This window comes from Neobacillus novalis NBRC 102450, from assembly GCF_001591805.1.
Lineage (GTDB): Bacteria > Bacillota > Bacilli > Bacillales > Cytobacillaceae > Neobacillus > Neobacillus novalis.
In genome coordinates, this window is sequence record NZ_BCVP01000007.1 from 57,672 (window position 1) to 115,342 (window position 57,671).

The 57,671-nt window shown below is 40.9% G+C and carries 56 protein-coding genes, 1 riboswitch and 2 other annotated features (2 of these 59 cut by a window edge); of the genes, 6 read left to right on the plus strand and 50 right to left on the minus strand.

What is annotated here, in order from left to right; all coding sequences use genetic code 11:
• The 9 genes from racE to BANVL01_RS04900 form a co-directional block, all read right to left on the minus strand.
• Positions 1-482, minus strand: the 5' portion of a protein-coding gene (gene racE, locus BANVL01_RS04860; protein WP_066090616.1) for a glutamate racemase. It extends 313 nt beyond the left edge of the window; only the first 482 of its 795 coding nucleotides appear in the window; its start codon is at positions 480-482; its stop codon lies off the left edge, out of view.
• 14 nt (positions 483-496) lie between these two features.
• Positions 497-946 (minus strand): MarR family winged helix-turn-helix transcriptional regulator, encoded by a 450-nt coding sequence (locus BANVL01_RS04865; protein WP_066090619.1) that lies wholly within the window; start codon positions 944-946, stop codon positions 497-499.
• A 167-nt stretch (positions 947-1,113) separates the two neighbouring features.
• A complete protein-coding gene (locus BANVL01_RS04870) occupies positions 1,114-2,952 on the minus strand; it encodes a PAS domain-containing sensor histidine kinase (RefSeq protein WP_066090622.1) in 1,839 nt (612 codons plus the stop codon).
• A gap of 333 nt (positions 2,953-3,285) precedes the next feature.
• Positions 3,286-3,510 carry a spore germination transcription factor GerE gene (gerE, locus tag BANVL01_RS04875; RefSeq protein WP_007087335.1) on the minus strand — a complete coding sequence of 75 codons (225 nt, stop codon included), beginning with the start codon at positions 3,508-3,510 and terminating at the stop codon, positions 3,286-3,288.
• A 140-nt stretch (positions 3,511-3,650) separates the two neighbouring features.
• Positions 3,651-4,115: an acyl-CoA thioesterase gene (locus BANVL01_RS04880; protein ID WP_066090625.1), complete on the minus strand. Its 465-nt coding sequence runs from the start codon at positions 4,113-4,115 to the stop codon at positions 3,651-3,653.
• Positions 4,116-4,203: 88 nt separating this feature from the next.
• A complete protein-coding gene (srtD, locus tag BANVL01_RS04885) occupies positions 4,204-4,785 on the minus strand; it encodes a class D sortase, LPxTATN-specific (RefSeq protein ID WP_156482195.1) in 582 nt (193 codons plus the stop codon).
• A gap of 140 nt (positions 4,786-4,925) precedes the next feature.
• Positions 4,926-5,687 (minus strand): succinate dehydrogenase iron-sulfur subunit, encoded by a 762-nt coding sequence (sdhB, locus tag BANVL01_RS04890; RefSeq protein ID WP_066090631.1) that lies wholly within the window; start codon positions 5,685-5,687, stop codon positions 4,926-4,928.
• Between the two features lie 21 nt (positions 5,688-5,708).
• Positions 5,709-7,460 (minus strand): succinate dehydrogenase flavoprotein subunit, encoded by a 1,752-nt coding sequence (gene sdhA, locus BANVL01_RS04895; protein ID WP_066090634.1) that lies wholly within the window; start codon positions 7,458-7,460, stop codon positions 5,709-5,711.
• A 129-nt stretch (positions 7,461-7,589) separates the two neighbouring features.
• Entirely contained in the window at positions 7,590-8,201 is a 612-nt protein-coding gene (locus BANVL01_RS04900; protein WP_066090636.1) for a succinate dehydrogenase cytochrome b558 subunit, read from the minus strand.
• Between the two features lie 437 nt (positions 8,202-8,638).
• Between BANVL01_RS04900 and BANVL01_RS04905 the strand changes: the two genes are divergently transcribed.
• Positions 8,639-9,091 carry a YslB family protein gene (locus tag BANVL01_RS04905; protein ID WP_066090639.1) on the plus strand — a complete coding sequence of 151 codons (453 nt, stop codon included), beginning with the start codon at positions 8,639-8,641 and terminating at the stop codon, positions 9,089-9,091.
• Positions 9,092-9,152: 61 nt separating this feature from the next.
• On the opposite strand, the gene BANVL01_RS04910 is transcribed toward BANVL01_RS04905, so the two are convergent.
• From BANVL01_RS04910 to zapA, 13 genes are all read right to left on the minus strand, one after another.
• Entirely contained in the window at positions 9,153-10,370 is a 1,218-nt protein-coding gene (locus BANVL01_RS04910) for an aspartate kinase (RefSeq protein ID WP_066090642.1), read from the minus strand.
• A 114-nt stretch (positions 10,371-10,484) separates the two neighbouring features.
• Positions 10,485-10,662, minus strand: a riboswitch (Lysine riboswitch).
• 67 nt (positions 10,663-10,729) lie between these two features.
• The gene (gene uvrC, locus BANVL01_RS04915) at positions 10,730-12,505 is read right to left on the minus strand and encodes an excinuclease ABC subunit UvrC (RefSeq protein ID WP_066090645.1); all 1,776 of its coding nucleotides are present in this window, start codon (positions 12,503-12,505) and stop codon (positions 10,730-10,732) included.
• 154 nt (positions 12,506-12,659) lie between these two features.
• Entirely contained in the window at positions 12,660-12,974 is a 315-nt protein-coding gene (gene trxA / locus BANVL01_RS04920) for a thioredoxin (protein WP_066090648.1), read from the minus strand.
• Between the two features lie 165 nt (positions 12,975-13,139).
• Complete coding sequence (locus BANVL01_RS04925) at positions 13,140-14,120, minus strand: electron transfer flavoprotein subunit alpha/FixB family protein (protein WP_066090651.1); 981 nt, start codon at positions 14,118-14,120, stop codon at positions 13,140-13,142.
• A 41-nt stretch (positions 14,121-14,161) separates the two neighbouring features.
• Positions 14,162-14,935 carry an electron transfer flavoprotein subunit beta/FixA family protein gene (locus BANVL01_RS04930; RefSeq protein WP_066090654.1) on the minus strand — a complete coding sequence of 258 codons (774 nt, stop codon included), beginning with the start codon at positions 14,933-14,935 and terminating at the stop codon, positions 14,162-14,164.
• A gap of 106 nt (positions 14,936-15,041) precedes the next feature.
• Entirely contained in the window at positions 15,042-15,815 is a 774-nt protein-coding gene (locus BANVL01_RS04935; protein WP_066090657.1) for an enoyl-CoA hydratase, read from the minus strand.
• Between the two features lie 31 nt (positions 15,816-15,846).
• Positions 15,847-16,431, minus strand: coding sequence for a fatty acid metabolism transcriptional regulator FadR (gene fadR / locus BANVL01_RS04940; protein WP_066090660.1), 585 nt, complete (start codon positions 16,429-16,431; stop codon positions 15,847-15,849).
• 178 nt (positions 16,432-16,609) lie between these two features.
• Positions 16,610-18,316 (minus strand): AMP-binding protein, encoded by a 1,707-nt coding sequence (locus BANVL01_RS04945; RefSeq protein ID WP_066090663.1) that lies wholly within the window; start codon positions 18,314-18,316, stop codon positions 16,610-16,612.
• Positions 18,317-18,563: 247 nt separating this feature from the next.
• A complete protein-coding gene (locus BANVL01_RS04950; RefSeq protein ID WP_066090667.1) occupies positions 18,564-18,971 on the minus strand; it encodes a DUF350 domain-containing protein in 408 nt (135 codons plus the stop codon).
• An 18-nt stretch (positions 18,972-18,989) separates the two neighbouring features.
• Positions 18,990-21,347 carry an endonuclease MutS2 gene (locus BANVL01_RS04955; protein ID WP_066090670.1) on the minus strand — a complete coding sequence of 786 codons (2,358 nt, stop codon included), beginning with the start codon at positions 21,345-21,347 and terminating at the stop codon, positions 18,990-18,992.
• A gap of 17 nt (positions 21,348-21,364) precedes the next feature.
• Positions 21,365-23,080 (minus strand): DNA polymerase/3'-5' exonuclease PolX, encoded by a 1,716-nt coding sequence (polX, locus tag BANVL01_RS04960; protein ID WP_066090672.1) that lies wholly within the window; start codon positions 23,078-23,080, stop codon positions 21,365-21,367.
• A 106-nt stretch (positions 23,081-23,186) separates the two neighbouring features.
• Positions 23,187-23,708 (minus strand): CvpA family protein, encoded by a 522-nt coding sequence (locus tag BANVL01_RS04965; protein WP_066090675.1) that lies wholly within the window; start codon positions 23,706-23,708, stop codon positions 23,187-23,189.
• Between the two features lie 6 nt (positions 23,709-23,714).
• The gene (gene zapA / locus BANVL01_RS04970) at positions 23,715-23,975 is read right to left on the minus strand and encodes a cell division protein ZapA (RefSeq protein ID WP_066090678.1); all 261 of its coding nucleotides are present in this window, start codon (positions 23,973-23,975) and stop codon (positions 23,715-23,717) included.
• Positions 23,976-24,093: 118 nt separating this feature from the next.
• Here zapA and rnhC point away from each other — a divergent pair, with 118 nt between their 5' ends.
• Both rnhC and BANVL01_RS04980 read left to right on the plus strand, forming a co-directional pair.
• Entirely contained in the window at positions 24,094-25,122 is a 1,029-nt protein-coding gene (rnhC, locus tag BANVL01_RS04975; protein ID WP_082804866.1) for a ribonuclease HIII, read from the plus strand.
• A 16-nt stretch (positions 25,123-25,138) separates the two neighbouring features.
• On the plus strand, positions 25,139-25,429 hold the full coding sequence (locus BANVL01_RS04980) for a 4a-hydroxytetrahydrobiopterin dehydratase (RefSeq protein ID WP_082804867.1): 291 nt from the start codon (positions 25,139-25,141) through the stop codon (positions 25,427-25,429).
• Between the two features lie 234 nt (positions 25,430-25,663).
• On the opposite strand, the gene BANVL01_RS04985 is transcribed toward BANVL01_RS04980, so the two are convergent.
• The 4 genes from BANVL01_RS04985 to BANVL01_RS05000 form a co-directional block, all read right to left on the minus strand.
• Complete coding sequence (locus tag BANVL01_RS04985) at positions 25,664-26,638, minus strand: nuclease-related domain-containing protein (RefSeq protein WP_066090681.1); 975 nt, start codon at positions 26,636-26,638, stop codon at positions 25,664-25,666.
• A gap of 254 nt (positions 26,639-26,892) precedes the next feature.
• Positions 26,893-29,307, minus strand: coding sequence for a phenylalanine--tRNA ligase subunit beta (pheT, locus tag BANVL01_RS04990; RefSeq protein WP_066090683.1), 2,415 nt, complete (start codon positions 29,305-29,307; stop codon positions 26,893-26,895).
• Between the two features lie 12 nt (positions 29,308-29,319).
• Positions 29,320-30,357, minus strand: a complete 1,038-nt coding sequence (pheS, locus tag BANVL01_RS04995; protein ID WP_066090686.1) for a phenylalanine--tRNA ligase subunit alpha — start codon at positions 30,355-30,357, stop codon at positions 29,320-29,322.
• 80 nt (positions 30,358-30,437) lie between these two features.
• Positions 30,438-30,685 (minus strand) — a binding site (T-box leader).
• A gap of 60 nt (positions 30,686-30,745) precedes the next feature.
• The gene (locus BANVL01_RS05000; RefSeq protein WP_066090688.1) at positions 30,746-31,495 is read right to left on the minus strand and encodes a TrmH family RNA methyltransferase; all 750 of its coding nucleotides are present in this window, start codon (positions 31,493-31,495) and stop codon (positions 30,746-30,748) included.
• 120 nt (positions 31,496-31,615) lie between these two features.
• Between BANVL01_RS05000 and sspI the strand changes: the two genes are divergently transcribed.
• Positions 31,616-31,822: a small acid-soluble spore protein SspI gene (gene sspI / locus BANVL01_RS05005; protein WP_066090690.1), complete on the plus strand. Its 207-nt coding sequence runs from the start codon at positions 31,616-31,618 to the stop codon at positions 31,820-31,822.
• Positions 31,823-31,913: 91 nt separating this feature from the next.
• On the opposite strand, the gene BANVL01_RS05010 is transcribed toward sspI, so the two are convergent.
• Together BANVL01_RS05010 and BANVL01_RS05015 are read right to left on the minus strand one after the other, a co-directional pair.
• On the minus strand, positions 31,914-32,999 hold the full coding sequence (locus tag BANVL01_RS05010) for a M42 family metallopeptidase (RefSeq protein ID WP_066090691.1): 1,086 nt from the start codon (positions 32,997-32,999) through the stop codon (positions 31,914-31,916).
• Between the two features lie 75 nt (positions 33,000-33,074).
• Positions 33,075-33,572 (minus strand): dUTP diphosphatase, encoded by a 498-nt coding sequence (locus BANVL01_RS05015; protein ID WP_066090693.1) that lies wholly within the window; start codon positions 33,570-33,572, stop codon positions 33,075-33,077.
• Positions 33,573-33,658: 86 nt separating this feature from the next.
• On the opposite strand from BANVL01_RS05015, the gene BANVL01_RS05020 reads away from it, so the two are divergent.
• Positions 33,659-34,036 carry a sigma-w pathway protein ysdB gene (locus BANVL01_RS05020; RefSeq protein ID WP_066090696.1) on the plus strand — a complete coding sequence of 126 codons (378 nt, stop codon included), beginning with the start codon at positions 33,659-33,661 and terminating at the stop codon, positions 34,034-34,036.
• Between the two features lie 19 nt (positions 34,037-34,055).
• Here the strand turns inward: BANVL01_RS05020 and BANVL01_RS05025 are convergent, their stop codons facing one another.
• The 22 genes from BANVL01_RS05025 to citZ all read right to left on the minus strand — a co-directional run bounded on the left by BANVL01_RS05025 (position 34,056) and on the right by citZ (position 56,035).
• Positions 34,056-34,376 carry a DUF1294 domain-containing protein gene (locus BANVL01_RS05025; protein WP_342342323.1) on the minus strand — a complete coding sequence of 107 codons (321 nt, stop codon included), beginning with the start codon at positions 34,374-34,376 and terminating at the stop codon, positions 34,056-34,058.
• Positions 34,377-34,379: 3 nt separating this feature from the next.
• Positions 34,380-34,739, minus strand: a complete 360-nt coding sequence (rplT, locus tag BANVL01_RS05030) for a 50S ribosomal protein L20 (protein ID WP_066090701.1) — start codon at positions 34,737-34,739, stop codon at positions 34,380-34,382.
• Positions 34,740-34,777: 38 nt separating this feature from the next.
• Positions 34,778-34,978 carry a 50S ribosomal protein L35 gene (rpmI, locus tag BANVL01_RS05035; protein WP_024028564.1) on the minus strand — a complete coding sequence of 67 codons (201 nt, stop codon included), beginning with the start codon at positions 34,976-34,978 and terminating at the stop codon, positions 34,778-34,780.
• Positions 34,979-34,995: 17 nt separating this feature from the next.
• Positions 34,996-35,499 carry a translation initiation factor IF-3 gene (gene infC, locus BANVL01_RS05040; protein WP_066090704.1) on the minus strand — a complete coding sequence of 168 codons (504 nt, stop codon included), beginning with the start codon at positions 35,497-35,499 and terminating at the stop codon, positions 34,996-34,998.
• A gap of 134 nt (positions 35,500-35,633) precedes the next feature.
• Positions 35,634-35,765 (minus strand) — a sequence feature (ribosomal protein L20 leader region).
• A 163-nt stretch (positions 35,766-35,928) separates the two neighbouring features.
• On the minus strand, positions 35,929-37,863 hold the full coding sequence (gene thrS / locus BANVL01_RS05045) for a threonine--tRNA ligase (protein WP_066090707.1): 1,935 nt from the start codon (positions 37,861-37,863) through the stop codon (positions 35,929-35,931).
• Between the two features lie 407 nt (positions 37,864-38,270).
• Positions 38,271-39,152, minus strand: coding sequence for a putative sporulation protein YtxC (gene ytxC, locus BANVL01_RS05050; protein WP_066090710.1), 882 nt, complete (start codon positions 39,150-39,152; stop codon positions 38,271-38,273).
• Positions 39,153-39,303: 151 nt separating this feature from the next.
• Entirely contained in the window at positions 39,304-40,230 is a 927-nt protein-coding gene (gene dnaI, locus BANVL01_RS05055; protein WP_066090713.1) for a primosomal protein DnaI, read from the minus strand.
• A 12-nt stretch (positions 40,231-40,242) separates the two neighbouring features.
• Positions 40,243-41,649 (minus strand): replication initiation and membrane attachment family protein, encoded by a 1,407-nt coding sequence (locus BANVL01_RS05060; protein WP_342342324.1) that lies wholly within the window; start codon positions 41,647-41,649, stop codon positions 40,243-40,245.
• Between the two features lie 81 nt (positions 41,650-41,730).
• Positions 41,731-42,192 carry a transcriptional regulator NrdR gene (gene nrdR, locus BANVL01_RS05065; RefSeq protein WP_066090715.1) on the minus strand — a complete coding sequence of 154 codons (462 nt, stop codon included), beginning with the start codon at positions 42,190-42,192 and terminating at the stop codon, positions 41,731-41,733.
• Between the two features lie 91 nt (positions 42,193-42,283).
• Entirely contained in the window at positions 42,284-42,673 is a 390-nt protein-coding gene (locus BANVL01_RS05070) for a hypothetical protein (RefSeq protein ID WP_066090718.1), read from the minus strand.
• Between the two features lie 111 nt (positions 42,674-42,784).
• Positions 42,785-43,159: an adenosylmethionine decarboxylase gene (gene speD / locus BANVL01_RS05075; protein ID WP_066090721.1), complete on the minus strand. Its 375-nt coding sequence runs from the start codon at positions 43,157-43,159 to the stop codon at positions 42,785-42,787.
• 318 nt (positions 43,160-43,477) lie between these two features.
• Positions 43,478-44,509 (minus strand): glyceraldehyde-3-phosphate dehydrogenase, encoded by a 1,032-nt coding sequence (locus BANVL01_RS05080; RefSeq protein WP_066090724.1) that lies wholly within the window; start codon positions 44,507-44,509, stop codon positions 43,478-43,480.
• A gap of 158 nt (positions 44,510-44,667) precedes the next feature.
• The gene (gene coaE / locus BANVL01_RS05085) at positions 44,668-45,279 is read right to left on the minus strand and encodes a dephospho-CoA kinase (protein ID WP_066090725.1); all 612 of its coding nucleotides are present in this window, start codon (positions 45,277-45,279) and stop codon (positions 44,668-44,670) included.
• Positions 45,280-45,300: 21 nt separating this feature from the next.
• Positions 45,301-45,936 (minus strand): sporulation membrane protein YtaF, encoded by a 636-nt coding sequence (ytaF, locus tag BANVL01_RS05090; RefSeq protein WP_066096815.1) that lies wholly within the window; start codon positions 45,934-45,936, stop codon positions 45,301-45,303.
• 97 nt (positions 45,937-46,033) lie between these two features.
• The gene (gene mutM, locus BANVL01_RS05095; RefSeq protein ID WP_066090728.1) at positions 46,034-46,861 is read right to left on the minus strand and encodes a DNA-formamidopyrimidine glycosylase; all 828 of its coding nucleotides are present in this window, start codon (positions 46,859-46,861) and stop codon (positions 46,034-46,036) included.
• Between the two features lie 26 nt (positions 46,862-46,887).
• The gene (polA, locus tag BANVL01_RS05100) at positions 46,888-49,524 is read right to left on the minus strand and encodes a DNA polymerase I (RefSeq protein WP_066090731.1); all 2,637 of its coding nucleotides are present in this window, start codon (positions 49,522-49,524) and stop codon (positions 46,888-46,890) included.
• 5 nt (positions 49,525-49,529) lie between these two features.
• Positions 49,530-50,954, minus strand: a complete 1,425-nt coding sequence (gene pnpS / locus BANVL01_RS05105; RefSeq protein WP_066090734.1) for a two-component system histidine kinase PnpS — start codon at positions 50,952-50,954, stop codon at positions 49,530-49,532.
• On the minus strand, positions 50,951-51,667 hold the full coding sequence (locus BANVL01_RS05110; RefSeq protein ID WP_066090737.1) for a response regulator transcription factor: 717 nt from the start codon (positions 51,665-51,667) through the stop codon (positions 50,951-50,953). The genes pnpS and BANVL01_RS05110 overlap by 4 nt, the downstream gene beginning before the upstream one ends.
• 283 nt (positions 51,668-51,950) lie before the next feature.
• The gene (locus tag BANVL01_RS05115; protein WP_066090740.1) at positions 51,951-52,427 is read right to left on the minus strand and encodes a MaoC/PaaZ C-terminal domain-containing protein; all 477 of its coding nucleotides are present in this window, start codon (positions 52,425-52,427) and stop codon (positions 51,951-51,953) included.
• Positions 52,428-52,511: 84 nt separating this feature from the next.
• Complete coding sequence (gene mdh / locus BANVL01_RS05120; protein WP_066090743.1) at positions 52,512-53,450, minus strand: malate dehydrogenase; 939 nt, start codon at positions 53,448-53,450, stop codon at positions 52,512-52,514.
• A 68-nt stretch (positions 53,451-53,518) separates the two neighbouring features.
• A complete protein-coding gene (icd, locus tag BANVL01_RS05125) occupies positions 53,519-54,787 on the minus strand; it encodes an NADP-dependent isocitrate dehydrogenase (protein WP_066090746.1) in 1,269 nt (422 codons plus the stop codon).
• A 129-nt stretch (positions 54,788-54,916) separates the two neighbouring features.
• Positions 54,917-56,035 carry a citrate synthase gene (gene citZ / locus BANVL01_RS05130; RefSeq protein ID WP_066090749.1) on the minus strand — a complete coding sequence of 373 codons (1,119 nt, stop codon included), beginning with the start codon at positions 56,033-56,035 and terminating at the stop codon, positions 54,917-54,919.
• Between the two features lie 585 nt (positions 56,036-56,620).
• Between citZ and ytvI the strand changes: the two genes are divergently transcribed.
• Positions 56,621-57,671: the 5' portion of a sporulation integral membrane protein YtvI gene (gene ytvI / locus BANVL01_RS05135; RefSeq protein ID WP_066090752.1), read on the plus strand. Its footprint extends 65 nt past the window's final position; 1,051 of the gene's 1,116 nt are visible here — the first part of the coding sequence; the start codon lies at positions 56,621-56,623; the stop codon falls past the right edge of the window.

Genomic DNA, 57,671 nt, shown 5'->3' on the forward strand with positions numbered 1-57,671 from the left:
TCAGCAATCGGCCCCTCAAATTCGCTGCTCTCTACTAGAGGAACAAACTTCGGACAGGCATGACTCGTGACAAAAAGCCTGCTATTAAGCGATTTCAAGGCCTTTTCATAGGCGCCGCTTTTGACTGTTCCTTCCGTGCCGATAATGCCGACCCGATAGTTTTTCGTCCGCTTAACGGCCGCCCGCGCCCCTGGATTAATAACACCAAGAACAGGTATCGTTAGTTCCTTGCGAATTTCATCAAGAGCAGCCGCCGTTGCCGTGTTACAGGCAATAACCAGCATCTTGATATTCTTTTCTAATAAAAAAGTAGTTAGTTCCCAGGTGAAGCGTTTTACTTCCTTCGGAGTCCTGGGACCATAAGGACAGCGCGCTGTATCTCCCAAATAGATGATTTTCTCGTTTGGCAGCTGCCGCATCACCTCTTTGGCAACGGTTAGTCCACCCACACCAGAATCTATCACACCAATCGGTTGTTTCAAACTTCTCGCCTCATTTATCGCATTTCCTGATGCAGTTTCATCATGCTGCTTTGTAGAATTTGAATTTCTTCTACTGAGAAATTCACTAATACTTCCTGCAAATACACTCGCCGCTTCTTGATCACTTCATCAATAATCCTATTGCCCTCTTCAAGCAAATGAATTCGCACCACACGACGATCGCTCAGATCCTTTACCCGCTCAACGAGCAAATTTTTCTCCATCCGGTCAACGAGGTCAGTGGTTGTACTGCAGGCCAAATACATTTTATTGGAAAGCTCCCCAATGGTCATATCGCCATCCTCAAACAGCCATTGTAAGGCAACAAATTGTGGAGGAGTAATCTTATAATTACTTAACATTTCTCTTCCTTTTTGCTTGATGATTCCTGAAATATAGCGCAAATCCTTTTCAATATTTGCGACAATATCTTCATTCACTTGTTGTGAATTTTCCAGTTTCATTTAATATACACTCCTAATTTATGCTGCTCCTCAAGACTTTTTTATAAAAACAAAGCCCTTTTTCCGATTTAAATATCGAATAGCTTGTACTTATTTTCTACTTTTTTCGCTAAAATTTCAAGGACAACTTGTTGAAAAATCAGCATTCAAAAAAGCCTACAATTTTGTTAACTTATTGGCAAAATAACCTCAATAATCGTTCCATTCTCATCGCTCCAAAAATGGAACTTTCCATTATGATTTTCAATAATCTGTTTAGAAATCATGATTCCCAAACCAGTGCCAGCCTCTTTTGTTGTGAAGAACGGCTCGCCAATCCTTTTTATAATTTGCTTGGGGACTCCATTTCCGGTGTCTTTAATATAGATCTTAATCTTATCAAGACCATATTGTTTTATCTCAATTGTGATGATACCGCCATGACTCATCGCTTCGATGGCGTTCTTAATGAGATTAATAAATACTTGTTTTAATTGGTTTTTATCACATCTAATCAGTAGATCTTCACAATCATTTTCAATTTCAATTTGAATATTATTCATAATTGCCTGTGTATCAATAAGCGTTTTCACATTATCAATTACAGTAGTTAGATTCTCTTTTTCAAATTTTAACTCCTGTGGTTTGGCAAGCAGCAATAACTCACTGAGAATAATTTCAATTCTTTCCATTTCCGATTGGATAATAGTGAAGTATGTTTTATTATCCACTTGAGCTTCCATTAACTGCAAAAACCCTTTAATCGCGGTAAGTGGATTGCGTACCTCGTGCGCGATGCCTGCTGCCAGCTGTCCCGCAATCGTTAATTTTTCTGAGTTAAGTAACAGCTGCTGTGTTTTTTTCCTTTCCGTTATATCTCTAAAAATGATATGCCGGGCAGGCTTATTTTCATAAATGGTAGGCATCCCTTTTACTTCCGCCTCAATAACCGTGCCATCCAAACGGATCAGTTTGTACTCAATAAAATCCATAGCAGCTTCATTATTTAAAATTTCAGCCCGCTTTTTTGCTGTATCGCGTAAATCAGGGTGGAGGATATCTAAAAGTTTCTTATCTAAAATATCCTCCTTTTTCGAAGCACCTAATAATCTCCTGCCCGTTTCATTAATAAATAACATGTCACACCCTTTGGCAATAATCACCGCGTCGGGTGAATTTTCCACTAAATCTCGATACGTGTCTTCACGTTTTTCGGCCTCTTCTTCGGCTCTTTTTCGTTCTGATATATCCCTAATGACACAAACCACTTCTACTATCAAACGAGTATCTGGGTCAACGATTGGTTTACAAAGTATTTCCACCCAAATAAAACTTCCGTCCTTTTTATTAATCCGATACGAACCGCTCCCATTTTCTTGGTTAATGAGGGCATTTTTGACGTTCGCATATGCCCTGTCCCGATCATCGACATGTAGTAGAGATAAGCTATTGCGGTTTAGCAATTCTTCACGAGTATAGCCAAGGATATGTTCGCATGCGGGCGAGACATAAAGAAGTTCCCCTTGCAAATTCGTGCAGACAATCAAATCAAAGACATCTTCTGTTAATGAACGATGGATTTCCTCCATTTTTCTTAGTTCTTCTTTTTTTCTTTTTAATAGGGTAATATCCTTTGCTACTCCATAAACCCCGACAATTTGGTCATCCACGCTAATCGGTATATTTGTCAAATTAAGGTCAAGGGTTTGCCCCGCTTTGTTTGTCATCCTGCAATCGAAATTATGAAATTGACCTAATACTGCTTTGTGAAAATGGTGAAATACTTTATCAAGGCTTTCAACAGGAATAAGCGATTGGAGTTTCATGTTAACAGCCTCTTGCGTTGAATAGCCTGTTAATTTCTCGTATGCCGGATTAACTTGAACAAAATACCCCTCCAAATCCATGGAAAAAATCGCATCTTGGTTGCTGTTCAACAATGTTTGAGACCTGTTAACATTTTTCTCAAGATAATTTTTTAAAAGGAGCTTCTTTTCATATTTACTTACTTTAATAGAACTGTTCATCTCTCTTTACTCAGTTCCTTCCCCTTTAAAATTTTTTCCAACCGTATGTAAAAAAGCCAAGATAGGACAACGTCCCATCCTGGCTTAAGTTTAGCTCGACCGAATTGTCCAGCTCAATTCCGCCCTATGCTGCTTGTTTTAAGAACAGTATGATGGCACTTTTATCGAGAATACGCATTATTTTCTTTTATCCCAATATTATAGTATCTAATTTTATTAGAATAGTCAAATATTTACAAGATATTTAGATTTACTAACTTCATAATAAGAATAATTTTCCCGAAATAAATTTCATTAAAATAACCGGCCTCCATAAATGGATGCCGGCCATGTCTAAAGTTCTAGCTCTCCCATTCGAAGGAGCTCTACAACTGCTTGTGAACGCCCCTTGACACCAAGCTTTTGCATGGCATTTGAAATATGGTTCCGAACCGTTTTTTCGCTTATAAATAATTCACCAGCGATTTCCTTCGTTGTTTTGTCTTGTACTAACAGTTCGAATACTTCTCTTTCTCGTTTGGTGAGTAATGGCTTGTGATTATAATCGTTCTCCTTCAAGTATTGTAACCCTCCTTGCCTTCGCCAGTAATGAATCGTGGGGTTGGGTATATATTTAGTCACCATATCTTATGTGAAGGGTACAATTGAAGTGACTATATTTGCTTTGAGGAGAACGATTTTATTAAAAAAAATTACGATTATATTCCAACTTTTTTGTGGCTGACAAGCAAATTTCTCATTTCCTTTGTCCACACAACCCCTCTGCCCGTCCGTTTCGAGATCTGCACCATCGTTCCTCTGCCAACAAACCCGGCAGACCCATCTTCTTTTTTCACCAGATAGTGTAGGTCGACAGACGAATTCCCAACAGATTGTGCCTTCACATAAATCGTTAGCTTCTCATCGAAAAAGATTTGCTGTAAAAAGTCACATTGAAGATCGGCTACCACGGGAATCGTTTCACTTTCCGGCTTTGTCCATTCCTGCATTAACCCGATGGCTTGAAAAAATTCAATCCTGGCCGCTTCGAAATAAACAAATGGAACCGTATTATTCATGTGCCCAAACATATCCGTTTCAGAGAAACGAACCGTGACTGGGATATGAAATTCAAACTCCCGCTCCCATTGATGAAAATCCTCGATGTACGCTGCTTTTCCCATTTTAAAAATCTCCTTTAAAATGAATGAATATTCATATTTTTTCTTTATTATAGTTTCTTTTACGAAATTAAAAAAGCCCCTAATCATTCTAGGAACTTTTAAGCTTGGCATAGATAATATATCGTTTTGGTGCGTTGCCTACATAGCGAAACGGGTAGCAGGTTGTTACGATTAGTTCTTCCTTTTCATGCTGCAAGGTAATAATAGTGGTGTCATCGGACTTAACGATTTTTGTATGCGTAATTTCGTAGGTAAAGTTTCCATATGGCATTTGCATCTTTAGGGAATCGCCAAGTTTCAGCTCGCCTAAGCGACGGAATACGGTATCCCGGTGGCCGGACAAGACAATTTGTCCGAGATCGCCTGGAAAATAGGAGCCTTTATAATGGCCTACCCCCTTTTCAAGATCATCCGGATTTGTGCCCTCGACAATCGCTAATTCTGCTTTGATTTTGGGAATCGTTAACAGGCCGACAGTATCACCCATTTCTGGCGGCGGGCTGTTTTTGTCTCTTTTTTGCGCCGGTTCCCCAGACTGCCCCGTGATGATTTCCTTTGCTTTCTCAAGAGATGCCTTTGTTTGTATTTTTACATCTACCATTTGCCAGATTCCAATTCCTAAAAAAATCAGACCCGTTAGAATAATAATCAATGGAAGCTTTGATTTCACTTTTATATACCTTCCTTTTCAATAGGGCATTGTTAGTTACAAGTATAGCAAAATGTTTTGGAAAGAACCATTTAGTATTCTCGCTAGGTAAACAACAAAAAACCTTCTTTTCCAATAAGAAAAGAAGGTTTGAAAAAATATTAGGCGTGATCACTGCCGAAAAAGTTTCTAAATGCTTGCATTGTAGCCTCGCGGTTAACTGCCGCGATTGAAGTCGTGATCGGAATTCCTTTCGGACATGCTTGCACGCAGTTTTGCGAGTTACCACAGCCCTGCATTCCGCCGTCCTCCATAAAGGCGTTTAAACGCTCCGCTTTATTCATTTCACCGGTTGGGTGGGCATTGAATAAGCGAACTTGGTTAAATACAGCTGGTCCCATGAAGTTGGTTTTGCTGTTTACATTTGGACATGCTTCTAAACAAACACCGCATGTCATACATTTAGAAAGCTCATATGCCCATTGACGTTTTTTCTCAGGCATCCGCGGCCCAGGTCCTAGATCATAGGTTCCGTCAATTGGAATCCATGCTTTCACTTTTTTCAAGGAATCAAACATTCTGCTCCGGTCAACCTGAAGGTCACGGACGACAGGGAATGTTCTCATTGGCTCTAAGCGAATCGGCTGCGTTAATTGATCCACAAGTGCTGAACAAGATTGACGCGGCTTGCCGTTGATCACCATTGAACAGGCGCCGCAAACCTCTTCAAGACAGTTCATATCCCAAGTGATTGGGGTAGTAGCTTGTCCCTTTGCATTGACAGGGTTTTTACGAATTTCCATTAATGCCGAAATCACGTTCATATTCGGACGATAAGGAATTTCAAATTCTTCCTCATATGCATCAGAATTTTCGCTATCCTGACGCATAATTGTAAATTTCACCGTTTTATTTTCTGCCATTCTTTCCTACTCCCCTTTCTATTAATGTTTTTTCGTGTAATCGCGCTCACGCGGTTTTAGTAATGAGGTATCGACATCAGCATAATGGAATTCCGGAGCAGTCTTCGCATCAACGAAATTAGCCATTGTTGTTTTTAAGAACTCCTCATCATTCCGTTTAGGGAAATCAGGCTTATAATGAGCGCCACGGCTCTCATTCCTGTTGTATGCACCAATCGTAATGACGCGGGCCAATTGCAGCATATTTTGTAATTGACGCGTGAATGCTGCTCCTTGGTTGCTCCATTTAGATGTATCATTAATGTTAATGTTTTGGTAACGTTCCAGAAGTTCCTGAATCTTTTCGTCCGTTTTTAGCAGCTGATCGTTGTAGCGGACAACCGTTACGTTATCTGTCATCCATTCCCCTAGCTCTTTGTGAAGGACATAAGCATTTTCAGTACCACTTAGTGACATGATCGAATTCCATTTCTCTTCCTGCTCTTTCACATGACGGTCAAACACGGAAGACGATACTGCCTCAGAACTCTTCTCAAGTCCATCTATATATTTAACAGCGTTTGGTCCTGCGACCATTCCGCCGTATACAGCAGAAAGCAATGAGTTTGCACCTAATCGGTTTGCACCATGCTGTGAGTAATCACATTCACCAGCGGCAAATAGTCCTGGAATGGTTGTCATTTGGTCATAATCAACCCATAGTCCACCCATCGAATAGTGAACAGCAGGGAAAATTTTCATCGGAACTTTACGTGGATTATCGCCCATGAATTTTTCATAAATCTCGATAATACCACCCAGTTTTACATCCAATTCATGCGGATCCTTGTGAGATAAATCTAGGAATACCATGTTCTCGCCATTAATTCCAAGCTTCTGACGAACGCAAACATCAAAAATTTCACGTGTGGCAATATCCCGTGGTACAAGGTTTCCGTATGCAGGATATTTTTCTTCCAAGAAGTACCATGGCTTTCCATCTTTATATGTCCAAATCCGGCCGCCTTCACCACGTGCTGACTCACTCATTAAACGCAGCTTATCATCACCAGGGATGGCAGTAGGATGGATTTGGATCATCTCACCATTTGCGTAAGTAGCACCCTGTTGATAAACGATTGATGCAGCAGAACCAGTATTAATAACGGAGTTGGTTGACTTGCCGAAAATAATCCCAGGGCCGCCTGTTGCCATGATGACAGCATCAGCAGAGAACGATTTAATTTCCATCGTTTTAAGGTTTTGAACGACAACCCCGCGGCAGACGCCATCATCATCAATAACGGTACCAAGGAATTCCCAGCCCTCATACTTTGTCACCAAACCGTCCACTTCATGGCGGCGAACCTGTTCGTCCAATGCATAAAGTAATTGTTGGCCAGTTGTTGCACCTGCAAATGCTGTCCGGTGATGCTGTGTTCCGCCAAAGCGACGGAAATCTAGTAATCCTTCAGGAGTACGGTTAAACATAACTCCCATCCGGTCAAATAAATTAATAATAAATGGTGCCGCGTCACACATCGCCTTCACTGGAGGCTGATTCGCTAAGAAATCGCCGCCATAAACAGTATCATCAAAGTGAATCCACGGAGAATCCCCTTCACCTTTTGTATTTACTGCTCCATTAATACCGCCTTGGGCACAAACAGAGTGAGAACGCTTAACCGGAACTAACGAAAATAGTTCTACCGGTGTTCCTGATTCTGCAACTTTGATGGTAGCCATTAGGCCCGCTAAGCCGCCGCCGACTACAATCACTTTACCCTTACTCATTCGTGACTCACTCCCTCAATCAAAAATTCCTTATTTTTCCGAAGCTTTACTTAATGATAGCAAAATTTTAATCTTTAAACTTTGATAACTGTCCAGCTCCAGCGCTAAACGGGCACTTCCGCTTTTCTATTAAGAAACAAATGCAACTAGTGTTTGAACCGCAATAAAAGCTAGAACAACAAAAACACCAATTGTCACGTATGTAGAAATGACTTGTGAACGTGGTGACACAGTGATTCCCCAGCTAACTAGGAATGACCATAAACCATTGGCAAAATGGAAAATGGTTGAAAGAACCCCAACTAAATAGAAAACGAACATAAATGGTGATGAAAGAATATCATGCATCATGTCATAGGAAACCTCGGCTCCAAATGCTGCAGCTACGCGTGTTTGCCATACGTGCCATGCAATAAATATCAGTGTAATCACACCGGATATACGCTGCAGTATGTACATCCAGTTCCTATATGTACCATACCTGTTGACATTGCTATTAGCAGTAAAAGCAATATAAAGTCCATAAATTGCGTGAAATAGTATTGGTAAATAGATTACTACAGTTTCCAGAACAATCCGGAAAGGCAGATTTCCCATAAAACCTGCAGCCTTATTGAACGATTCCGGTCCTCCTGTGATAAAATGGTTGACTACAAGATGCTGCACTAGGAATAACCCGATTGGAATAACGCCCAGCAGCGAATGCAATCTGCGATTAACAAACTCTCGATTACCCGCCATTATTTTACCCCCCTTTAATTTGTAAAAAATGATGTTAAGTTTCCACTCTCTCTTATTCCCCTTCAAGAATTAAAACAAAAGCATCACTGTGACAATAATGTGACATGTCCATTTTACTCCCATCATCATAGAGCGTCAAGAAAACGGATACACAATTCTTTACTAAAAATAAAATTTTTAAAATATATTGATATTATTATGGTTTGGTATTTATTTCCTTTATTTCACTGGATGACATGATATTTAACTATATTTTCTTCTTTTTAATTACCAACTTCTTACTGTAGGAATTTTCGTCTGTAAGGAAAAGATAATTATGATGGAAAATATGAAAAAATATTGCAATATAATTAATTCTTCTATCAGTTTTTCAGAGTAAACGGTTCTGAAACTAAACACTAATTGATATAATAGAATGATAGAAAGAGGGGAAACATGTGAAAGAAAGCCAAGTTGTTGATCAAAATCTAAATGCTGTAGAACCAAGAACCATCTCCATATTCGGTTATGAACTAATCAGGGAGATCCTTCTGCCTGAGATTCTAGGGAAAGATACCCCGGAAATCTTGTATTGGGCGGGAAAACTGCTAGCACGAAAATTCCCATTACCTGATTATGATAAAGTCATCGAATTTTTCGCTGATGCTTCATGGGGCCAGCTAGAAATAAAAAAAGAAAATAAAAACGAACTTGAATTTGAACTAATCAGCCCTTTAATCGTGTCTCGTGTGAAATCAAAAGCGGAGCAATTTTTCCAGCTTGAAGCAGGCTTTCTTGCCCAGCAAATCCAACTTCAAAAAGAAGTCATCGCTGAAACCTTCGAGCACCCAGTAAAGAAATCCAATAAAGTCCAATTCACCGTCAAATGGGATAACAAAGACCACCTTTAATTCTACGGTTCATTTTCATGGTGTCAGGCACCGTCCTAAGGACGGTGCCTGACACCATTTTCTAATTATTCCCAAGTCCAAATGCTCTATGTAGGGCTTCTACTGCTTTTAGCATGTTTTTTTCTTCAACTACTGCTGAGACTTTAATTTCGGATGTGCTAACCATTTTGATTTGGATATTGTTAGTTGCTAGTACTTCGAACATTTTTGCCGCCACACCTGGGTTTGAAATCATTCCCGAGCCAACGATGGATACTTTTGCTAGTTTATTTTCTGCATCCAACTGCTCATAACCGAGAACCTCTTTATTATCTTCAAGTACATTTAGTGTCTCAAGCCAATCATTTGTATGGATGGAAAACGACAAATTGGCTGTTCCTGCTTCTGTTGTGCTTTGGATAATGATGTCAACGTTGATATTATTTTGAGCGAGCGTAGTAAAAATGGTTGATAAACTTGTTAGTGAGTTGGTGAGACCTAATACGGTAACTCTCGTGATTTCATCTTCAAATGCTACACCGCGGACAACTAGATTTTGTTCCATTGCTGCTTCCCCCTCTATGACTGTACCCTTGATTTTCTCTATACTTGAACGAACCTCAAGTCTAACCTGATAGTTTTTGGCAAACTCTACTGCCCTTGGATGCAGTACACCCGCACCTAAATTAGCGAGCTCAAGCATCTCATCATAAGAAACAGATAGTAATTTGCGGGCGTCTTTTACATACCTTGGATCGGTTGTAAACACTCCGGTCACATCCGTGTAAATATCGCATTTATCTGCTTTTAGGGCAGCCGCTAATGCTACAGCTGTTGTATCAGAACCGCCGCGACCAAGTGTGGTGATTTCGCCGTTTTCTGTTATTCCTTGGAATCCAGCCACAATGACAACTTTACTCGCTGATAGCTGGTTTTGGATGGCATCGGTATTAATATTCGAGATTCTTGCGTTTCCATGGACAGGTTCTGTCACGATTCCTGCCTGCCAGCCGGTAAAAGAAACGGCATCTATTCCTTGTTGATTCAAGGCCAATGACAGGAGCGAAATTGTCACTTGCTCACCAGTGGAAAGGAGCATATCCATATCCCGCTTATTTGGCTGTGGTGAAATTTCTTTTGCCAATCCGACAAGCTGATCGGTCGATTTTCCCATCGCGGAAACAACGACAACTACATTATTGCCCCTCTCTATCTCCTCTTTCACACATGCTGCCACATTTAAAATTTTATTTACACTGCCGACGGAGGTTCCCCCGAATTTTTGTACAATAAGCCCCATACCTGACTTCTCCCTCTTTCAATTGAATACGTTATTTTTTCCCCATTAACGCAAAAAAAGCAATGAGAAGGGCATCTCATTGCTTTATAAACACAAAAAATTCTTGCGCACACAATGTAAGATAGCTCTCCAAGACAGACGTCTTGACAATCCAGTATTTATTCAACACAGGACCAGCAAAGAAAGAAATGAGATCTTCTTTACTTCGGCGAACCTTCCCTTTTATGATTCTTCTCAGAAGCTCATCCTTCTCAGAACCACTACTCTTGAAGCTCGCACCTCTACCTTCACTTTAATACGTAAAAGTGATAGTAAATTAAATTTTCATTTATTATAGCATGTTCTTTTTTTTCTGACAATCATTCTGAATGAAGTTTATTGATTAATTCTTCTGCGACATTTATCGGAATTCCAAGTGCTGTGAAATCCTCCACACCCGCTTCTTTCATTTTTTTCACTGAGCCAAACTGTTTTAATAATAATTTTTTTCGTTTCTCGCCAATGCCTGGAATATCATCCAGCAACGATTGAAAGGCGCTTTTACCACGAAGCTGGCGGTGAAAAGTAATGGCAAAGCGGTGAACCTCATCTTGGATTCTTTGAAGTAAATAAAACTCCTGGCTGTTTCTTGCCAGTGGAACAATCCCCAATGGATTGCCGTATAGGAGCTGGGATGTTCGGTGTTTTTCATCCTTCACAAGCCCTGAAAGCGGGATATCCAAGCCTAGCTCATTTTCTAACACATCCCTGACTGCCTCCACATGCCCTTTTCCACCATCAATAATAATTAAATCCGGCAGCGGCAGTTCTTCCTTTAAGGCCCGCGAATACCTTCTTCTCGTCACTTCCCGCATTGATTCATAATCATCGGGGCCCTTAACCGATTTTATTTTGTATTTGCGATATTCTCGATTATTTGCCTTGCCATCGATAAAAACAACCATTGCCGACACGGGGTCGGTCCCTTGAATGTTGGAGTTATCAAATGCCTCAATCCGGTGAGGGGTATAGATTCCTAAAAGCTCGCCTAGGGTTTCTACCGCTTTAATTGTCCGATCCTCGTCCTTTTCAATTAAAGAAAACTTTTCATTCAGAGCAATTTTGGCATTTTTTATCGCCATTTTGACGAGGTCTTTCTTCTGCCCCCGTTGCGGCTGCAGAACTTTTACCTTCAGCAGCTGTTCTGCCAGGCTTAGATCAACTTCATTCTGTATTAAAATTTCCTTTGGTTTAAAGTGATTGGCTTTTGTATAAAATTGCCCAAGGAACGTTAAGATTTCTTCCTCTGGCTCGTTATAAATGGGAAACATGGAGACATCCCGTTCGATGAGCTTTCCTTGGCGGACAAAAAAGACCTGGACACACATCCAGCCTTTATCGACTGCATAGCCAAACACATCTCGGTCGGTGAAATCAGTCATCGTAATTTTTTGCTTTTCCATAATCGTTTCAATATGGATGATTTTATCGCGAAATTCCTTTGCCCGCTCGAAATCCAACTCTTCAGCTGCAGCGGTCATTTTTTCGGTGAGCTCTTTTTTGATTTCCTTGTAACCGCCATTTAAGAAGCGGGTAATTTCATCGGTCATTTGTTTGTATTGTTCTTCGGCGACTTCATTGACACATGGTGCCAGGCACTGCCCTAAATGGTAGTACAGGCAGACGCGATCGGGAAGCGTCGAGCATTTGCGGAGCGGATAAATCCGGTCAAGCAGTTTTTTTGTCTCATTGGCTGCGGTAACGTTTGGATATGGACCAAAGTATTTGCCTTTGTCCTTTTTTACTTTTCTTGTGATAATTAGTTTCGGATGTTTTTCCGCTGTCAGCTTTATAAACGGGTAGGTTTTGTCATCCTTCAGCATGATATTGTATTTTGGATCGTATTTTTTGATTAGGTTTAATTCCAGCAAAAGTGCTTCAATGTTGGAAGAGGTTACGATATATTCAAAGTCCTCGATTTCGTTAACAAGCCGGAGCGTTTTGCCATCGTGCGAACCTGTAAAATAAGAGCGTACACGATTTTTTAATACTTTTGCTTTCCCTACATAAATAATTGTCCCCTGCCGGTCTTTCATTAAGTAGCAGCCAGGCTGATCCGGCAGCAGTGTCAGTTTCTGCTTGATAATTTCATTCATTCCGGCCACTCCCATCCATCTTTTTTCATTATCCTTAAATTTTAAAACAAACCGCCAACAAATGATAGTGGGAGGTTTTTCTTAAAAGCCTTTCCATGCAAAAAAACCTCAGCTAGAATGGTTTCCAGCTAAGGTTTTTTGAAGTTTCAATCGTTTATACGTGCTTTTCTAATACGCTTGCTAATGCTTCTTTAGGCTGGAAGCCGACTACTTTATCAACGACTTCGCCATTTTTCATAACCAACAAGGTTGGAATGCTCATAACACCGAAATTAGCCGCTGTTTGCGGGTTGTCATCGACATCAAGCTTAGTGATTTTTACTTTATCGCCCATTTCTGAATCAAGTTCTTCAAGAACGGGAGCGATCATTTTACAAGGTCCGCACCATGGCGCCCAGAAATCTACAAGTACAAGGCCTGAACCTGTTTCAGCAGAAAAGTTTTGATCTGTTACGTGTGAAATAGCCATTTAAATTGCCCTCCTAATTAATACTGAAATACTACCGAAAGTATAACATTGATTGGAAAATCAAGCTAATAAATTGCTCTCCTCATTCATTTTCCCCTTGTTTTGTTCTATGTATTCCTAAAAAAGATGCAGCGAGCGGCATTCGCACCGCTCGCTTCACGTAAGTTATGATGAATGAACTTTTAACTTTTTAAACTCTTCTGTTAATAATGGCACCACTTCGAACAGGTCGCCGACGATTCCGTAATCCGCTATTTTAAAGATGTTTGCTTCAGGATCTTTATTGATAGCGACGATTACTTTCGAGTTGGACATGCCAGCTAAATGTTGAATCGCACCGGAAATACCGCAGGCAATGTAAAGGTCTGGTGTAACCACTTTACCGGTTTGGCCAATTTGCAGGGAGTAATCGCAATAATCGGCATCACAGGCACCACGGGATGCTCCAACAGCACCGCCTAAAACATTAGCCAATTCTTTTAGCGGTTCAAATCCTTCCGCACTCTTCACGCCGCGGCCGCCAGAGATAACCACTTTTGCTTCACTTAAATCCACGCCTTCACTAGCTTTTCTTACAACTTCTTTAATGATGGCGCGAAGGTCTTTGATGTCAACGGAAAGGGAGGAAACCTCACCGCTTCTGCTTTCATCCTGTGCTAATGGCGCAATATTATTTGGACGGACCGTCGCAAAAATTAATCCGTCGGTGACAATTTTCTTTTCAAAGGCTTTACCGGAATAAATCGGTCTTGTAAAGACGATATTTCCACCGGCTGCTTCAACGGCCACTGCATCAGAAATAAGTCCTGATGAGAGCTTGCCGGCAATTCGCGGCGCAAGATCTTTTCCGAGAGCAGTATGACCTAATACCAGCCCTTCCGGTTTTTCTTGGTCAACCACAGCTAGCAACGCTTGCGCAAAACCATCTGAAGTATATTGCTTTAATTTATCATTTTCAACTACGACAACACGGTCAGCTCCATATTGCACTAATTCTGTGCCTAAAGCGCTTACAGTTTCGCCCGCTAATACAGCGACTACTTCTCCGCCCTCTGCAACTGTTTTTGCAGCAGCAATTGCTTCAAATGATACATTTCTTAGTGATCCGTCACGAACTTCTCCTAATACCAATACTTTTCTTGCCATGTATGATGACCTCCTGAAAGAACAATTTTTGAAAAAAACGATTAGATTACTTTTGCTTCAGTATGAAGAAGTTGAACAAGTTCTTTTACCTGATCGTTTAAATCCCCAGCCAAAACTTTTCCAGCTTCTTTTTTAGGCGGCAAATAAATTTCGATTGTTTTTGTTTTTGCCTCCACATCATCTTCATCAAGATCAAGATCGTCTAATTCCAATTCATCAAGCGGCTTTTTCTTCGCTTTCATAATTCCCGGTAAGGAAGGATAGCGCGGCTCGTTCAGACCTTGCTGTGCCGTTACTAATAGCGGCAGGCTTGTTTCGATGATCTCAGAATCCCCTTCAACGTCACGAGTGACCGTTGCGCTGCTGCCATTGATTTCAAGCTTGGTAATTGTAGTCACGTAAGGAATGTTAAGCAGTTCGGCAACACGCGGGCCAACCTGTCCTGTTCCGCCATCAATGGCAACATTTCCGCCAATGATTAAATCAGCATCCTTATCTTTTAAAAATTCACCGAGAATTTTTGCTGTCGTGAATTGGTCCGCATTTTCAACATCGTCTTCTGTATTAATGAGAACGGCTTTATCTGCGCCCATCGCCAATGCAGTACGGAGCTGCTTTTCCGATTCTTCACCGCCTACAGAAATAACCGTTACTTCGCCGCCATTAGCATCGCGGACTTGGATTGCTTCTTCAATCGCATATTCGTCATATGGGTTGATGATAAATTCAGCACCATCCTCATTGATTTTTCCACCTTTAAGGGTAATCTTTTCTTCCGTATCAAAGGTTCTTTTCATCAATACATAAATGTTCATGCTAGTGGTCCCCTCCTAATATAATTTCGAGCATTCGCTCAGTTTGAAAGATTGGGAAAATTTTTTATACAAACAAAACCTTTGCGGTCAATCCGCTAAGGTAAGTTTATTCACCTTTAAAGTGAGGCTGTCTTTTTTCCATAAACGCTTGGATGCCTTCTTTTGCGTCAGCCGAGACGAATACTTCGCCAAACAGCTCCGCTTCCTTTTTCATTCCCTCATAAAACTCGGCTGTTTTCGCATAGTTTAATAGTTGAATAGCAGCGCTAATTGCGCCGGGACTTTTCTTGGTAATTTTATCAGCCAGTTTATGGGCTTTCTCCAATACTTCTTCTTCTGGATAGGCATGATTGGCTAAACCGTATTGAACGGCCTCTACTCCAGTGATAGGTTCAGAGGTAAACAGCATTTCCGCTGCTCTCGCCGTGCCAACATATTTCGGCAGACGCTGCGTGCCGGCAAATCCAGGGATTAGCCCAAGCTGCAGCTCCGGAAGACCAAGTTTAGCGGTTTCGCTGACAAGGCGGATGTGACAAGCCATCGCGAGTTCCAGACCGCCGCCAAGGGCTGCCCCATGAATTGCGGCAATAATTGGCTTTGGAAATTTCTCCATCCGGTCAAACAAATCTTGTCCATACTTGCCAAGATTGGTAAAACCTTCAGACGAAGTAACGGTGGTAAATTCTTTAATGTCCGCACCAGCCGAGAAAAAGCGCCCTTCGCCGTGAATGACAACGACCCGGATTTCACGATTCGGTTCAATTTCATCCAGCACTGCCGACAATTCCCTTAGTAGACCTGATGAAAGGGCATTTGCCGGTGGACGCTGAAGCGTGATTGTCGCGATATTGTCCTCACTAGACCATTTTAAGTATTCCAATTAAACTCCTCCTCTACCAATTTTTCAAGTGCTAGCGGCTTCTAAATCCATTAACTAAAAGACGATGGACTGGGGAAGCCAGCTTAGCGAGATCATATTTTTCCTCATTCATCACCCATGATGTTGCAGTTTCATCAATCGTACCGAAAATCATTTGGCGGGCGAGTCGGACATCGAGGTCACTTGAAAACTCTCCAGATTCTATGCCTTCGATAATAATCTTATCAATCACCTTTAAGTAGCCTTTGAGCACGTCGTTAATTCGGAGCCGTAATTCCTTGTTCGATTGGCGCAGTTCTAATTGCGTGACGATGGCTAGGTGGTGGTCCGCTGAAAGCAGGCTGAAATGAGCTTTGACCATCATTAATAACTTCTCTATCGCCGTCCCTTTTCCTGCTATCATTTGATCTATTTCTTCAATAAAGTTCCCCATTTTTTCTTCAAAGAGGGAGATAAGAATATCTTCTTTGTTTTTAAAATACAAATAAATCGTGCCGTCAGCAACTCCGGCCTGTTTGGCAATTTTTGATACCTGGGCCTGATGGTAGCCATTTTCAGCGATTACAATCACGGCTGCATCAATAATTTGCATATATTTCGGCTTCATTTTTTTCAATACTATCCCCCCTTTGAAGACAAGAATTTTACTTTTTTAAAAAAAAATATGAATGAACCATCATTCATATTTTAATAATAGTTTTTAAAATTATTTCTGTCAAGAAATTCTGAAAATACTTCTTCATACTATTGCAAATATTTCAATTAGACAAGCTATTTTCTTCAAAAAAAAATGATTAGGCGTGCTTTTTGCTTTCTTCCTCTATTTTTTGGATTTCTTCTTCCACAAGCATTCTTCTTAAAATTTTTCCAACAGCGGTCTTTGGTAATTCAGGTCTAAACTCATATAGTCGCGGCGCTTTATAGGCTGCCAGATATTTTCTTGCATATTCGTTTATTTCATCTGCGGTAATCCTCGATCCTTCTTTTAAGACAATATACGCCTTCACTGTTTCACCTCGGTACGGGTCAGGTATCCCGGCAGCGACTGCCTCGAGGACATCCGGATGCTCATACAAAACCTCTTCAATTTCCCGGGGATAAATATTAAAACCGCCAGCAATAATCATATCCTTTTTGCGGTCGACTACATAAAAATATCCCTGCTCATCCATATAGCCAAGGTCTCCAGTATACAGCCAGCCGTCACGGAGGACTTCCTTGGTGTCTTCGGGACGATTCCAGTAGCCTTTCATAATCTGCGGACCTTTTACGACAATTTCACCAATTTCCCCTATAGGTATTGGCTCACTAGTATCCATAGATAGAATCTTGGCATCTGTATCAGGATATGGAACACCGATGCTGCCCTTTACTTTCGGAGCGTCCCACAGGAAGTTGGAGTGGGTGACTGGTGAGGCTTCTGTTAATCCGTAGCCTTCAACAAGCTGTCCGCCGGTAACTTCCTCGAATTTCTGCTGGACTTCAATAGGGAGCGGGGCCGAACCGCTAATACATGCCTCAATTGATGAAAGGTCATATTTTTTCATATCGGGATGGTTTAACAGGCCAATATAAATCGTTGGTGCTCCTGGAAATAAAGTTGGACGCTGCTTTTCGATTGTTTTTAACGTGGTCAGCGCATCAAATTTTGGCAGCAGAATCATTTTATAAGCCATCTTAATCGACAATATCATGACCGTTGTCATCCCATAGACATGGAAAAAGGGAATAATTCCGAGCACAGATCCTTCCCCTGGTTTGCATTTGTATAGCCACTTTTCACTCATTTCCGTGTTGGCAATTAAATTTTTATGGGTTAACATGACACCCTTCGGAGACCCGGTCGTACCACCTGTATATTGCAGTAAGGCCACATCTTCCTCTGCATCGGAATTGTATGCGGTTACTTTTTGCGGATTGCTTTTTAATATTTCCGTAAGCAGATGGTTGTTTCCTTCATGCTTTACCTTAACGACAATTCCATATTGTTTTTTCTGGATGAAGGGATAAACGAGATTTTTTGGGAACGGCAGAAAGTCTTTGATGGCAGTGACAATGATGTGCTGTAATTCCGTTTTCGGCATTACTTTAGAAACACGCGGGTAGAGGATATCTAAGGTGATGATGGCTTTTGCTCCGGAATCCTTCATTTGATACTCAAGCTCACGTTCCGTATACAACGGATTGGTTTGGACAACAATTCCGCCAGCTAGTAAAATAGCAAAATAGCTGATTACCGCCTGTGGTGTATTCGGAAGCATGATCGCGACCCGGTCGCCTTTTGAGATAGCTAGGGTTCCTTGCAGGTAGCCGGCAAAATTTAAGGCATCTTCGTAAAGTTGTTTATAGGTCCATTCCTTCCCCATAAAATGAATGGCACTCTTTTCCGGAAACTTCTCGGCTGATTTCTGTAAGCAACTCTGTACTGGGTCTGAGGAGTATTCAAGTGTGGCAGGAATTTCTTCTGGATACACGTCCAGCCATGGTTTCGACTCCAACATACAAACCTCCCTTTTCTTTATTAAATTATTAAAAAAATTCCAACAACCACTTCTATTATAGTACAGTATTTCACGAAATGGAAACCCGGTTCCAAGTGTAATGAAAGAAAAAAATCACCGCTGATGTGGCTCACAGCGATGATTTCTCTCTAGGCAAAAAACACCATATATATAATGCCGATTAGCAAAAACAAGCCGCATAATCCAAGAAGTACCTTAGCTAATGTCTCCACAGTTTATTCTCCCCTTACGAAATTCCTGCACCAATCACATAAGATAAGCCAATCGAAATGACCATTGAAATCAAACCTACTGCTCGATTATCATTTTGGATTTCATCGTCAATCTTAAATTTTGGCGTTAAAAATTCAAAGATAAAATAGCCGGTTAATAACAGGATAAAGCCATAAATCCCCCAGCCCACCATTGTCAGTAATGAATCGTGAAGGGCAATGGTATGGCGGAATATATTGGCGACGCCAAATATTTTTCCACCGGTGGCCATCGCCACGGCTAAATTCCCTTTTTTTATCTCTTCCCAATTTTTATATTTCGTTACCGCTTCAAAAACGGCTAAAAAGACAATCATACATAAAATGACGACACTATAATAGGCCGCGATTTGAATGTATTCGTTCTCCCAAAACTGATCCATAGCTAATCTCCCCGGACATTATTTAAATTCTACGATGGTTACCCCTGAACCACCTTCTCCGGCTTCTCCAAAACGAATTTTCTTAACGGAACGATGGTTTCTTAAATATTCCTGAACTCCCTGTCTTAATGCGCCAGTACCTTTCCCATGGATAATGGAAACACGGGGATAATTGGAAAGCAGAGCATCGTCAATATATTTTTCTACTTTTAGAAGGGCATTTTCATATCTTTCGCCGCGGAGGTCAAGCTCCAGTTTTACAATGGAATCGCGCCCCTGTACAATTGCCATCGGCTTTGTTTCCACTTGTTTCGGCGTATTCATAAATTCGATATCTTTTTCTTTTACCTTCATTTTCAAAATGCCGATTTGAACCTGCCATTCATTTGCTGACAATCGTTCGACAAGTGTCCCTTTTTGGTCAAACGTAAGCACCTTCACTTCATCTCCAGGCATAAAGACTTGTTTCTTGGTTTTCTTATTAGCCAGCTTTACTGATTTTTGGATTTCCGGCGCCGCTTCCTCCAAGCGCCTCCTTGCATCAATTAATTCATGTTCCTTTATATCGGCATGCTTCTCAGTTCTCATTTTCCGCAAATCACGAATAACCTGCTCCGCCTCTTGTTTAGCCTCATCAACGAGGTCAGCTGCTTTTTCAGCTGCCTTTTCCAGCATCGCGTCTTTTTTCTCGTAAAATTCCATCATTTGCTTTTGCAAGTCCTGATGAAGCATCTCAGCAGACTTTAAATAATCTCTGGCTTCCTGATGCTCCATTTCTGCCTGGCGCTTACTCGCTTCTAATGATGCAATCATGTTATCGATTTGATTCGTATCCTCGCTCACATGTGAACGGGCTGTCTGGATAACGCGATCATTTAAGCCTAAACGTTTCGAAATTTCAAAGGCATTACTCCGGCCAGGTACCCCTAAAAGCAGCTTATAAGTTGGACTTAATGTCTCCACATCAAACTCAACACTGGCGTTTAATACCCCTTCACGATTATAGCCATACGCTTTTAATTCTGGATAGTGGGTGGTCGCGATAACCCTTGCGCCCCGATTGTGTACTTCATCTAAAATCGAAATCGCCAATGCCGCCCCTTCCTGCGGATCGGTCCCTGCCCCCAATTCATCAAATAGGACAAGGCTATTGAAATCGACACGGTTTAAGATTTCTACAATATTGACCATATGAGACGAAAACGTACTTAAGCTCTGTTCAATCGATTGCTCGTCACCAATATCGGCATAAACCGCATCAAAGACGGCAAGTTCAGAACCGTCATACGCCGGCACCTGCAATCCTGCTTGAGCCATTAACGAACACAAGCCCAGTGTTTTTAAGGTGACCGTTTTCCCGCCCGTATTTGGTCCGGTAATGACAATCGTGGTAAATTCTTCTCCGAGCATAATATCGTTGGCAACGACCTCATCGATAGGAATTAACGGATGCCGTGCTTTATATAACGCGATTCTTCCTTCATTATTCATCACCGGCATCGTTGCTTTGATCTTTTTCCCATATCTTGCTTTGGCAAAAATAAAGTCTAAATTAGCTAAGACAGCGACGATTACTTGAAGTTCGCCTTCATGCTCTGCCGCGTGAGCAGAAAGCTCAGAGAGAATTCTCTCCATTTCAAGCTGTTCCTTGACACGAATATCCTGTAATTGATTATTTAGCTGAACAATTACTTGCGGTTCAATAAATAAAGTTTGTCCTGATGCACTCTGGTCATGAATAATTCCGCCGTAGTGACCGCGGTACTCCTGTTTGACAGGAATCACAAAGCGATCATTTCGAATCGTGACAATCGCATCGGACAGCATTTTACTGGCATTCGAGGAACGAATCATGCTCTCTAACTTTTCACGAACGCGTGATTCATTGGACCTGAGCTGATGTCTTAATGAGCGCAATAGCTCACTGGCACTATCCAGCACCTCACCGCTTTCATCGATGGCCAATTTAATTGCCTGCTCAAGGTTCGTGAGCGGAATGATTTGCGCGACTTGTTCTAATAAAATCGGCAGTTCTGTTCTTTCCGCAGCAATATCGTCGATAAATCGCTTCATCTGTCGGCTGGCATGGATGGTACTTGCGATTTGGACGAGTTCGTGCGGACTGAGAACGCCGCCAATAACCGAACGCTTTATATGAGCGCGGATATCATGAATCCCTGCAAGCGGGATCATCGGCTTTATCCGAAAAACCGTCGCTGCCTCATCTGTTTCTGCTTGAAGCTTGACCACTTCTGCGAAATCGGTCGATGGCACCAGGTCCTTGATCTTGTCTCTGCCAAGTGAAGATACGGCATGCTCTAACAGCTGCTCTCTCACTTTCATAAATTCTAATACCTTTAAGGCTCGTTCTTGCATGGAGTTAAACCCTCCTCTTATCTATTATGCAAAAATTCTAGTAAGTCATCTTTATCAAGGGCATTTAGCACCGATGATTTTTTAATCCAGCCCTTTTTAGCAGCGGAAACACCAATTTCCATATGCTTTAATGTATCCAATTTGTGGGCGTCCGTATTGATGAGAATCTTGACACCGGCCTCCTGCGCTTTCCTTAAATATTCAGCCGCTAGGTCTAGCCTGTTCGGATTGGCGTTTAACTCTAGCGCGGTATTCGTTTCCTTTGCCAACTGAATAAGTAAATCGATGTCAACATCATAGCCTTCGCGGCGGCCAATTTTCCTGCCGGTTGGATGGGCAATTAAATCCACATGGGCATTGGTTAAGGCGAATTTTAGCCGCTCCATAATCTTTTCTCTTGATTGTGTAAAGGCTGAATGAATCGAAGCGATGACGAAATCCATTTCAGCAAGTAATTCGTTATCATAATCCAAGCTGCTATCAGGTAAAATGTCCATTTCAACACCGCGAAGGATGAGGAAATCATCATATTTTTTATTTAAGTTTTTGATTTCTTCTCCCTGTTTCAAAAGCCGCTCGCGTGTGAGTCCATTTGCCACCTTAAGGTATTGTGAATGATCGGTGATCGCCATGTATTGATAGCCGCGCTTCCGGCACGCTTCTGCCATTTCTTCAATCGAATGGGCACCGTCACTCCAGGTAGTGTGCATATGAAGATCGCCTTTAATATCTTCAAGCTCGATTAATTCTTCATTGGCAGTGAACGTTTCTACTTCCTTCCCGTCCTCTCTGATTTCAGGAGGAATAAACGGAAGATCAAAATGCTTGAAAAATTCCTCTTCTGAAGTGAAGGTACGGATTTCCCCAGTCTCCACGTTTTCCACGCCATACTCACTGATTTTTTCGCCGCGTTCCTTGGCAAGCTGCCGCATCCGGACATTATGTTCCTTTGAACCAGTAAAATGGTGTAAGGTCGTAATAAATTCCTCTGGTTTCACAAGCCGGAAATCAACCGAGATATCAAATTCAAAGCCTAGGACAATGGAAACCTTGGTGTCACCAGCACCAATCACTTCTTTGATATCAGGCAATTGGAGCAGCTGCTCGCGCACGCTGTCAGTGTTTTCAGTCGCAATAATAAAATCAAGGTCTTTAATGGTCTCGCGCATTCTTCTTAGACTGCCTGCCCGTGAAAAACGGATAATCTCTTGGTTCCCGGCAAGCTGCGCTTCAATTTGGTCCGCTATCGGCAGCATATAAGCAATTGGGAGCCGGTCAGGCCTTGAACCAACACTTGAGATGGCACTTAAGATTTTTTCTTCGGATTTTTTGCCAAAACCTGCGAGTGCTTGTACCTTCTCTGCTTCACAGGCTGCCTTTAAACTGGAAACATCGATGATTGCTAGTTCCTTGTAAAGTTTGGCAATTTTCTTGCCGCCAAGACCCGGCAGCTGCAGTAACGGAATCAATCCAGCCGGGACTTCTTCCTTCAGTTCTTTTAATACGGAGGAAGAACCTTCTTTTATGTATTCATCAATCACGGCGGCTGTCCCTTTGCCGATTCCTGAAATAGTAGTGTAATCCTCAATATCTGTTAAGGCGCGTTCATCGGTTTCAAGTGCACCCGCTGCCTTACGAAAGGCCGAAACCTTAAATGGGTTCTCTCCTTTTAATTCCATATAAATCGCAATCGTTTCTAATAAACGAATTATTTCTTTTTTATTGACTGACATAATATCCACCTGCCCCCCCAAGTTTAGCATCTTCATTTTATCTTATTAAGGTTAAAAAAGAAAAACTTCTCTGCTAAGGAGAAGTTCAAGCAGCTGAATATACTTTTCACAAGCCTTTGATTTGCTGTGAAAGGACTGGCGTGTGATTGACAATAGCCTTTGCCAAAACGGAATGGTCCAAATGGGTCTGGATAAGTTCGATTGGAATTAAGGCAGCAATATATAATACAATAAAAATAATTAAGTAGACTTCACAGAAACCAAACAAGCCGCCAGCCCAAACATTCAGCTGCTTTAGTACAGGCAAATGGGCAATAAAATCAAGCATGGAACCGATGATTTGGAATAAAATCTTAACAGCAAAAAAGATGATCACAAAGGCAATTGCCCGGTAGAAGGCCGTTTCTACGTCAGTAGAGTCTGTTAATAATTTTAATGTTGTCCCTTCGCTAAACTTCGGATAAGGAATCCAAAGAATTAGCTTTGGCGCCAGCTGATCGTAGTATAAATAGGCAACAATATATGCAATAATAAAACTTAATAAATGAACTAGCTGGAGGATAAAGCCTCTTTTTAGGCCAACAAAGAATCCAATAATTAAAAGTATGATAATAATTAAATCTAACATAATTTTTTAGTCCTTTTCTTTTTGTAGTTCTGCTTGCAGTCGTTCTAATTGATCCTTTAGTTTAATATAATCATTGACAGCATTTACCGCTGTTAAAACAGCAAGTTTACTGACATCAAGAGATGGATTCTTAGAATTGATTTCACGCATTTTATCGTCAACTAACGCTGCCACAAGCCGAATTTGACTTGAGCTTTCCGTCCCCATTATGACGTAATGCTGTCCGTAAATATCAACAGTTGTTCTATTTTTTTCTGTTTTTGACAAAGTAAATGCTCCCTTCAAAGAATCCTACTCTATATCATAACACGAACGTATGGATGTGGAAAAGTCAAACCTATTTAAGAGAGTCGGATATATTTAGTAGAAATGTGGTGTTTTTATAGTGGGAAATGTGGTAATTAATCTGGGAATGACCGAAATCATGAAAATGCACGGTTATTACAGTAAACAGTTAGTCGATAAAAATCCACCAGGAAGTGTGTTCGCTGCCAAAACCCCTGCCTGTATGGTCACAGCTTATAAATCAGGGAAAGTTCTATTCCAAGGGAATGATTGTGAAAAAGAGGCGGGGAAATGGAGTGGTGGCGGCGGTCGTGGAGCTGCGGGTGGCTCTGGTGGAAGCGACGCTGGCAGTACTGCAGGTCGTGGTAGTGCTGGTTCCGTTGCCGGTGGGTCTGCTAAAAGGCCAGCTGCTGCCAAAGGAAAATCTACTGCGAAGGGCGACCTGCCCATAGGTATCGGCGGGATGTCCGCCATTGGTTCCGATGAGGTCGGAACGGGGGACTTTTTTGGTCCGATTACCGTCGTGGCGGCTTATGTAAAAAAGGAACACATTCCATTATTAAAAGAATTAGGGGTCCGAGATTCGAAGGATTTGGGCGATGAAAAAATCATTGCGATTGCCAAGGTTATCAAAGATGTCGTTCCCTTCAGCCTGATGACACTGAGAAATGAAAAATATAATCAGGTGCAGCAATCAGGCTGGACCCAAGGAAAAATGAAGGCTGTCCTTCATAACCAGGCAATTTTAAATGTGTTAGGGAAAATTTCACCAGAGAAGCCGGAAGCAATTCTTATTGATCAATTTGTCCAGCCGAGCACTTATTATCAGCATTTAAAAGGTCAAAAAGTGATTGCAAAAGAAAATGTTTATTTTAGCACGAAAGCGGAGGGGATCCATCTTGCTGTAGCCGCTGCAAGTATTCTCGCCCGCTATGCTTTTATTCAATATATCGATAAGCTTGGCGAGGCCGCGGGCTTTAAGATTCCGAAAGGCGCTGGGGCACAGGTAGATGTTGCGGCTGCCAAGTTGATTGTGAATAAAGGGCGTGGCATTCTGCCTTCGTTTGTGAAGCTTCACTTCGCCAATACCGATAAGGCACTGGAGCTTGTCAATAAAAAACGTAAATAGGTATGGAGGGGTTTTAGTGGCGAATAGACTTAGTGATGAGGAAATGACGACAGTTGTTGCTGAATTAACGGGCTGGAAATTAGAAGGTAAATTTATCGTGAAAAAATATCGTTTTCGGGAATTTTTAAAGGGTGTGGCGTTTGTGAATGAAATTGCCGAGCTTTCCGAAGAAAAAAATCATCACCCGTTTATCGCAATTGACTATAAATTGGTGACACTCCGGCTGACTTCCTGGAATGCAGGGGGATTAACTGATTTGGATGTCGCCTTGGCGAAAAATTATGATGTAATTTATGAAAAAATGTAACTTAAAGAGGCTGCCGTGCAAGTTAGTTGCAAGACAGTCTCTTTTTTGTTCTTTTTTGAATAAAATGTTCTTAAAAAAAGTTTCTACTCCCGAATAAATTCAAAAAATCATATAAAAAATTCACTATTATTATTTTATCGGCGCTTTTGAGTGATTTATCGGCGAATCAATAAATATATCGGCGAATTCAGAGATTATATCGGCGCATTTTACATTTTATCGGCGAATTGAAAATTACCACGGTAATGTCTGCGGAAAGTATACTCGTCCTTTATTTGTTCCTGAATTGTTGAGATTTAAAGCCCGTAATAACCTTTTGGCTATATCATCTGATTTTAAATGGCAAAACTCTCGAAACTGCTTATTTGTTATTTTTGAATCAATAAGTAAGAAATAATCTTTCAAAGCATCGATATGGGCATCCTTTGAAAATTGACCACATGATGTGCAAAACCATTTCTGTTTTTTACGAATAAGTGTACCATGATTGTTGTAAGCGCAAAATACACCTGTTTTGATGTCTTCCTTTTTGATATCATATTTCTTTAAAATATAGTTTGTCGGAATTGTGTTCATTTTTATGAGAAGACGGCTTAATTTTCGGAGATCTTTTGCGTTAAGAAGTGGATCTGAATACATTTTTTCAAAAAACTTAATTTTGTTTATTAAAGCATCTGATTTACATACCCGTGGTTTCACTTTATGAGCATTTTTTCCGGTGATGACATATGAGGTATTACTATTGCTGATTACTACTAAATAATCAACCGGAACTGGTGGGAATTTATGTTTAACTAATAGTTGCTTTATGTATTCTCGATGTCTTTTAGCTTGTGAGATTGGATTTGAATATCCCTTTTCATTTTCTTTGTTTAATTGTATAAACTGATCATTTTCGGTATCAAATATTAATTTACCGGCCATATTTTTCACTTCAATAATAAGTGCGAATTCTGGTGCGAGGAGAAGAGTATCAATTTGGCAGTTGTAATCACCGTCGGGAAGATTTAAGTCATGAAGGATCAGGTATTTATCGATTGGAAGAAGACGTAAAAAATAATCGAGGGCCACTTCTCCTTGGTAACCTGCCCGTCTTCGACCCATTTCCTCTACAATTTGCTGATATTTAGGGTAATTCAGTGGCAGGCGCCGGCATAATGCCTCCAAAACAAGAAGAACTAATGGGATTGTCCTTTCTTTTATAACCAAAACTATCACTCCTTTCATTTTAATTTAAATAGTTCTTAAATTCCGCCAAGATTCCTGCCGAATTTTAGCGATATTTGTTAACGTTTTATGTCAATAAAATTTTATCGGCGCTTTTGAGTGATTTATCGGCGAATCTATAAATAAATCGGCGAATTCGGAGATTATATCGGCGAATTTTACATTTTATCGGCGAATCTAAATTTTTTATGAAAAAGAAAAAAGCCAGCCCGAAATTTCGAGCCAGCCTTTAAAAATTAACCTCTTAACACCGCTCCTGCCTTTTCTTTCAAAGCATCAAGCACACGCTCATGAACCTTCGTTACCTCTTCATCTGTCAAAGTACGCACAGGATCAGCATATTTTAATGAGAAAGCAATCGATTTCTTACCTGCTTCCATCTTGTCTCCCTCATATAAATCAAACACTTCAGCTTCCTTCAGAAGTGGCGCCCCTTCATTTACTATAATTCCCCATAAGGTGCCTGACACCGTTTCACTGTTTACCACAAGGGCAATGTCTCTTGTGATCGATGGGAAGCGTGGGATGGCTTTGTATTGTAAGACTGGTGCGTCTGCTTCAAGGACTGCTTTTAAAGATAACTCGAAGACGTAGGTGTCTTTTAAATCAAGCTCTTTTTGGACGCTTGGGTGTACTTGACCAACGAAGCCGATTTTTTCACCATTCAAGTGGATTTCGGCGGTACGGCCAGGATGCATGCCATCTACCTGCGCCTGGACGTAATCAACGCCATCGGACAAGCCAAGCTTTGCAAACATTCCTTCTAAAATTCCTTTAACAACGAAGAAGTCAACTGCCTTCTTCTCTCCTTGCCATGAATGGCTATGCCACAGGCCAGTAACCGCTCCCGCTAAATGCTCTTGCTCAACAGGAAGTGATTCATCGCCATTTGATAAGAATACCGCACCGGTTTCATAAACGGCTAAGCTATCGTTTTGGCGGGCACTATTGTATTTAAGGACTTCTAACAGCTGCGGCATTATGCTTAAGCGAAGGATGCTTCTCTCTTCGCTCATCGGCATTGCTAAACGAATCGTATCGGACTTTTCTAACGCAAATTGGGTAGCTTTTTCTTCACTAGTTAATGAGTACGTTACAGCCTGATACAGACCTGCTCCCTCAAGATATTGACGGACTTCACGGCGCTTCTTCTGGTAGTCAGACAATCTGCCTGGAGTAGATGAACCAATCGGCAATGTCTTCGGAATATTATCATACCCGTAAAGGCGCGCAACCTCTTCCAGTAAATCTTCTTCAATTTTAATATCGCCGCGGCGCGTTGGTGCCGTTACTGTAATGGTATCTTCCTCGATAGAAACTGCGAATTGCAGGCGGTCAAAGATTTCTTTAACATCCTTCATCACTAATTCTGTTCCAAGGACACGGTTGATTTTTTCTAGAGTAATCGAAACTACCGCTGGTTCAACTGTAATTGTATCAGCCTCAGCAGCTCCTTCTAAAACTTCACCGCCGGCATACTTCGCCATTAAATATGCCGCACGTTCGCCAGCTGCACGAACACGGTTTGGATCAACACCTTTTTCAAACCGGGCGCTTGCTTCACTTCTTAAACCGTGGTCTTTCGATGCTTTTCTAACGGCAGCACCGTTAAAATAAGCTGATTCCAATAAAACTGTGGTTGTGTCGGAAGTTACCTCAGAATTTGCTCCGCCCATCACACCGGCAAGGGCAACCGGCTCTGTACCATTTGTAATGACAAGATGTTCAGAGGTTAATGTCCGCTCCACATCATCAAGTGTTACAAATTTTTCGCCATTGGCAGCACGGCGGACAAGAATCTCTTTTGATCCTAAACGGTCGTAGTCAAACGCATGAAGCGGCTGGCCGTATTCTAATAAAATATAATTCGTAATATCAACGACATTATTATGCGGGCGGATACCAGCTGACATTAATCGTGTCTGCATCCACAACGGCGCGGGACCGATTTTTACATTTTTGATCACTTTTGCCACGTATAATGGGTTATCCTCTTTCGCTTCAACGACAACCTTTACGTAATCAGAAGCTTTTTCAGCCACTGGCTCCAAACTAATGTCCGGAAGTTTAACCTCTCTGCCAAGAATGGCTGCCACTTCATAGGCAACACCCAGCATGCTTAAACAATCAGCGCGGTTAGGCGTCAAACTAAGCTCTAGGACCTCATCATCTCGATTTAACAAGTCAAGTGCATCTACACTGACCTCAGCGTCTGCTGGAAAAACAAAGATGCCCTCGGAATATTCTTTCGGAACAACCTTGCCTTCCAATCCAAGCTCAGTTAGGGAACAAATCATTCCGTTCGATTCCTCACCGCGAAGCTTCGCCCGTTTAATTTTAAAATTCCCCGGTAAAACGGCACCAGTCTTGGCTACAGCAACCTTTTGTCCTTGGGCCACATTTGGCGCACCGCAAATAATTTGCACTGGCTGTTCTTCGCCAACATCAACAAGGCATTTACTTAATTTATCAGCATTTGGGTGCTGCTCCCGTTCTAATACGTGACCGACAACAACGCCTTTAATGCCTTCGTTAAGGATCTCTACTCCCTCAACTTCAATCCCGCTTTTTGTAATTTTTTCGGCTAATTCATCTGCCGTTACTCCAGTTAAATCGATATAATCCTGAAGCCATTTGTATGAAACGAACATTTTGTCAACCTCCTATTCTTCTACCGAAAACTGTTTTAAAAAACGTACGTCATTTGTATAGAAATGTCTGATATCATCGACACCGTATTTCAACATCGCAATCCGCTCTGGTCCCATTCCAAATGCGAAGCCAGTGTATCTTTTTGAATCATAACCAGCCATTTCAAGAACGTTTGGATGAACCATGCCGGCTCCTAGAATTTCAATCCAGCCTGTTTGCTTACAAACACTGCAGCCCTTGCCACCGCAAATTTTACAAGAAATATCCATTTCAACCGACGGCTCTGTGAACGGGAAGAAGCTTGGTCTTAAACGGATCTCCCGGTCGTCACCGAACATCTTTTTCGCAAAAACCTCTAAGGTACCTTTAAGGTCGCTCATCCGAATATTCTCGCCAACGACAAGGCCCTCGATTTGCATGAACTGGTGAGAGTGTGTTGCATCGTCATTATCGCGACGGTACACTTTACCCGGGCAAATAATTTTTATTGGGCCCTTGCCTTGATGCTTTTCCATCGTCCGTGCTTGAACAGGTGATGTATGGGTGCGAAGAAGGATTTCCTCCGTGATATAGAAGGAGTCCTGCATATCGCGGGCCGGGTGCCCTTTCGGTAAATTAAGTGCTTCGAAGTTGTAATAATCCTGCTCAACCTCCGGACCTTCAGCGACCTGATAGCCCATCCCAATAAATAAGTCTTCAATTTCTTCAATGATCCTTGTAAGCGGGTGGTGGTTTCCTACGTTCACAGGGCGTCCTGGAAGTGTAACGTCAATACTTTCAGACGCGAGTTTTTCGAGGACAGCAGCCTCTTCTAGTCCTTTTTGTTTTGCTTCGATTTTCACGGCAATCGCTTCGCGGACTTCATTGGCAAGTGCCCCCATGACTGGACGCTCTTCAGCGGAAAGCTTACCCATTCCGCGCAGCACTTCGGTGATCGGGCCCTTTTTTCCTAAGTAGGCGACGCGAATGTCATTTAATTCTTTTAAGCTTGCAGACTGTTCAATCTTTTGAATAGCCTCTTCCTGCAATTCCTTCAAACGTTCTTGCATGTCTATTCCTCCTTATTTTTTGAATGATTAGATTGGTGTGGTGTCAGGCACCGAAGAAAAACAAAAAAACCCCATCCCTGGAAAGGGACGAGGTTAAAGTTTCGCGGTACCACCCTTGTAAACACGATATGTATAAAACACAAGTGTTCGCTTCATTCGGATAACGGCTTGTGCCGGTGCATCTTTACATTCTTCATAGAAAAATGGTCCCGATGCCAACTCAGGAGGTGAACTTCTCAAGTCCTGAACCATAAAAGTGCTTCCAGTCGCGGCACTTTCTCCCTAAATGGTCATTAGGCAAGATACTTTTCTCCGTCATCGTTTTTATAATAATCAATTGTTCACTATTATATAATAATTATCGGTAAAAGGTCAAACTTGTTTGCGTCTATTTTTTCAAATAATAGAGAAGGATTCCGGTTGCAACAGCTACATTTAGCGACTCACTCTTGCCGTAAATTGGAATATACAGATTGGCAGTCGTGTTGGCAAGGTAGTCTTTGCCGACGCCGTTCCCTTCATTTCCAACAATCAAAGCAAAAGAATCACCGCCGGAAATATCTGTATAAGCGGATGCCCCTTCAAGTGCTGTCCCGTAAACAGGAATATCCTTTTCTTGCAGTTTGTCCATCCACTCATGAAGGTCGCCTCTGATAATTGGAAGGTGAAAATGGCTTCCCTGTGCTGACCTTAGCACTTTTGAGTTATAAATATCTACGCTCCCGCGGCCGACAATCACGGCGTCAATCCCGGCTGCATCGGCAGTGCGAATCATTGTTCCAAGATTACCTGGATCCTGGACGGCATCGATAAGCAGCAAAGATTTTGCATTACCTGCCTCCGGATTAGCTTGGCGGCAAACCGCATAAATTCCTTGCGGGGCTTCTGTGTCAGATAATGAATCGGAAATCTCTTCCGTTATGGTTGTGACTGGCGTGGAACCTAAGTCCCAGCGCGGCGGCAGGCCGACTTTTTCAGAAACGATAATTTCCGAAATTTGCTCCCCTTGTTTGATCGCCTCTTCAACTAAATGAAAACCTTCCACTAAAAACGTTCCCGACTTATCCCGCTCCTTTTTCGTTAAAAGCTTTTTCCATTGTTTTACCTTAGAATTATTGACAGATTCAATATATTTCAAAACCGGTTCTCCTTTAATAATTGCTTATGATTTTCTAATTATAGCCCAAATAATATACATAATAAAACCAAAATTAGAAAACATATTAAAGAAAGACAGGATAAAAAGGAGTGTGGGGTTATGAACTTAAATTTACGAAATGCGATTGTTCACAATGTTTCAGGTAATACTCAAGAAGAATTAGAGGATACAATCGTTGATGCGATTCAAAATGGTGAAGAAAAAATGCTCCCAGGACTCGGTGTATTATTTGAAGTCATTTGGAAAAATTCATCTGAAGAAGAGAAAAAGGAGATGCTGTCAACCCTTGAAAGCGGGTTAAAGTAAAATCTCCCCCGAAGCTGCCATACATCAATCGGCAGCTTTTTTATTTAAAAAAATCCCCGGCCAGAAACTACAGCCAGGGATTCCAAAACGATTATTCAAATGTAATCTTGTCAACTGTCTCACGGTCCAGGCGTTTGATGACTTCGACAATTAACTTAACAGCGTTTTCGAAATCGTCGCGATGAAGCATGGCAGCATGCGAATGGATATAGCGGGTCGCAATTGTAATGGCAAGCGCTGGAACCCCATTATGGGTCAAATGGATGGAACCAGCATCCGTACCGCCGCCGGGAATGGACTCGAATTGATACGGGATGTTCAATTCATCAGCTGTATCGGTAACTAAATCACGCAAGCCTTTATGGGCTACAAGTGAGGCATCAAAGATAACGACTTGCGGTCCTTTGCCCATTTTGCTCATTGCTTCTTTTTCAGAAATCCCTGGTGTATCGCCGGCGATACCAACATCAACCGCAAAGCCGATATCCGGTTGGATTTTGTAAGTTGCCGTTTTAGCACCGCGCAAGCCAACCTCTTCTTGAACCGCCCCAACACCATAAACAACGTTAGGATGGTCAACACCTTTTAATTGTTTCAAAACATCAATTGCGATTGCACAGCCAATCCGGTTATCCCAGGCTTTCGCTAACAGCATTTTCTCATTGTTCATCACGGTGAACTCGAAATACGGAACGACCATATCTCCAGGACGGACGCCCCACTCCGCAGCATCTTCACGACTTGAAGCGCCGATATCGATGAACATATCTTTAATGTCGACTGGCTTCTTGCGGGCTTCCGCCGATAAAATATGCGGAGGCTTAGAGCCGATAATACCGGTTACATCGCCCTTTTTGGTCACGATTGTCACGCGCTGAGCAAGCATAACCTGGCCCCACCAGCCGCCAACCGGTTGAAAACGAAGGAAACCTTTATCATCAATTTGCGTAATCATGAAGCCGACTTCATCTAAGTGACCGGCTACCATGATTTTCGGGCCGCCTTCTTTACCTACCTTTTTGGCAATTAAACTGCCAAGTCCATCAGTAGTCAGTTCATCTGCAAATGGCTCTATGTATTTCTTCATTACTTCGCGCACTTCACGCTCATTGCCGGGAATTCCTTTGGCATCGGTTAAATCTTTTAACATCGTCAATGTTTCATCTAAATTTGCCATCTAATAGCCCCCTGATTTATGTATTTGTACGACATCCATTATACAGAAAAAAACTGCAAAGTTACAAATTTTCTGCTAATAGTTATTCTGCTGTCTTTGATAATTTACTTCGTTCTTCCGGAAATATGCCTGCTCCATTTCCTCCTGCGTAAATCCCAACTGTTCCGCTAACACTAAATATGCTGCAAACAATTCTATGTAACTCGGTAAATTTTTCGCCTTCTGAAAACTACTAATCAATTCATAAATACGTATGAACTGATCTGTCGCATTCACATCAAAGGGAATCCCAGGAACCTTCAATTCCATCTGTTCCGCATCAAAGCCGCATTCAATTCCGAGCGACAAAATAAAATGCACGCCATCGACAAACTCTTCGAGAATCACAGCTTTAGCGGAAGATGGCTTCACGCTCCAAAATTTAAAACAGCGGGTTTCATTGGCCAATTCACCTATTTCTACAAGCAAGGCAAGCACCTTTCTGTTAAATAAATCTTCGTTCAGCAGCCCATGCTTTTCTTCAATATGGCGATCCAATGCCTTTTGCATTTCGAACAGTTTTTCAAGTTGCATAACAATCTACTCCTTTTAGAAAAATTATTGAAACCTTTTTCATCATGGTTCGTATTAAAAGAAAAATAGGTGTAGGAGGCTTGGCCATGATTTGGTTACTGCGCTTCGTATTGTTGTTTTTCATTTTTTTCTTATTTTATGCTGTGGTAAAAATTCTTTTTACATCAAGCAGAAAACTTGAATCTGCCCGTAAACATAACAGATTTTTATTAATCGATAATGACGATGTTAGAAAAAACTTTATGCTCACCTATAAAGGTGCGGTGTTTGCTGGTGAAAAATACATCGGATCCACAGATAACACCTTTGACGTTATCTCCATCTCGATTTGGCCGGAAAATTCCGCCACACTTAAAGGGATGGTAAAGGATGACTTTTTTTATATCGATAAAAAAATCCTTGAGAACTATCCAAATGCCGAAATCAATTGGAAAAGCCCTGTGAAAGAATTTTTACAGCATTAGCCGCCTGCATTGCGGCTTTTTATATTAGCCATTTAAGGAAAAGAATAAGTTCAATACCTGCAAGGAAGGGGAAGCCAATTTTAAACGATAAATGCTTTGTTTTATGACGATAAAGCTGCATTCCTGCCGTTGTACCAATAGCTCCGCCAAATAGCGCCACAAGCCACAAGGTCCGCTCGCGGATTCTGTACTCGTGCTTTTTCGCCCGCTTTTTATCCTCTCCCATAATGATAAGCCCTACTATATTCATAACCAAAAAGGCGGTCACTACTATCGCCATACCTAGAAATCCTCCCATATCGAAAAAGCCATCCTCAGCAATGAGAATGGCTTTTATCAATAATTACTTGTTGTTTTGTGCTTTTGCAACATTCGCTAATTCAGCAAATGCGTTTGCATCGCTTACTGCTAATTCAGCAAGCATCTTGCGGTTTACTTCGATACCAGCAAGCTTTAAGCCGTGCATTAAACGGCTGTAAGAAAGACCGTTCATACGAGCTGCTGCGTTGATACGAGTAATCCAAAGTTTGCGGAAGTCGCGTTTTTTCTGGCGACGGTCGCGGAAAGCATACATTAATGATTTCATAACCTGCTGGTTAGCAACTTTATATAATGTATGTTTTGAACCGTAATAACCTTTTGCTAATTTTAAAACTTTTTTACGACGCTTGCGCGTAACTGTACCGCCTTTTACACGTGGCATGTAATTTCCCTCCAATATCGAAATCGATCACTTCTTAATTATTTAACGTAAGTTAACATTTGACGAACGCGTTTGAAATCTCCTTTAGAAATAAGAGATGCTTTACGAAGTTTACGTTTTGCTTTTGTAGATTTGTTTGCGAATAAGTGGCTTGTATAAGCGTGGTCACGTTTTAACTGACCAGAACCAGTTCTCTTGACACGCTTTGCAGCGCCGCGGTGTGTTTTCATTTTAGGCATTTGGGATATCCTCCTTATTACTTTTCGATTTTAGGTGCTAAGACTAGGAACATGCTTCGTCCATCCATTTTCGGATGTGACTCGATGGTCGCAACTTCCTTGCACGCTGCGGAAAAACGGTCTAACACACGTTGACCAATTTCTTTATGGGTAATCGCCCGGCCTTTGAAGCGGATTGAAGCTTTTACCTTGTCGCCTTTTTCCAAGAACTTAATTGCATTGCGAAGCTTTGTATTAAAGTCATGCTCATCAATTGTCGGGCTCAGACGAACTTCTTTTGTAGTGATGATCTTTTGATTCTTACGAGCTTCTTTTTCTTTCTTTTGATTCTCGAATTTAAATTTGCCATAGTCCATAATCCGGGCTACCGGAGGCTTTGCATTTGGTGCTACAAGTACCAAATCAAGATTCACTCGTCCGGCAATCTCCAACGCTTCAAATTTGGTTTTAATCCCCAATTGTTCGCCGTTTTGATCAATTAGACGAACTTCACGAGCGCGAATACCCTCATTTAACAACATGTCTTTGCTAATAATTAGCCACCTCCAAGGTTTTATCACGAATACGTTCGTCTAGGTCAAGAAACATCTGAGTTAACATCACGACCAAATCGACAGGTATGAAAAACTTTTTATCAGTGTTTTTGCTTAAGTACACAAATAAAAAAGTGTGGATGAATACACCCACACTTTACAGAACATAAGTAAGAAACAAAAAGTTCACGTAAAACCTGCCAACTGCTCAAATGCGTCAATCAGGTGAGAAGCGGGTGCTTCTTCTTTTCCCAAAACAGTATTCAATTTTCACCTTAGTAACTATAACATAAGCAAAGATGTAATGTCAAATGAACTATTAACAAATGACAACGAAATTTAGTTTAACAAGAATCTAAAGAATTTTCAACAGTTTTTTTAAAACAAAAAAAGAGGAGGCCCTTTTTTTTTGTTTTACTATCCTTTTTTTACTTCAGCCATTATCGAAGCAAGAAACTCAGCAAATGGCTTTGTCTCAGAGTTTTGCTCGCCATATTTGCGGATATTTACGGCCTGGTCTTCGACTTCTTTGTCGCCGACAACAAGCATATATGGTATTTTTTGCATTTGTGCTTCACGGATTTTATAGCCTACTTTTTCATCACGGCCATCCAGCTCAACACGGAAGCCTTCGTTTTGCAGCTGTTCTTGAACTTGTTTCGCATAATCATAATGCGCACCCGGCGATACTGGAATGACTTGAACCTGTACAGGAGCGAGCCATGTTGGGAATGCTCCCTTGTATTCTTCGATTAAGAAAGCTACAAATCGTTCCATTGTTGATACGACACCGCGGTGGATAACAACAGGACGATGCTGTTTGCCATCTTCCCCGACATAAGTTAAATCAAAACGCTCAGGCAGCAAGAAGTCTAATTGAACAGTGGAAAGTGTTTCTTCTTTACCTAAGGCAGTCTTTACTTGAACGTCTAGTTTAGGACCATAGAAGGCCGCTTCGCCTTCCGCTTCAAAATAGTCTAGACCTAAGTCATCCATTGCTTCCTTAAGCATCCCCTGCGCTTTTTCCCACATTGCATCATCATCAAAATACTTTTCAGTATCTTTCGGATCACGGTAGGAAAGACGGAAGGAATAATCATTTAAATTAAAGTCTTTATAAACAGCTAAAACAAGGTTAACTACCCGCTTGAATTCATCTTTAATTTGGTCAGGCCGGACGAAAATATGAGCATCATTTAACGTCATTCCCCGTACACGCTGCAGCCCTGATAAGGCGCCGGACATTTCATAGCGATGCATGGTTCCAAGTTCAGCGATTCGAATCGGCAGTTCACGGTAGCTATGAATTGCATTTTTGTAGACCATCATATGGTGCGGACAGTTCATTGGACGAAGGACTAATTGCTCGTTATCCATGTCCATAACCGGGAACATATCTTCTTGATAATGGGCCCAGTGACCTGAAGTTTTATAAAGATCAACACTGCCCATCACAGGAGTATAAACATGGTCATACCCTAGGCGGACTTCCTTATCAACAATATAGCGCTCGATGATGCGACGGATTGTTGCCCCTTTAGGGAGCCATAACGGTAAGCCTTGACCAACTAATTGGGAATTAGTAAAAAGGCTTAATTCTTTCCCAATTTTACGGTGATCACGCTCTTTCGCCTCTTCAAGCAGGCGAAGGTGTTCTGCTAAATCTTCTTTTTTGAAAAAGGCTGTACCGTATATGCGCTGCAGCATTTTATTATCGCTGTCACCGCGCCAGTAGGCACCAGCAATGCTCAATAATTTAAATTCTTTAATTTTTCCAGTTGACGGAACATGGACACCACGGCAAAGGTCGACAAATTCACCTTGTTGATAAAGTGTGACCGTTTCCCCATCAGGTATCGCTTCAATGAGTTCAAGCTTATAAGGATCATCCATTTCTTTAAAAAGTTGAACAGCCTCATCCCTGCTTACTTCTTTGCGAATAATCTCAAGGTTTTCGTTGACGATCTTCGCCATTTCTTTTTCGATTTTCGGAAGATCTTCAGGCGTTAATGATTCCTCCAGATCCATGTCATAATAGAAGCCGCCTTCAATGACCGGCCCGACGCCAAGATTGACGTTAGGATAAAGCCTATTAACAGCCTGGGCCATTAAATGCGCCGTGCTGTGACGCAATACCTCTAAAGCATCACTGGAATCAGGAACAACGATTTCTATGGAACCATCCTCAAAGATTGGACGGCGAAGGTCAACCAATTGACCGTTCCATTTACCGGCAATCGCCTTTTTCTTCAGGCCGGGGCTAATGGAAGCGGCGATATCTTCTGTTGTGGTTCCACGCGGGAACTCCTTTACTGCCCCATCAGGAAACGAAAACTTAACAACGTCTGACATAACAACTCCTCCTTTAAATTTGAGCGCCATTTATGGTCGCTTTTAAAAAAAAATAAAAAAACCCGTCCCTGGAATAGGGACGAGTTTTGATAAACACGTGGTTCCACCCAATTTTTCACTTTCAACAACATCATTGAAAATGACTTTGGTCAGGTAACGGCTGTAGCCGTCAACAATTACTAACCCCATAAAAAGCTGAAGTGTTCCTTGCTGAAGTTTAAAGGTGGTAAGTATGTTTTCCGTGTTAGGAGACTTTCAGCCGCGGACTCCCTCTCTAGTGAACCGTAAAAAAATACTGTTATCCTTATCATTACTGTTGCTGTAATATTTATTATGTATGTTATTATAATGACTTCGAATTTAAAAAGCAAGATACACAAAACTAAATATTGCCATAATTTTATTCTTTATGCCTGATTTTCTGAAGAATTTTTTTCAGAGGCCCATTTTTTCAGCTCACGGAGGGCTGCAAACGTTTTAATTTCCACTCTTTCTTCAAAAATATTTTTGATTGTTCTAACTAACGGTTCGTCAGGATCTTTCGTATAAATAAAAATAGTTGTCGGTGCCAGCGATAACAGCGGTGCAATCGATGCAGAATCAACATAAACAGGATGATTAACTAGCAGCTTTCGATCAATCATTCTTGTTAATTCCCCTCTTTTTATCTCGACAAAAAGTTCATTATAAAAAGTAATTTCCTCATCAAATAATAAATGAAGAATATCCATTTTCGGCTCCCGATTCGCCAAAAACTCCCGAAGCATTTGTACAAACATTTGATATTCCTGTTCCATTTTATATTCATCAATCGCAATCTCCACAAAGCTTTCTAAACTCTGGAGATATGGACGCAGGCGGAATTTTAGGAAAGAATCAAACGAAAAAGAAATATTATCCTGGAAAATATGATCGATAGCTTCCCTAATATGATCCGGCTCCATACTTGTTTCCTTGATGAACACAGCTAGGTCCTTTCTTTGTCCATCAAGTACAGAGTAAATAATCTCGATTATTTGCTGCTGCTCTTCCACATCCTCATAATAAAATTGGTCTTTCATTATCTCTCTAAACCAGTCATCGCGCTTGATATTTGTAATAAAATCATAAAATGCCGTTTTAATCCAATCAAAAATATCAGTGGGTAAGCCGCCATCTAAAATTTTTACTATATGTCGATCTTCTAAAAGAAGAATATTGTGATTATCCGGATTTAATGGTAAATACTTCAGCAAGTGGTTATAGAACCTTTGTGCCTCCAGCTTGCTTCGGAAGATGATTTCTGCCAACCAAATCCCCCCTTTTCAGCCAATCTCTGTTTTAATATATATGGGGGACTTGGCCAAAATAGAAGTTAGCTGACAAAGGCTTTTTGTATTTAAATAAAAAAAGACTGCCGCTTTTATCGGCAATCCTACTATCACTTTCTATTTCACATGGTTATCTGCGATTCGGACCATCTACCTGCACCGGCTCGCTCAAGGTTCGAATCCGCTCCATAATCCGCCTTGCTTTCATTTTCTCCTCTTCGCCCCGCTGGCTGTAGGTCAGATGATGCTCCAGCCCCGCAAAATCAAAGTTAGAGGTGAAAAAGGTCGGCAGGCTTTCAAGCATCCGGAACTGGAGGATTGGACCCAGTACCTCATCCCTCGTCCAGCTTGACATAGCTTCAGCGCCAATATCATCTAACATGAGAATGGATTCCTTTTTCAGTGCTTCAATTTTTTCGTTTAAGGTGGAATCCGCAATGGAACTCTTCATTTCTCGAAGTAGTTCCGGGACATAAACAATCATCGAGGATATTTGTTTTTTCGCCAGTTCATTGGCAATTGCCCCTAGCAAATAGGATTTCCCCACACCGAATTTCCCGTAGAGGTATAGGCCTTTTGCTTTTTTACCGGCTTCATAATTCATTAAGAAGGTTGCAGCCTTATCGCCAGCATCGAGCCTTCCTGAATCCCCTTCAAAGTCCTCAAAGGTCGCTTCCAAAATATCTCTTGGTACATAAAGACTTTTAATAAGCTTTTCATTTTTCTTTTTTTCATCTGCCATGACTTTTCTTGGGCACTGTTTATAAACAACATCGATGGAATTTCGGGTAAACACCAATTCAGGGTGATAGCCCTTCATAAAGTTAATACATTTATCAAGACTCTCGCAGCGGTTGCATTCCTTGCTCTGGTTTGTGTACTCAAATAGTTTGCTCATGCTTTTTTCAATCATCTCTTGCGTAATCCCGCCTTGATGAGCAGCTAAAAATGCTTTAATATCCGGATGTTGAAGGACTTGTTGACGCTGCTGCTGATAACGTTTTTGAAAATTTTCATTCGAGGCCAGCCGCTGTAATGTTTTGTTTATTTTCTCCACAATCTGTCACCTCTACTTCCTGAAGGCCTTTAATTTTTCCACTATGGCACGCTTTTTCGCTTCATCTTCTGTTTTGTTTCCTGGTGAAGCATCTTTTGCTGCTGTATCAGACTCATCAAACCACTCAGGAATTAACTCAGTCCGAGTCGGCTTTTTATTCACTTTCTTTCCAGCCTTTTTCCTTTCATTTTGCGCATTTTTATTACTTTTTGCGAGTTCCATCGCTTCCTTCACCGTTTTAACTTGAAGCCGGGCCCAGGTACTGGCAACGGCATCGACATAGTTTTTGGAAAATTGCATCTTCGTTTCTATCAAGACAACATCAATCAACACATTTACCACGCCAGGAGGAAGCTTATATTTTATCATTACTTCTTCCAAAACTTTCAAATTGGCATTTGAAGGTTCTATTCCCCCTGAACGTTCTTTAAAAACGGTTAGCGGGGAGGTTGTTTCGTAATAACGGATTAATTTTTCTTCCTGGGTTTTCGGTTCAGATAATTGAACTTGGAAAGCAGCCGGCTGGGTTCGGTTAATTAGGCTCGGAAGCTGGTCATAATTGACAAATTGATACCAATCACGAGCCCCTTTTCTTAATTCCTCAATATCTATCTCATCATTTGGATTAACCGCGCCTAAAATGAAGTTCTTCATTTCTATCGGGTTTATGTGATAAAGAAATGCAAGATTACTAATTACCTTTTTCACCTTGGATGTCAGCGCTTTTTTAGGGACGAGCGATTCATTTAGTCCTGCTGCTAACAATTCGAAATCAAATGTGTTGATGTCAATCTGGATTGGATTTGTTTCGTCCCGGCCAATAAACTGCTGATTTTCGCCAGCTTCAATATCTTCAGAAACGTCCTGAAGGTATTGCAGACTCCCTGGCCTTGCCGAAGCAAACACATCTTGAAATGCGACCGTAACCTCTTGGTATTCATTTTCCTTTGGTTTTTGCTGGTCAGTAAAAAAGTGTTTAAGCCGGGCAAAATGGTTTTTTCCGATTTTTCGATAAAGATATATATTTAGCATCCCATCCAAAAAGAATTGCTCTGGGTTCAAGGGAGGGTATAGCTCGTAAATAAACGATCGTCCATCTTCATCTGTTTTAACAAATGTTTTTAATAACCCAATACCTTCAAGCTTGAGTCTTGCTTCGTAAATATCCTTTAAATTCATTCCTAATAGATTCATCAATAAATGGTGTGTGGAGGATTCCGACCAAAGCCGATTTTCCTCAAGCTCCGCCCAGAGCGTCATATACAAACTAAAGCAAGTTGAGCCAATCAAGGGCTGATATAAAAACGTCAGCACTTTTCGGTCATACTCGTGCAAGAGCCCATTAGCCGCTACAAGATAACGGTCGATAGGAAGAATTTCCTGCCAATGCTGCGCCATATCCACCCAACCTTTCTCCAATTATTTTAAAGACTATCTAACTTTAGCGCCAAAACGCTTCCGCTTTTCTAATAATAAAGAGCCAAAGACCACTTTAGCTCCTCAGGATTTTTCTCTTTTGATTAGTTCTTTTAATTCATCAATAAACACATTGATATCTTTAAATTGACGGTAGACTGAGGCAAATCTTACGTAAGCGACTTCGTCTACATGTGCCAGCCTGTCCATCACCATTTCGCCAACGTCTTCACTTTTAATTTCGGAGATTCCCTGACTGCGAAGCTCCTTTTCGACACCATGGGTGATATCCTCTAATTCCTTTAGGGCAACAGGCCGTTTCTCACAGGCCTTAATTAACCCCCTCAGAATTTTGTCACGGCTGAATTCTTCTCTTGTCCCTTCCTTTTTTACGACGATTAAAGGAATCTCTTCAATTTTTTCAAAGGTAGTAAAGCGATATCCGCATTCTTCACATTCCCGCCTTCTCCTTGTTGCCCGTCCTTCGTCAACAGGCCGGGAATCAAGCACGCGTGTACCATAATTTTGACATGAGGGGCATTTCATTAATAATCAGCTCCAAATCTACACAATCAAACCCGAACAAAATCCTTACCTTTATTTTATGAAAAAGAGGATTCTTATACAAGTAAAAGTGTTATCCGTTTTTTCCTGTTCTTACAAAGGTATGTATTTGATTAATCCGCTCGTAATAGGAGGTAATCCGCTTTTTTAAATCAGGATAAGCACCAAGAAGTGAAAATTTTTCAGACGATATATTAAAATCAACTGCAGTTTCCAGCGGTTTTACATTAACAATTGTCACAATCAAGAAGCAGGAAAACGGTTTACTGACTTCGACTGCAATTTCGCCATGATCTTTCGATACGGTTGTCACCCGGCAATCGGCATCATCATGAAATAATTTTTCTACTGAGGCAAACAACTGATTGAATGTTGCCTTATAATAATGCGTTTTCAAAGAATCGTCGGTCTGTCGATCAGATGTTTCAATTTGCTTCTTAAAACGAGTAAATAAATTAGCCATACACAAGCCCTCCATTAATCATTTCTATTCTCCTAGTTTACAACATTATCCGCTAAATATAAAAAGAGGTGTACTTTTACATACACCTCTTAGCTTTAATTTTTATTAGAATTACAGAACCTTTGCCTGTTTTACATTTACAGGACCCATGCCGCGTGGAATTTCGATATTTTCACGTGTTTCGGCATTCAAAGCTTCAGCAATATAATCAGCTGCTACATTCGGATTTAGATCGCCACATGTGTAAACATCAATGCTTGCATATCCATGTTCCGGAAAGCTGTGAATTGTCAGGTGTGATTCAGAAATAATAACCACTCCGCTTACACCCTGCGGAGCAAATTTATGAAATGCTACCTCACGAATTTCTGCACCTGATTTAAGTGCCGCATCAACAAAAGTTCTTTCAATAAAATCAATATCATTTAATTTTTCAAAGTCGCATCCCCAAAGTTCAGCGATGACGTGACGTCCCATTGTTTCCATATTTAATTCCCCCTAACCTTTTTGAGATCCCTCTTGAAATCCGATATTGACGGTATCTTAGAGCGGCCACGGGGGAAAGTTAGTCCAAAGAGGTCCTAACCCTTTAAGCAGCTAATCGGCACCTAATTTCAAGAAGTTCACGATGACTAGTATACTTTGTTTATATTTATTTTGCAACCTACCAAAAAAAAATAAATACACGAAAAGCGCATGAATAAAAAACAGTAATTTCAAAGCTATTTTATGCATAATTGTCCTAAAAGGAACAAAAAAATGCTGTCTATCGACAGCATTTTTTATTTTTTTTGCCTAATTGAACTATCCTACCTTCACTTGCGTTGATTTTGCCAGTTTTTTTGCTACAAAGAGGGTTAGATCCACCACACGTGAGGAATAACCCCACTCGTTGTCATACCAAGCTAACACCTTGACCTTCCTTGTTCCCATCACCATTGTCGAAAGTCCGTCAATGATAGCAGAATGTTCGTTGGTATTAAAATCTACGGATACTAATGGTTCCATTGTGAAGTCTAATATGCCTTTTAACGAACCGTTGGCTGCTTCAATGAAAGCCTTATTGATATCATCAACGGTCACATCTTGATTTAGATCCACTACTAAGTCCACCAGCGAAACGTTTGGTGTTGGAACACGGAGTGACATCCCGTGTAATTTCCCCTGCAGCTGCGGTAAAACAAGTGACAATGCTTTGGCAGCCCCCGTTGTCGTAGGAATAATCGATTGTCCACAAGCACGTGCCCGCCGCAGGTCTTTATGCGGATTATCGATATTCCTTTGGTCATTTGTATAGGCATGAATCGTGGTCATTAAACCGCTCTCAATTCCAAATCTTTCGTCTAACACCTTAGCTACCGGTGCAAGGCAGTTGGTGGTACAGGAGGCATTTGAAATAATTTCATGCTCCGAAATATCAAGCATTTCATCATTAACACCCATCACAATCGTAACATCCTCATTTTTCCCCGGAGCTGTCAAAATTACTTTCTTGGCTCCTGCTTCTAAGTGAAGAGCGGCCATTTCTCTGGCATTAAACTTTCCAGTAGCCTCAATCACGATATCTACCCCAAGTGTTCTCCATGGAAGCTCCTCAGGATTACGGTTACTTAATAGTTTGATTCTTTTTCCATTCACGATTAACTCATTATCTAAAGGGATTACATCTCCCTGAAAAGGTCCATGATTTGTATCATATTTAAGTAAATGAGCTAAAGTTTCTGCCGGATAGCTCGCATTTATGGCCACAACCTCCAGCTTTTTTTCCAGGATTGCTTTTCTAAAAACCATCCTTCCAATTCTACCGAAACCATTAATTGCAATTCTCGCCTTCATTTGACGGCCCCTTCCGCATTAGTGTTATACTGATAACTAGTTTTGTTGGTATTAGTATAACATAATTAGGTTTAATTGTGATGAATAAAAGGCGGATTTTTAAAATGTTCAACAATTCTGATAATAAGCAACAAAAAAAGAGAAGGCAGGTCTCCTTCTCACGGTTTTTTCTGATTCATTCCCCAGCGATGTAATAAATCGAGGAGCTGTTTTTTTGTTTCTTCTACTGTTCCATTATTGTCAATAACCTCATCTGCTAGCTTTACTTTATCAGCCAGAGGCAATTGAGAGCGAACCCTCGCCTCAGCATCAACGCCGGAAAGTTGATTTCTATCGATTAATCGTTGTAATTGTGTTTCGTTGTCCACATAAACAAGTATAGTTTTATCCACCATATAGGTTAATTTACTTTCAAATAATAAAGGAATATCCAGAACAATGACGTCTTCCCGGTTCTGTTTGGCTGCTGCGATTTGTTCCATCATCCTTCTCCTAACTTCAGGATGGACGATTTCGTTTAAGAGGCTTCTTTTCTCTGCTTGATGAAAAATAATCGACCCAAGCTTTGGGCGGTCGATTTCCCCATTCTCCATTAAAATCTCCGCGCCAAATACAGCTATAATTTTATTGTAAGCAGGTTCTCCTTTTTCCACCGCCAGGCGCGCTTCAACATCGGCATCGACTACTGGAATATCCATTTCTTTAAACATCTTTGATACGGTACTTTTTCCACTGGCAATTCCGCCTGTTAACCCGATGACTAGTGACATATTCCATTCCTCTCGACTTAATTATAATTTCCAAACCCCTATGATAATTAATAAGATCCCTGGTAAGAATGTGAACTTTTGAATCCATTCAAATTTATGAAAAAAAGTTCCGCTTTTGATTCCTAATAGGACAAATAGTGAACTCATAATCGCAACAGAAACCGCTAAATAAATCGGAGAGTATCCAAGCATTGCTGCTCCAATTCCTGCACCAAAGGAATCAAGGGATAGAGCAAAACCAAGCATCAACGCTTCAATTCCGGTAATCGTACCTGATTGATCAAAATCAGCAGACATCGGTTTTTTGAGGATATTAATCGCTAATCCCAGGGAGCGTATTTCAAAATTAACAATCGTCTTTTCATGTTTTAAGATTTCCTTTTCTTTCACTGGCCGGAAATATTGAAACAAAACCCAGCCACCGAGACCTATTAGGATTACTCCTCCCAGGCTTGCCGTGATGCTCGCTGATAATATTCTTTCAAGGCCATGCCCGATTGACACGGCAAGCATTAAAGAAACAGCCGAGCATGTCGCAATAATGAGAACTGACTTAATCGGCATTACCATTTGCCTCAAACCATACGTAAACCCAACGCTAAAGCTGTCAAGGCTGAGAGCAAAAGCTAAAATGAGAAGTGAGAACAACTGAACCATTGCTTTTAGGACTCCTTCCTCCACAATCACTAAGATAGTATATGGCAGGAGCCCATCCATTGTTATTCAATTATTCCTTCGTACATTTCAACCTGAGTTAAAGTTTCTGGCATGCCGGGCAATAATGAGTGCCTCTACCCCCTACAGTCGTTTTCTCAAGCAGGGTCCCACACCGCTTACATTCTTCTCCCTTTCGGCCGTAGGCATATAATTCCAGCTGAAACATGCCGATTTCCCCCTGAGAATTAACATACGAACGGATTGTACTGCCGCCTTTTTTGACCGCCTCAGTTAAAGTAGCTACAATTTCACGATGCAGGGTGGCAATTTCCGATTCATTTAATGTACTAGCAAGCCGCTCCGGGTGAATTCCTGCCCGGAAAAGCGCTTCATCGACATAAATGTTGCCAAGACCGACAAAAACCTTCTGGTCCAAAAGCGCCGGTTTAATTTTGCGGTTGGTTTTTTCTAGTCTTCCAGCCAAATACTTTTCCGTAAATTCTTCTGAAAATGGTTCCGGTCCAAGGTCAAGCAAGGGAGGCTTTAAAAATTCCTCGCCTTTTTTATATAAATGCATCGTGCCAAATTTCCGAACGTCTCGATACCTTAAGTCCGTATCATCAGTAAAGTGAAAAATGACATGGGTATGTTTATCAAATGGCTCGTCCTTTGGGTAAAGTCCGTATTTCCCTTCCATTCGCAGGTGGGACACTAATGCGTAATGATTCGTATAAAAAATTAAAAATTTCCCTCTGCGGCCGACATCGAAAATTGTCTCTCCTCTTAAGGCATCAATAAATTGCTCTGCCTCTAACGGATTTTTGATGATTTTCGGCCAGTAGACGGTAATATTATCGATCGTCTTATTGGCAACTAGCTGTATTAATGTTTTCCGGACGGTTTCCACCTCAGGCAGTTCTGGCATTTAGAGGGGCCTCCTTTGCTGTATATTTATTTCGCGTCAAACCAGGTTGGTCCGTAGGAATAGTCCACTTTCAATGGTACTTTTAATTCAAGGGCATTCTCCATCACTAAAGGAACTAAACTTTTAAGAATCTCCACTTCGTCTTCTGGAGCTTCGAAAATCAATTCATCGTGTACCTGCAATAACAGCCTGGTTTTTAAGCCTTTATCCTTTAATGCTTCGTCCATGTCAATCATCGCTTTTTTAATAATGTCGGCGGCACTGCCTTGAATTGGGGTGTTCATCGCCGTTCTTTCCGCAAAGCTTCTAATGTTAAAATTACGGGCAGTAATTTCAGGGATGTATCGTCTTCTTTGCATCAGGGTGGTCACATACCCCTTTTGTCTGGCAGAGTGAATAATGTCATCCATATACTCCTTCACGCCCGGATAGGTATCAAGGTAACGCTCAATAAATTGACCGGCTTCTTTCCTTGTAATCCCCAAGGATTGGGAAAGACCATAATCACTAATTCCATAGACAATACCAAAGTTAACAGCCTTTGCCTGGCGTCTCATGTTTGAGTTTACCTCATCCTTTTCAACGTGGAAGACCTCCATCGCTGTTTTCGTGTGGATGTCCAGATCAGCCTTAAAGGCTTGAATCAGCTTTTCATCGCCAGCAATGTCGGCCAGGACCCGAAGTTCAATCTGCGAGTAGTCGGCGGCAAAAATAACCCAGCCTTTTTCCGATGGAACAAAAGCCTGACGAATCTTTCGACCTTCTTCAAGTCGGATTGGGATATTCTGCAAATTAGGATCAATCGAGCTTAGCCGGCCTGTCGCGGTTAATGTCTGTTGATATCTTGTATGGATTTTTTCCGTTTTGGGATTAATGACTTTAAGCAGTCCCTCAATATAAGTAGACTGGAGCTTCCCCAACTGCCGATATAGCAAAATATGCTCAATAATTTCATGATCGCCTGCTAATTTTTCTAGCACATCTGCAGACGTTGAATGGCCTGTTTTCGTTTTCTTAAATGATTGCAGACCGAGCTTTTCAAACAGGATAACCCCTAACTGCTTAGGTGAGTTAATATTAAATTTCTCACCTGCTAAATCACAAACCTTCTCTTCAATTTCAATTAATCGCTCATTTAGCTCTTTTCCCATCAACTCAAGGCGTTCTCGCTCAACCCTAATTCCGCATGATTCCATATCGGCTAAAATAAGTGATACAGGCATTTCAAGTTCCGTAAATAATTCATATTGCTCATTACTTCTTAATTCATCTTTGAGTTTCCCTCTTAATTGGGACATGGCGAGTCCTTTGCGAATCAGATGTTCGGCAAGTTTAGCAGCATCAGGAACCCTTCGTTTTGCACCTTTCCCATAAAACGATTCATCCGGCTGGATATTATAGATATCATATCTTTTCGCGATTGCGGCAAGGTCTTCAATATTTTCCGAAGGATTAATGAGATAGGAAGCCATCAAAATATCAAAATCGGCCCCTTTTAAATGGATATCATATCTTCTTAAGGAAACCTCCGAACGCTTCGCATCATAAACCGTTTTCTTGATTCGTTCATCTTCCGCCCATTTTTTAAAAACTTCTGATTTTAACGCAAGATCCGTCGGCAAGTAGAAATTTCCTTTTTCATTCACAAGGGAAAAACCAATAATATCAGCATAATGGTAATTATCATCAAGCATTTCCACATACAAATAATTGTCATCGGCAAAAATCTCATCCGTTATATCAGAAGGGATCATATAATCAACCTCTTCAAGCTCCGGCTCCACCAAGACAGCTGTATCTTCGCCTAATTTGTCCAATAATGAATGAAAGCCTAATTCTTTAAATAAGCCGACTAATTTTTCCCGCGTAAACCCTTCATAGGAAATTGCATCTAAATCTACCTCCACAGGCGCTTGCCGCTCGATTGTCGCCAGTTCTTTACTCATGATTGCCTGATTTTTAAATTCCTCTAGTTTTCCCTTCAGTTTATTTCCCGATACCTGATCAATCGAGTTTAACAAATTTTCCAGTGTTGAAAACTCTTTTAACAGCTTTATAGCGGTCTTTTCACCGACTCCTGGAACACCGGGGATGTTATCGGAAGCATCGCCCATTAAGCCCTTCATATCGATAATTTGATCTGGAGCCAAGCCATATTTTTCGCCAATATGCTTTGGGGTATATTCTTCAATATCGGTAATCCCTTTTCGAGTGATTCCTACGGTTATAGCAGGAGAGGAAAGCTGTGTTAAGTCCTTGTCCCCGGAGATCACTTTTACCTCATAGCCATCCTTTTCCGCGGTTAAAGAAAGGGTTCCGATAATGTCATCCGCCTCGTAATTTTCAAGCTCATATCTCGAAATCCCGTAGGCGTCTAATAGTTCACGAATAAACGGAAATTGCTCTGATAATTCTGGCGGGGTTTTCTGCCTCCCGCCTTTGTACTCTGTAAAGGTTTTATGACGAAAGGTCGTTTTTCCAGCATCAAATGCAACAAGCATGTGAGTTGGTTTTTCATCCTCCAAAATCTTCATCAGCATCATTGTAAAACCGTATACCGCGTTGGTATGAATTCCTTTATCGTTATTAAGCAGGGGGAGTGCAAAAAAAGCACGGTAGGCAATACTATTCCCATCTATAAGTACAAGCTTTTTCTTTTCCACCTCGTTCACCCTTCCAAAATCTTTTTGTCGAGTTCTAGAATAAACTCACTACCTTCACCGACATCACTTTTTACACTAATTTTTCCATGATGTGCTTCAACTAAATGTTTAACAATCGCTAAGCCGAGTCCCGTTCCTCCGGAATTACGGCTTCTATCCCGATCCACTCGGTAAAATCGTTCAAAGATGCGAGGAATTTCTTCCTTTTTTATTCCAATTCCTGAATCTTTAACATGAATCCGCACATTTCGCTCATAGTCAAGAAGGATGATTTTCACATTTCCTCCAGATGGCGTATACGTAATCGCATTACCAATTAAATTGATAAACACCTGCTTTAAACGATCAAAGTCAACGTTAATGAGTACATGCTCCTGCTTACTGTAAAATTCAAGGGCAACATTCTTTGCTTCTGCTTTTCCAGACAGAAGGGCAATGACTTCCTCGAGCATTGGATGCAAATCGACTTGCTGGAGTGTTAATTCAAAGCCATGCTGCTCAATTTTAGAAAGCTCTAATAAATCATGAATGAGCGATTGCAGCCTGTCACTTTCTTTTAAAATAATCGACAGAAATGCTTCTAATGTTTCTTGATTGTTCATCGCTCCATCCAAGAGAGTCTCTGTAAATCCTTTAATAGATGTAACTGGAGTTTTGAGTTCGTGTGAAACATTGGCGACAAAGTCCTTGCGCATTTGCTCGAGCTTTTTTAGTTCGGTAATATCGTGGAAAACGAGCAAAACACCTTTCCAGACATTGTTCGTTCCAATAATAGGAATACCGTATACAACAAAATATTTTCTTTCGATGATTAATGGAATCTGTAGCTGCTTGGTTACCATCTGTTCTGTCCGGAACACCTCAGCGACGATACCGCAAATTTCTTCTTGATCAATTACCTCATAATAAAGCTTTGATAAATAATCCGTTGTTTTCACATGAAAAATATCACTATAACCTTTATTAATGAGATTTATGTACCCGCGGCTGTCAATTAAGACTAACCCTGCCCCCATATTTTCAATTAAAGCAGACAAGCGATCCTGCTGCATTTCATGTGCTTTTGTCAGTTCTTGAAGATTTTCAGCCAGCATATTGATGGATGTACCCAACATTCCTGCATTATCCAATCGATCAACTTTTGTTCTGGCCCGGTAATTTCCATTTGCTAATTCGATTGCAACTTCTGTTGCCGCTTTAATCGGTTTTGTATACCTGGAAGTAATTCTTAATCCCAGAAAAATAATGACGACCACTGCAATCCCAAGAATAATCAAAAGGCTCCACCAGATTTCCAATTGAAGAGTTTCATTAAGTGAGTCTAAGAAATCAATTTTAAATATCTGGCCAAGCAATATTCCTAATCCAACTAATACAGTAATAATTAAGGTAATTAGCGTAATTAGAAGTCTTGTTCGGAATTTTGTCATTCTCCTTTAGGCTCCTCCATTTTATAACCGAGACCGCGCATGGTTTTAATATAGACCGGTTTCTTCGTATCTTCTTCAATTTTTTCCCGCAAATGTGAGATATGTACATCAACAATTCTAGTATCGCCAGCAAAATCATAATTCCAAACGGTGCTTAGTAATTGATCCCTAGTTAATACCCGGCCTTTATTTTGGGCGAGATTAAGCAGTAATTCAAATTCCTTTAAGGTCAACTCTAATTGCTGGGCTTTATAATAGGCTTCATATTTTTCCGGATAGATAGTTAGCTTCCCTATTTCAATTTTCCCCTCATTATTATCGTTTTCTTCAACAGCCTCGGGTTGAACTTGGGTTCTTCTTAGGATGGCCTTTACACGGGCAATCACTTCCCTGGGGCTGAATGGTTTAACCATATAGTCGTCAGCGCCAAGCTCGAGGCCTAGTATTTTATCGAATTCATCATCTTTTGCCGTTAACATTAATATTGGAGTCATAATCCCCTTTTGGCGAAGCTGTTTGCAAACTTCCATGCCATCTAAATTTGGCAGCATCAGATCTAGCACAATCATATCGGGTGACTCTGTTTCAGCTAATTTTTTTCCTGCTTGTCCATCCATTGCCGTAATAACATCATATCCCGCCTGTTCAAAATTATATTGAAGTAAGGTTACAATCGATTGCTCATCATCGACAACAAGTACTTTATTTTTCATACGATCCCCCGCAATTCAAGATACCTTCATTATATAGTTAAGGAATAGGGATTATCTAGTTTTTCGGACTGGTATAAGAAAAAGGGGTAATTGGTGGGATTTTTTTTATAAATGTTAATTATAGTGGTTTACAAAAAGGTGGGGTTTGAAAGGAATGCTATTCGTTTAAGGTTGCTCTTTTCTATCGGTTTTTGTCCTCATGAACCTCTCATGAGGACAATTCCGGCACTCTTCTAGTGGTTTTTGTCCTCATGAACCTTCCAGAGTTAGAACCTATTTACCATCAGAAATTCTCCAATGCCTTACCATGGAATTCTTCCAATCGATGCGGTGGGCAGACCTTTACATGACCAGAGATCACCGTTTCTTTTTTTTCATTCGCCCCAGTAACATTGATAACCACAGTATGCTCATCACTATTAACCTCAATTACCTCAAACAAAAACTCGACGGTTCCGTAATGATAGACAGGCTTAGTGAATTCAATTTCCTGGCTTAATATATGGCTTCCCGGTCCGGGTAAATATTTTGAGATAGCTGAGGTAATCATCCCTGTTAGCATGATACTTGGAACAATCGGTTTTTTAAATGGCGTCTGTGACGCATAGTCATGTTGTATGTAAAGAGGGTTTGCATCGTCTGTTAATCCTAAATATAGCAGAAGATCCTTATCTTCGATTTTCTCCGTCAAGGATAACTTTTCACCAACCGTTATTTCTTCAATCCTGCGGCCAAGCTTTCTTTTTTTTCCTAAAAGCATTCAACACACACCTCACTGAAAGCGATTTCATTATTAAATCGAAAAAAATCCGGGGATCCCAAAAAGACCCCGAATTTCTATAAATTAAGCTAATACTTCCATTACACCGCGAACGGATTCAACAGACTTGTCTAAGGCTGCTTTCTCGTCTGGAGTAAGCTCTAGCTCGATTACTTTTTCAATCCCGTTTGCACCAAGGATGGTTGGTACTCCAAGGTAGATACCTTCATAACCAAATTCCCCTTCAAGGTACGCAATCGATGGTAACACACGGCGTTGGTCTTTCAAAATCGCTTCACACATTTCTACCAATGAAGCTGCAGGTGCATAGTAAGCACTGCCGTTACCAAGAAGGTTAACGATTTCGCCGCCGCCTTTTCTTGTCCGTTCAACAATTGCTTCCAAGCGGTCTTTAGGAATTAATGTTTCTAATGGAATCCCACCAGCATAAGAATAACGTACAAGTGGAACCATATCATCTCCGTGTCCGCCTAAAACAAATCCAGTAATATCTTTAACCGATAGATTTAATTCCTGAGCCACAAATGTACGGAAACGAGCTGTATCAAGAACGCCTGATTGACCGATAACGCGGTTCTTAGGGAAACCTGATTCTTTAAATACAGTATAAGTCATCGCATCAACAGGGTTTGTTAACACAAGAATCGTACAATTTGGAGAGTATTTCACAATCTCTTGAGTTACACTTTTCATTACTTTTTGGTTCGTCTGCACTAAATCGTCACGGCTCATGCCTGGTTTACGTGCAATTCCAGCGGTAATCACAACGATATCAGAATCGCGGGTATCTTCGTAATTAGAAGTTCCCGTAATTGAGGCATCAAAGCCTTGAACTGGACCAGCTTCAAGCATATCAAGCGCTTTACCTTTTGTAGGGTTTTCCATTGGAGCGATATCAACTAAAACAACATTCCCAAGTTCTTTTTGTGCAAGTAAAAATGCAGTTGTGGCACCAGTAAAACCGCCGCCGATTACAGAAACTTTTTTACGTTTTAATGACATTGTGACTCTCCCCTTTTACGCATATATTAATTATCCAAGTCAGGGCTTAAAATAAGCCCCGGCTTTTCTTATTCCATATTCTTAATTAGCTCATCAGCAAACTCTGAAGTTTTTACCTCTGTAGCTCCATCCATTAAGCGGGCAAAGTCATAAGTAACAACTTTAGATGCAATTGTTTTTTCTACTGATTTAATAACCATTGTAGCTGCTTCAGTCCAGCCTAAGTGCTCAAGCATCAATACACCTGATAAGATGACAGATGAAGGATTTACTTTATCAAGACCTGCATATTTAGGTGCAGTACCGTGTGTGGCTTCAAAAATAGCATGCCCAGTTTCATAGTTGATGTTAGCTCCAGGAGCAATTCCGATGCCGCCAACTTGTGCTGCAAGTGCATCTGAAATGAAGTCGCCGTTTAAGTTCATTGTAGCCACAACATCAAACTCACGTGGGCGAGTAAGAATTTGTTGTAAGAAAATATCAGCGATTGCATCTTTCACGATGATTTTTCCAGCAGCTTCTGCATCAGATTGCGCCTTGTTCGCTGCATCTGATCCTTGCTCTGCCTTAATCCGGTCATATTGAGCCCATGTAAAGACTTTATCGGCAAATTCCTTTTCAGCAAGCTCATATCCCCAGTTTTTAAACGCGCCTTCAGTGAATTTCATGATATTTCCTTTATGCACGAGTGTAACGGATTTACGGCCTTCTTTTATTGCATAGTTAATAGCTGCACGTACAAGTCTAGTTGTCCCTTCTTCAGAAACAGGTTTAATACCAATACCTGACGTTTCAGGGAACCTGATTTTATTAACACCCATTTCGTTTTGAAGGAAGTCGATAACCTTTTTGACTGCCTCTGTCCCTTTTTCATACTCGATTCCAGCATAAATATCTTCAGTATTTTCACGGAAGATGACCATATCTGTATCTTGCGGACGCTTAACCGGTGAAGGAACACCTTCAAACCATCTTACAGGGCGTAAGCAAACAAACAAGTCTAACTCTTGACGTAGAGCAACGTTCAAGGAACGAATTCCGCCGCCGACAGGGGTAGTTAGTGGTCCTTTAATGGCAATCAAATATTCATTGATTTCATCAAGTGTTGCTGATGGGAGCCATTCACCCGTTTGGTTAAATGCCTTTTCACCTGCTAAAACTTCTTTCCATACTAATTTACGTTCACCCTTATAGGCTTTTTCAACCGCTGCATTTAAAACTCTCTCAGAAGCAGCCCAAATATCTGGACCGATACCGTCTCCCTCAATAAATGGGATAATTGGATTGTTTGGTACATTTAATACTCCATCTTTAACCGTGATTTTTTCGCCTAGCATAGTTGTTCCCCCTCCTATTATGTAAAAACCCTTTGTCACGCTAATGACTGAATCAAAGGTTAGAGAGCCAGAGCCTCTAACCTTTTCATTCAATACTATTACATCAATAATATTAATAAAAGTAAAATATTAACCTCTTTGCTCGATTGGAATGTATTTCTGCATTCCAGGACCCGTGTACTCTGCCCGCGGACGGATTAAACGGTTGTTTTCATATTGCTCTAAAATATGGGCAAGCCATCCGGAAACACGACTTACAGCAAAGATTGGTGTCATCAAGTCGTGGTCAACGCCTAAGCTGTGATAGACAGAAGCAGAAAAGAAATCTACGTTTGGCGGCAGTTTCTTTTCACCCGTAACGATGCTTTCAATTTTCACTGACATATCATACCAATGCGGTTCGCCAGTCAGCTCGGTTAATTTTTTTGACATTTCTTTCAAATGCTTGGCACGAGGGTCTCCCTTGCGGTAAACTCTGTGACCGAAGCCCATGATTTTTTCTTTGTTTTCAAGCTTGCCGTGAATATATGGTTCAACATTTTCGATTGTACCAATTTCAGTCAGCATTTTCATGACGGCTTCATTTGCGCCGCCGTGTAGTGGTCCTTTAAGAGCTCCGATTGCCGCAGTGACTCCTGAATAAATATCGGATAAGGTAGCCACACAAACACGTGCTGTAAAGGTAGATGCGTTTAATTCATGGTCTGCATGTAAAACAAGTGCTTTGTCAATTGCTTCAACTGCGATTTTCTCTGGCTCTTTCCCAGTTAACATGTAAAGGAAATTAGCTGCATAGCTTAAATCCTGTTTTGGGGCGATCGGTTCAAGGCCTTTTCTAACCCGTGCAAATGTCGTAACAATAGCCGGCATTTTCGCTTGAAGTCGAATCGCTTTTCTGTAGTTCACTTCAGTATCCATTACATCAGCTTCATCATCGTAAAGTCCCAATAAAGAGACCGCTGAGCGAAGTGCTGCCATTGGGTGTACCTTTTGAATCGGATACATGTTAAAATGCTCGATTACCTCAGGTGGAAGGGCAGCATTTTCAGAAAGCTGTTGTTTCAATTCTGCTAATTGCTCTGCATTAGGCAGCTTACGATGCCATAACAAATAAATAACCTCTTCAAAGCTGGCATTTTTAGCTAAATCATCAATGTCATAGCCAACATATGTTAGCGTGTCATCAATAATAGAGCTGATTGACGAAGTTGTTGCCACTACCCCTTCAAGACCGCGTGTTACTGTCATAATAAATCTCTCCTTCACATTTCTAAATTCCCCATTGCCCAATTTTGTAAACAAAACACAATGAATAGCCGGAAGAATTGGCATAAAGTATTGTCCCAGTATTCCCCTCAAAGGTTATCCCGGTTTAGCTGACTGAGCGATTGCTCGGGACATAAATAAATTGCTTGTATGCCCTTTCATTTGCAATAAAAAGTTATTTTACAAGAAAATCAGCATATATATATGGTTTATGTAAAAAAGGATACGCTTACAAGCCTATTATAAACAATTATCAAATTTTTGTGAACGAAAAGGAGTTGAAAAAGACAAAAAAAATATTATTTTACAAAAAATCTATACAAAAAATCAATTAGTAAGCATAATAATGACTCATTAAGCATTTGCCTATCCATCCTTAACCTAAATTATCGTACCATAATGTCAGTTAAAGAGTAGTCTTTAGGTTTCCATAGTTTTTTGTTCAATTTCTTAATGAAACTTTTCCCAATGATTCTCGTAATAATTATTAAAGCGGTAATTTTCCATTGGAAAATTATGCAGCTTAATTCATAAAATGTTAAACTATATTAAAAAGGAGGGGTGTCATTGAATCCTAAGTACATATACCGGACAATTAGATTTTTACTTGTTGTAGGCGGCGTCATACTTGCACTGTACCTTTTTTACTATTTGTCTACGTTGACGTATCCATTTTTAATTGGTCTGATTATTGCCTTTTTCATTAATCCGCTTGTTAACTTTTTTGAAAAGAAGTGGAAAATGCCGCGTGTGCTTGCGGTTTTTGTTGCGCTTATCATTATTTTCGCCGTATTTGCAGGGTTGATTACCCTTTTAGTAGCTGAAATTGTCACGGGTGCAAACTATTTGGCTACGGTAGTACCAGAACATCTCGATACGTTGATTGGCTATATTGAGGACTATTTTACAGCCCAAATCCTTCCGTTCTATGATCATTTAACAAGTTTATTTAATAAGCTTGGGGCAGGACAGAAAGAGACAATTAGTAGTAATATCCAAAATATCGGTCAGAAAATCGGAACAACTGCTGGCTCGTTTATTAAGAATCTGTTCGGAATCATTCCCAATATTTTAACCTGGCTTCCGAATGCAGCGACAGTGCTAATATTTTCATTGTTGGCTACCTTTTTCATCAGCAAGGATTGGTATCGGTTATCAGCACTCGGCGGCAAACTAGTACCTGAAAAAGCAAAAACGAGCGGCAGAACCGTGTTTATTGATTTAAAAAAGGCGTTATTCGGTTTTATTAAAGCGCAGTTAACCCTAATCTCGATTACAACGGTGATTATCCTTATCGGTCTGCTTGTCCTTCGTGTCGATTATGCGATAACGATTGCACTTGTTACTGGGATTGTTGATGTTCTTCCCTATCTTGGTACAGGGTTAGTGTTTGTTCCATGGATTATTTACACGGCCATCAGCGGCAATATGGGCCTTGCCATTGGCCTTGGTGTTCTTTATCTTATTGTCCTCGTTCAAAGACAAGTGATGGAGCCAAAGATTCTTTCTTCGAGTATTGGTTTAGATCCATTAGCGACATTGATTGCGTTATTTGTCGGTTTTAAAACAATCGGTTTTTTAGGATTAATTGTCGGTCCAGTAACCCTGGTTATTATCA

Coding starts and splice junctions, on each gene's coding strand:
- BANVL01_RS05015 (WP_066090693.1), bottom strand. CDS start 33,572: ATGCAACTTGAAAAACTGTTCGAAATGCAAAAGGCATTGGATCGCCAT.
- infC (WP_066090704.1), bottom strand. CDS start 35,499: ATGTTGTTAAATGAGGGTATTCGCGCTCGTGAAGTTCGTCTAATTGAT.
- nrdR (WP_066090715.1), bottom strand. CDS start 42,192: ATGAAATGCCCCTCATGTCAAAATTATGGTACACGCGTGCTTGATTCC.
- speD (WP_066090721.1), bottom strand. CDS start 43,159: ATGGAAACAATGGGACGTCACGTCATCGCTGAACTTTGGGGATGCGAC.
- BANVL01_RS05110 (WP_066090737.1), bottom strand. CDS start 51,667: ATGAAAAATAAAGTACTTGTTGTCGATGATGAGCAATCGATTGTAACC.
- BANVL01_RS04945 (WP_066090663.1), bottom strand. CDS start 18,316: ATGTTGGAGTCGAAACCATGGCTGGACGTGTATCCAGAAGAAATTCCT.
- BANVL01_RS05020 (WP_066090696.1), top strand. CDS start 33,659: ATGATTTGGTTACTGCGCTTCGTATTGTTGTTTTTCATTTTTTTCTTA.
- rpmI (WP_024028564.1), bottom strand. CDS start 34,978: ATGCCTAAAATGAAAACACACCGCGGCGCTGCAAAGCGTGTCAAGAGA.
- citZ (WP_066090749.1), bottom strand. CDS start 56,035: ATGACAGTAACACGCGGTCTTGAAGGGGTAGTGGCAACAACTTCGTCA.
- BANVL01_RS04900 (WP_066090636.1), bottom strand. CDS start 8,201: ATGGCGGGTAATCGAGAGTTTGTTAATCGCAGATTGCATTCGCTGCTG.
- pheT (WP_066090683.1), bottom strand. CDS start 29,307: ATGTTCGTTTCATACAAATGGCTTCAGGATTATATCGATTTAACTGGA.
- pheS (WP_066090686.1), bottom strand. CDS start 30,357: ATGCAAGAACGTTTGAAGGAATTGCAGGAAGAGGCTATTCAAAAGATT.
- BANVL01_RS04950 (WP_066090667.1), bottom strand. CDS start 18,971: ATGGATCAGTTTTGGGAGAACGAATACATTCAAATCGCGGCCTATTAT.
- coaE (WP_066090725.1), bottom strand. CDS start 45,279: ATGTCACTAGTCATCGGGTTAACAGGCGGAATTGCCAGTGGAAAAAGT.
- BANVL01_RS04955 (WP_066090670.1), bottom strand. CDS start 21,347: ATGCAAGAACGAGCCTTAAAGGTATTAGAATTTATGAAAGTGAGAGAG.
- pnpS (WP_066090734.1), bottom strand. CDS start 50,954: ATGACAAAATTCCGAACAAGACTTCTAATTACGCTAATTACCTTAATT.
- mdh (WP_066090743.1), bottom strand. CDS start 53,450: ATGTCATTAAAACGTAAAAAAGTTTCTGTAATCGGCGGCGGTTTTACT.
- BANVL01_RS04965 (WP_066090675.1), bottom strand. CDS start 23,708: ATGTTAGATTTAATTATTATCATACTTTTAATTATTGGATTCTTTGTT.
- trxA (WP_066090648.1), bottom strand. CDS start 12,974: ATGGCTATTTCACACGTAACAGATCAAAACTTTTCTGCTGAAACAGGT.
- ytaF (WP_066096815.1), bottom strand. CDS start 45,936: ATGGTTCAGTTGTTCTCACTTCTCATTTTAGCTTTTGCTCTCAGCCTT.
- mutM (WP_066090728.1), bottom strand. CDS start 46,861: ATGCCAGAACTGCCTGAGGTGGAAACCGTCCGGAAAACATTAATACAG.
- icd (WP_066090746.1), bottom strand. CDS start 54,787: ATGCTAGGCGAAAAAATCACGGTTAAAGATGGAGTATTAAATGTACCA.
- BANVL01_RS05115 (WP_066090740.1), bottom strand. CDS start 52,427: ATGCTTTTAGGAAAAAAAAGAAAGCTTGGCCGCAGGATTGAAGAAATA.
- sdhA (WP_066090634.1), bottom strand. CDS start 7,460: ATGAGTAAGGGTAAAGTGATTGTAGTCGGCGGCGGCTTAGCGGGCCTA.
- BANVL01_RS04870 (WP_066090622.1), bottom strand. CDS start 2,952: ATGAACAGTTCTATTAAAGTAAGTAAATATGAAAAGAAGCTCCTTTTA.
- BANVL01_RS04865 (WP_066090619.1), bottom strand. CDS start 946: ATGAAACTGGAAAATTCACAACAAGTGAATGAAGATATTGTCGCAAAT.
- BANVL01_RS04930 (WP_066090654.1), bottom strand. CDS start 14,935: ATGAACATTTATGTATTGATGAAAAGAACCTTTGATACGGAAGAAAAG.
- BANVL01_RS04910 (WP_066090642.1), bottom strand. CDS start 10,370: ATGGGGCTTATTGTACAAAAATTCGGGGGAACCTCCGTCGGCAGTGTA.
- BANVL01_RS04880 (WP_066090625.1), bottom strand. CDS start 4,115: ATGGGAAAAGCAGCGTACATCGAGGATTTTCATCAATGGGAGCGGGAG.
- polX (WP_066090672.1), bottom strand. CDS start 23,080: ATGTCAGTCAATAAAAAAGAAATAATTCGTTTATTAGAAACGATTGCG.
- sspI (WP_066090690.1), top strand. CDS start 31,616: ATGAACTTAAATTTACGAAATGCGATTGTTCACAATGTTTCAGGTAAT.
- BANVL01_RS05010 (WP_066090691.1), bottom strand. CDS start 32,999: ATGGCAAATTTAGATGAAACATTGACGATGTTAAAAGATTTAACCGAT.
- sdhB (WP_066090631.1), bottom strand. CDS start 5,687: ATGGCAGAAAATAAAACGGTGAAATTTACAATTATGCGTCAGGATAGC.
- BANVL01_RS05080 (WP_066090724.1), bottom strand. CDS start 44,509: ATGAAGGCGAGAATTGCAATTAATGGTTTCGGTAGAATTGGAAGGATG.
- thrS (WP_066090707.1), bottom strand. CDS start 37,863: ATGTCAGACGTTGTTAAGTTTTCGTTTCCTGATGGGGCAGTAAAGGAG.
- uvrC (WP_066090645.1), bottom strand. CDS start 12,505: ATGAATGAAATTATCAAGCAGAAACTGACACTGCTGCCGGATCAGCCT.
- rplT (WP_066090701.1), bottom strand. CDS start 34,739: ATGCCACGTGTAAAAGGCGGTACAGTTACGCGCAAGCGTCGTAAAAAA.
- BANVL01_RS04925 (WP_066090651.1), bottom strand. CDS start 14,120: ATGGCAAGAAAAGTATTGGTATTAGGAGAAGTTCGTGACGGATCACTA.
- BANVL01_RS05070 (WP_066090718.1), bottom strand. CDS start 42,673: ATGGCTAATTTATTTACTCGTTTTAAGAAGCAAATTGAAACATCTGAT.